The 52048-nt window shown below is 62.4% G+C and carries 55 protein-coding genes and 2 pseudogenes; 33 read left to right on the forward strand and 24 right to left on the reverse strand.

All coding sequences use genetic code 11. The features are described from left to right. The 8 genes from AC0L25_RS24045 to AC0L25_RS24080 form a co-directional block, all read left to right on the forward strand. Positions 1-332 (forward strand): hypothetical protein (locus AC0L25_RS24045; protein ID WP_473597804.1); only part of this gene is annotated, 332 nt, incomplete at its 5' end. Positions 333-352: 20 nt separating this feature from the next. Then, the gene (locus AC0L25_RS24050; RefSeq protein WP_473597805.1) at positions 353-1096 is read left to right on the forward strand and encodes a competence/damage-inducible protein A; all 744 of its coding nucleotides are present in this window, start codon (positions 353-355) and stop codon (positions 1094-1096) included. Between the two features lie 76 nt (positions 1097-1172). Next, positions 1173-2006, forward strand: coding sequence for a universal stress protein (locus AC0L25_RS24055; RefSeq protein ID WP_473597806.1), 834 nt, complete (start codon positions 1173-1175; stop codon positions 2004-2006). 116 nt (positions 2007-2122) lie between these two features. Continuing rightward, positions 2123-2623: a xanthine phosphoribosyltransferase gene (gene gpt / locus AC0L25_RS24060; RefSeq protein ID WP_008875536.1), complete on the forward strand. Its 501-nt coding sequence runs from the start codon at positions 2123-2125 to the stop codon at positions 2621-2623. Between the two features lie 217 nt (positions 2624-2840). Next, a complete protein-coding gene (locus AC0L25_RS24065) occupies positions 2841-3329 on the forward strand; it encodes an NUDIX hydrolase (protein WP_473597807.1) in 489 nt (162 codons plus the stop codon). Between the two features lie 711 nt (positions 3330-4040). Continuing rightward, positions 4041-7808 (forward strand): vitamin B12-dependent ribonucleotide reductase, encoded by a 3768-nt coding sequence (locus AC0L25_RS24070; RefSeq protein ID WP_473597808.1) that lies wholly within the window; start codon positions 4041-4043, stop codon positions 7806-7808. Between the two features lie 5 nt (positions 7809-7813). Continuing rightward, positions 7814-8014 (forward strand): type II toxin-antitoxin system HicA family toxin, encoded by a 201-nt coding sequence (locus AC0L25_RS24075; RefSeq protein ID WP_128246603.1) that lies wholly within the window; start codon positions 7814-7816, stop codon positions 8012-8014. A 4-nt stretch (positions 8015-8018) separates the two neighbouring features. Then, positions 8019-8225: a type II toxin-antitoxin system HicB family antitoxin gene (locus AC0L25_RS24080; RefSeq protein WP_128246604.1), complete on the forward strand. Its 207-nt coding sequence runs from the start codon at positions 8019-8021 to the stop codon at positions 8223-8225. Positions 8226-8279: 54 nt separating this feature from the next. On the opposite strand, the gene AC0L25_RS24085 is transcribed toward AC0L25_RS24080, so the two are convergent. The 7 genes from AC0L25_RS24085 to AC0L25_RS24115 form a co-directional block, all read right to left on the reverse strand. Further along, entirely contained in the window at positions 8280-10478 is a 2199-nt protein-coding gene (locus AC0L25_RS24085) for an esterase-like activity of phytase family protein (protein WP_473597809.1), read from the reverse strand. Between the two features lie 207 nt (positions 10479-10685). Continuing rightward, positions 10686-11702, reverse strand: coding sequence for a glycoside hydrolase family 25 protein (locus tag AC0L25_RS24090; RefSeq protein ID WP_473597810.1), 1017 nt, complete (start codon positions 11700-11702; stop codon positions 10686-10688). A 195-nt stretch (positions 11703-11897) separates the two neighbouring features. Beyond that, positions 11898-12128: a hypothetical protein gene (locus AC0L25_RS24095; RefSeq protein ID WP_473597811.1), complete on the reverse strand. Its 231-nt coding sequence runs from the start codon at positions 12126-12128 to the stop codon at positions 11898-11900. Between the two features lie 135 nt (positions 12129-12263). Then, entirely contained in the window at positions 12264-12662 is a 399-nt protein-coding gene (locus AC0L25_RS24100) for a GFA family protein (protein ID WP_473597812.1), read from the reverse strand. 180 nt (positions 12663-12842) lie between these two features. Then, entirely contained in the window at positions 12843-13799 is a 957-nt protein-coding gene (locus AC0L25_RS24105) for an alpha/beta fold hydrolase (RefSeq protein ID WP_473597813.1), read from the reverse strand. A 26-nt stretch (positions 13800-13825) separates the two neighbouring features. Next, complete coding sequence (locus tag AC0L25_RS24110; protein ID WP_352962584.1) at positions 13826-14311, reverse strand: SRPBCC family protein; 486 nt, start codon at positions 14309-14311, stop codon at positions 13826-13828. Positions 14312-14448: 137 nt separating this feature from the next. After that, positions 14449-14697 carry a ParB N-terminal domain-containing protein gene (locus tag AC0L25_RS24115; protein ID WP_473597814.1) on the reverse strand — a complete coding sequence of 83 codons (249 nt, stop codon included), beginning with the start codon at positions 14695-14697 and terminating at the stop codon, positions 14449-14451. 157 nt (positions 14698-14854) lie between these two features. Between AC0L25_RS24115 and AC0L25_RS24120 the strand changes: the two genes are divergently transcribed. From AC0L25_RS24120 to AC0L25_RS24140, 5 genes are all read left to right on the forward strand, one after another. Next, positions 14855-16495 carry a N,N-dimethylformamidase beta subunit family domain-containing protein gene (locus AC0L25_RS24120; protein WP_473597815.1) on the forward strand — a complete coding sequence of 547 codons (1641 nt, stop codon included), beginning with the start codon at positions 14855-14857 and terminating at the stop codon, positions 16493-16495. A gap of 1 nt (position 16496) precedes the next feature. Beyond that, positions 16497-17876, forward strand: a complete 1380-nt coding sequence (locus AC0L25_RS24125) for an aminotransferase family protein (protein WP_473597816.1) — start codon at positions 16497-16499, stop codon at positions 17874-17876. 1 nt (position 17877) lies between these two features. After that, on the forward strand, positions 17878-18807 hold the full coding sequence (gene kce, locus AC0L25_RS24130) for a 3,5-dioxohexanoate:acetyl-CoA acetone transferase (RefSeq protein ID WP_473597817.1): 930 nt from the start codon (positions 17878-17880) through the stop codon (positions 18805-18807). A gap of 223 nt (positions 18808-19030) precedes the next feature. Next, a complete protein-coding gene (locus AC0L25_RS24135; protein WP_473597818.1) occupies positions 19031-19546 on the forward strand; it encodes a GNAT family N-acetyltransferase in 516 nt (171 codons plus the stop codon). After that, positions 19543-20574 (forward strand): histone deacetylase family protein, encoded by a 1032-nt coding sequence (locus AC0L25_RS24140; protein ID WP_473597819.1) that lies wholly within the window; start codon positions 19543-19545, stop codon positions 20572-20574. The genes AC0L25_RS24135 and AC0L25_RS24140 overlap by 4 nt, the downstream gene beginning before the upstream one ends. Before the next feature lie 18 nt (positions 20575-20592). Here AC0L25_RS24140 and AC0L25_RS24145 read toward each other — a convergent pair whose 3' ends face one another. Both AC0L25_RS24145 and AC0L25_RS24150 read right to left on the reverse strand, forming a co-directional pair. After that, on the reverse strand, positions 20593-21858 hold the full coding sequence (locus AC0L25_RS24145; protein ID WP_473597820.1) for a cysteine desulfurase-like protein: 1266 nt from the start codon (positions 21856-21858) through the stop codon (positions 20593-20595). 60 nt (positions 21859-21918) lie between these two features. Further along, complete coding sequence (locus tag AC0L25_RS24150) at positions 21919-22986, reverse strand: aldo/keto reductase (protein WP_473597821.1); 1068 nt, start codon at positions 22984-22986, stop codon at positions 21919-21921. A 367-nt stretch (positions 22987-23353) separates the two neighbouring features. Here AC0L25_RS24150 and AC0L25_RS24155 point away from each other — a divergent pair, with 367 nt between their 5' ends. Continuing rightward, positions 23354-23518, forward strand: a complete 165-nt coding sequence (locus tag AC0L25_RS24155) for a hypothetical protein (protein ID WP_473597822.1) — start codon at positions 23354-23356, stop codon at positions 23516-23518. Between the two features lie 41 nt (positions 23519-23559). Here AC0L25_RS24155 and AC0L25_RS24160 read toward each other — a convergent pair whose 3' ends face one another. Beyond that, positions 23560-24066, reverse strand: coding sequence for a DUF1993 domain-containing protein (locus tag AC0L25_RS24160; protein WP_473597823.1), 507 nt, complete (start codon positions 24064-24066; stop codon positions 23560-23562). Positions 24067-24188: 122 nt separating this feature from the next. Here AC0L25_RS24160 and AC0L25_RS24165 point away from each other — a divergent pair, with 122 nt between their 5' ends. Further along, a complete protein-coding gene (locus tag AC0L25_RS24165; protein WP_473597824.1) occupies positions 24189-25238 on the forward strand; it encodes a DUF1176 domain-containing protein in 1050 nt (349 codons plus the stop codon). Here the strand turns inward: AC0L25_RS24165 and AC0L25_RS24170 are convergent. The 7 genes from AC0L25_RS24170 to AC0L25_RS24200 all read right to left on the reverse strand — a co-directional run bounded on the left by AC0L25_RS24170 (position 25235) and on the right by AC0L25_RS24200 (position 31681). After that, positions 25235-26086: an alpha/beta hydrolase gene (locus AC0L25_RS24170; RefSeq protein WP_473597847.1), complete on the reverse strand. Its 852-nt coding sequence runs from the start codon at positions 26084-26086 to the stop codon at positions 25235-25237. The two genes, AC0L25_RS24165 and AC0L25_RS24170, sit on opposite strands and share 4 nt — an antisense overlap. A gap of 84 nt (positions 26087-26170) precedes the next feature. After that, positions 26171-27793, reverse strand: coding sequence for an NTP transferase domain-containing protein (locus AC0L25_RS24175; protein WP_473597825.1), 1623 nt, complete (start codon positions 27791-27793; stop codon positions 26171-26173). A 66-nt stretch (positions 27794-27859) separates the two neighbouring features. Then, on the reverse strand, positions 27860-28597 hold the full coding sequence (locus AC0L25_RS24180) for an XdhC family protein (protein WP_473597826.1): 738 nt from the start codon (positions 28595-28597) through the stop codon (positions 27860-27862). Positions 28598-28603: 6 nt separating this feature from the next. Further along, on the reverse strand, positions 28604-28942 hold the full coding sequence (locus tag AC0L25_RS24185; RefSeq protein WP_473597827.1) for an XdhC family protein: 339 nt from the start codon (positions 28940-28942) through the stop codon (positions 28604-28606). A 27-nt stretch (positions 28943-28969) separates the two neighbouring features. Next, positions 28970-30220: a vWA domain-containing protein gene (locus AC0L25_RS24190; RefSeq protein WP_473597828.1), complete on the reverse strand. Its 1251-nt coding sequence runs from the start codon at positions 30218-30220 to the stop codon at positions 28970-28972. A 4-nt stretch (positions 30221-30224) separates the two neighbouring features. After that, positions 30225-31154 (reverse strand): AAA family ATPase, encoded by a 930-nt coding sequence (locus AC0L25_RS24195; RefSeq protein ID WP_473597829.1) that lies wholly within the window; start codon positions 31152-31154, stop codon positions 30225-30227. Positions 31155-31186: 32 nt separating this feature from the next. Beyond that, on the reverse strand, positions 31187-31681 hold the full coding sequence (locus tag AC0L25_RS24200) for a flavin reductase (RefSeq protein WP_473597830.1): 495 nt from the start codon (positions 31679-31681) through the stop codon (positions 31187-31189). 191 nt (positions 31682-31872) lie between these two features. Here AC0L25_RS24200 and AC0L25_RS24205 point away from each other — a divergent pair, with 191 nt between their 5' ends. Continuing rightward, on the forward strand, positions 31873-32946 hold the full coding sequence (locus tag AC0L25_RS24205) for an ABC transporter substrate-binding protein (protein ID WP_473597831.1): 1074 nt from the start codon (positions 31873-31875) through the stop codon (positions 32944-32946). Next, complete coding sequence (locus AC0L25_RS24210) at positions 32946-33965, forward strand: P1 family peptidase (protein ID WP_473597848.1); 1020 nt, start codon at positions 32946-32948, stop codon at positions 33963-33965. Before AC0L25_RS24205 ends, AC0L25_RS24210 begins: the two co-directional genes overlap by 1 nt. Before the next feature lie 23 nt (positions 33966-33988). On the opposite strand, the gene AC0L25_RS24215 is transcribed toward AC0L25_RS24210, so the two are convergent. After that, positions 33989-34243 (reverse strand): DUF2171 domain-containing protein, encoded by a 255-nt coding sequence (locus AC0L25_RS24215; protein ID WP_473597832.1) that lies wholly within the window; start codon positions 34241-34243, stop codon positions 33989-33991. Between the two features lie 246 nt (positions 34244-34489). Between AC0L25_RS24215 and AC0L25_RS24220 the strand changes: the two genes are divergently transcribed. The 4 genes and pseudogenes from AC0L25_RS24220 to AC0L25_RS24235 form a co-directional block, all read left to right on the forward strand. Continuing rightward, positions 34490-35215, forward strand: a complete 726-nt coding sequence (locus tag AC0L25_RS24220) for a DUF2259 domain-containing protein (RefSeq protein ID WP_473597833.1) — start codon at positions 34490-34492, stop codon at positions 35213-35215. Continuing rightward, a complete protein-coding gene (locus AC0L25_RS24225; RefSeq protein WP_473597834.1) occupies positions 35212-35727 on the forward strand; it encodes a hypothetical protein in 516 nt (171 codons plus the stop codon). Before AC0L25_RS24220 ends, AC0L25_RS24225 begins: the two co-directional genes overlap by 4 nt. A 59-nt stretch (positions 35728-35786) precedes the next feature. Next, on the forward strand, positions 35787-37094 hold the full coding sequence (gene purB / locus AC0L25_RS24230) for an adenylosuccinate lyase (protein ID WP_473597835.1): 1308 nt from the start codon (positions 35787-35789) through the stop codon (positions 37092-37094). 71 nt (positions 37095-37165) lie between these two features. Further along, a pseudogene (locus AC0L25_RS24235) lies at positions 37166-37534 on the forward strand (RBBP9/YdeN family alpha/beta hydrolase); the annotation flags it as partial. A gap of 147 nt (positions 37535-37681) precedes the next feature. Here AC0L25_RS24235 and AC0L25_RS24240 read toward each other — a convergent pair. Continuing rightward, positions 37682-38494: a VOC family protein gene (locus tag AC0L25_RS24240; protein WP_473597836.1), complete on the reverse strand. Its 813-nt coding sequence runs from the start codon at positions 38492-38494 to the stop codon at positions 37682-37684. Between the two features lie 302 nt (positions 38495-38796). Here AC0L25_RS24240 and AC0L25_RS24245 point away from each other — a divergent pair, with 302 nt between their 5' ends. After that, positions 38797-39345, forward strand: coding sequence for an RBBP9/YdeN family alpha/beta hydrolase (locus AC0L25_RS24245; protein WP_473597849.1), 549 nt, complete (start codon positions 38797-38799; stop codon positions 39343-39345). On the opposite strand, the gene AC0L25_RS24250 is transcribed toward AC0L25_RS24245, so the two are convergent. Then, complete coding sequence (locus tag AC0L25_RS24250) at positions 39342-40115, reverse strand: HpcH/HpaI aldolase family protein (protein WP_473597837.1); 774 nt, start codon at positions 40113-40115, stop codon at positions 39342-39344. The genes AC0L25_RS24245 and AC0L25_RS24250 overlap by 4 nt on opposite strands. A 209-nt stretch (positions 40116-40324) precedes the next feature. Next, positions 40325-40645, reverse strand: a complete 321-nt coding sequence (locus tag AC0L25_RS24255; protein ID WP_473597838.1) for a DUF1476 domain-containing protein — start codon at positions 40643-40645, stop codon at positions 40325-40327. A 277-nt stretch (positions 40646-40922) separates the two neighbouring features. Here AC0L25_RS24255 and purC point away from each other — a divergent pair, with 277 nt between their 5' ends. The 6 genes and pseudogenes from purC (at position 40923) to AC0L25_RS24285 (ending at position 44079) form a co-directional block, all read left to right on the forward strand. Then, positions 40923-41717: a phosphoribosylaminoimidazolesuccinocarboxamide synthase gene (purC, locus tag AC0L25_RS24260; RefSeq protein ID WP_023674725.1), complete on the forward strand. Its 795-nt coding sequence runs from the start codon at positions 40923-40925 to the stop codon at positions 41715-41717. Between the two features lie 41 nt (positions 41718-41758). After that, positions 41759-41998 carry a phosphoribosylformylglycinamidine synthase subunit PurS gene (gene purS / locus AC0L25_RS24265; RefSeq protein WP_473597839.1) on the forward strand — a complete coding sequence of 80 codons (240 nt, stop codon included), beginning with the start codon at positions 41759-41761 and terminating at the stop codon, positions 41996-41998. Between the two features lie 18 nt (positions 41999-42016). Continuing rightward, positions 42017-42271, forward strand: coding sequence for a hypothetical protein (locus tag AC0L25_RS24270; protein ID WP_473597840.1), 255 nt, complete (start codon positions 42017-42019; stop codon positions 42269-42271). After that, on the forward strand, positions 42268-42936 hold the full coding sequence (purQ, locus tag AC0L25_RS24275; RefSeq protein WP_473597841.1) for a phosphoribosylformylglycinamidine synthase subunit PurQ: 669 nt from the start codon (positions 42268-42270) through the stop codon (positions 42934-42936). The genes AC0L25_RS24270 and purQ overlap by 4 nt, the downstream gene beginning before the upstream one ends. A gap of 51 nt (positions 42937-42987) precedes the next feature. Beyond that, complete coding sequence (locus AC0L25_RS24280) at positions 42988-43398, forward strand: hypothetical protein (RefSeq protein WP_473597842.1); 411 nt, start codon at positions 42988-42990, stop codon at positions 43396-43398. Positions 43399-43402: 4 nt separating this feature from the next. Next, a pseudogene (locus AC0L25_RS24285) lies at positions 43403-44079 on the forward strand (Pr6Pr family membrane protein). A gap of 24 nt (positions 44080-44103) precedes the next feature. On the opposite strand, the gene AC0L25_RS24290 reads toward AC0L25_RS24285, so the two are convergent. Continuing rightward, the gene (locus AC0L25_RS24290; RefSeq protein ID WP_473597843.1) at positions 44104-44349 is read right to left on the reverse strand and encodes a DUF1127 domain-containing protein; all 246 of its coding nucleotides are present in this window, start codon (positions 44347-44349) and stop codon (positions 44104-44106) included. A 92-nt stretch (positions 44350-44441) separates the two neighbouring features. Here AC0L25_RS24290 and AC0L25_RS24295 point away from each other — a divergent pair, with 92 nt between their 5' ends. The 5 genes from AC0L25_RS24295 to AC0L25_RS24315 all read left to right on the forward strand — a co-directional run bounded on the left by AC0L25_RS24295 (position 44442) and on the right by AC0L25_RS24315 (position 50739). Next, positions 44442-45854 carry an aminotransferase-like domain-containing protein gene (locus AC0L25_RS24295; RefSeq protein ID WP_473597844.1) on the forward strand — a complete coding sequence of 471 codons (1413 nt, stop codon included), beginning with the start codon at positions 44442-44444 and terminating at the stop codon, positions 45852-45854. Between the two features lie 149 nt (positions 45855-46003). Continuing rightward, complete coding sequence (gene purL / locus AC0L25_RS24300) at positions 46004-48244, forward strand: phosphoribosylformylglycinamidine synthase subunit PurL (RefSeq protein WP_473597850.1); 2241 nt, start codon at positions 46004-46006, stop codon at positions 48242-48244. Between the two features lie 85 nt (positions 48245-48329). Next, positions 48330-48563, forward strand: a complete 234-nt coding sequence (locus AC0L25_RS24305) for a BolA/IbaG family iron-sulfur metabolism protein (RefSeq protein ID WP_023674714.1) — start codon at positions 48330-48332, stop codon at positions 48561-48563. Between the two features lie 430 nt (positions 48564-48993). Beyond that, positions 48994-49329 carry a Grx4 family monothiol glutaredoxin gene (grxD, locus tag AC0L25_RS24310; protein WP_029353656.1) on the forward strand — a complete coding sequence of 112 codons (336 nt, stop codon included), beginning with the start codon at positions 48994-48996 and terminating at the stop codon, positions 49327-49329. A gap of 168 nt (positions 49330-49497) precedes the next feature. Beyond that, positions 49498-50739, forward strand: a complete 1242-nt coding sequence (locus tag AC0L25_RS24315; protein WP_095490785.1) for a multidrug effflux MFS transporter — start codon at positions 49498-49500, stop codon at positions 50737-50739. A gap of 48 nt (positions 50740-50787) precedes the next feature. On the opposite strand, the gene AC0L25_RS24320 is transcribed toward AC0L25_RS24315, so the two are convergent. Both AC0L25_RS24320 and AC0L25_RS24325 read right to left on the reverse strand, forming a co-directional pair. Next, entirely contained in the window at positions 50788-51237 is a 450-nt protein-coding gene (locus tag AC0L25_RS24320; protein WP_473597845.1) for an OsmC family protein, read from the reverse strand. Further along, complete coding sequence (locus AC0L25_RS24325) at positions 51234-51899, reverse strand: GntR family transcriptional regulator (RefSeq protein ID WP_473597846.1); 666 nt, start codon at positions 51897-51899, stop codon at positions 51234-51236. The genes AC0L25_RS24320 and AC0L25_RS24325 overlap by 4 nt, the downstream gene beginning before the upstream one ends. Positions 51900-52048: the final 149 nt, after the last annotated feature.

Consider the following 52048-nt stretch of genomic DNA (forward strand, 5'->3'; position numbering starts at 1 on the left):
AGGCGCATGAAGCTTGTCCGCCGCAGCGCCGCGCCAACCAAACCGCTTGGCGCTGCGGCGGACAGCACAGGGGGAAAAGTGTAACCCATGTATCCGGTTCAAAGTGTTACCCATCTATCAACTGGACACTGGCCGCAACCTCGGCACCCCCTTCTGCAACGCTGGAGATTGGCGAAATCCTTTGCGAAGGCATCTTTCTCCCCGTCACTATACGGGGAGAAATGTCCGGCAGGGCAATGAGGGGCGGCGCCGACCTGATGCGATTGCTCTGCTGCAGCAGCGTTATCAATACGGGGATTACCGCCAACCATCCGCCGCGTTATCTCAACTGACCTTTTTGCCGGAGCCTCCCATGTCCGAAATCGTCACCGCCGCCATGCTCGTCATCGGCGACGAGATCCTGTCCGGCCGCACCAAGGACAAGAATATCGGCCACCTCGCCGATATCATGACGGCGATCGGTATCGACCTGAAGGAGGTGCGCATCGTTCCCGACGAGGAAGACGAGATCGTCGCGGCAGTAAATGCCCTGCGTGCCCGCTACACCTACGTCTTCACGACCGGCGGTATCGGTCCGACGCATGACGACATCACGGCGGATGCGATTGCCCAGGCCTTCGGGGTGCCTTGCGAATACGACGCCAAGGCCTATACGATGTTGGAAGCGAGCTACGCCGCGCGCGGCATCGAATATACCGAGGCGCGCAAGCGCATGGCGCGGATGCCGCGCGGTGCCGACCATATCGACAACCCGGTGTCCATCGCGCCGGGCTTCCGCATCGGCAATGTCCATGTCATGGCCGGCGTGCCGGCGATTTTCCAGGCGATGCTCGACAATGTGGTGCCGACGCTGAAGGCAGGCACCAGAATGCTGTCGGCCACGGTGCACTGTCCGTTCGGCGAAGGCCTGGTCGGCGGACCGTTGGGCGAGATCCAGAAGGCGTATCCGGCTACGATCATCGGGTCCTACCCGAAATATGGCGACGGCAAGTTCTGGACGGAGCTGGTCGTCCGTGCCCGCAGCCAGGAAGCGCTGGACGCCGCCCGCGCCGATGTCGAGGCGATGGTCGCAGGCCTCGCCAGCGCGGCCACCTGATCCAGGCCGGAACCAAGCGCGGTGCTGTAACGTTTCATGCGGGCGAGTTTCGATCGCCGTAAAATGAGGGGTTACCATGCGATTCAAGACCATCGTCGCCATACTGCAGAACGAACAGGACGCGGAGCGCGTGCTCGAATGCGCCATTCCGCTTGCCGACAGGTTCCAGAGCCATCTCATCGGCATTCATGCCGAAGCGCTTCCCGTCCCCTACACCTCGGCTACCGGCTTTCCCGACACCGAGTTCCTGCAGGTTTCGGCCGACATGAACAAGGAGCGCGCTGAAAAATTGCGGGCGGTTTTCCTCCGGCATATCGAGGATTCCGGCCTGTCCTTCGAGTGGCGCAGCCTCGAGAGCTTTTCCGGAGACAGCGCGCTGACCGGCATCCCAACCGTCCGCACCGCGGACCTGATCATAGCCGCGCAGCGCGAGTCGGGCGGCGATCCGAGCGCCGATGTCGACACGCTGGTCTACGACGCCGGCCGGCCGGTGCTGGTCGTGCCGCACTCAGGCCCGCTCATCACCAGCTTCAAGCATGTGCTGCTCGCCTGGAACGGCAGCAAGGAAGCCGCGCGCGCCGCCTTCGACGCCCTGCCCTTCATCATCGAGGCCGAGAAGACTGATATTCTCGTCATCGACCCGCCGGATACGCTCGACGAGGCCCCGGAGGCGGCCGGCGCCGAAATCGCCGCCGCCCTGTCCAGGCATGGCGCCACCGTTAGCGTCTCGGTGCTGCAATCGGGCGGCCACTCGGTCGACGAGGTGATCCAGACCAGGGTCGCCGAAACCGGCGCCGACCTGCTCGTGCTCGGCGCCTACAGCCATTCCTGGCTGCGCCAGCTGCTGTTCGGCGGGGTCACCCGCACGGTGCTGCGCACCCTGCCCGTGGCAGCTTTCCTGTCACGGTAAGTCCACAGGGATCGCTTGCCGCCGCCCTTGCCAACGCCTAGGCTTTCCAGCTAATTCCGCGCGCATTCCTTCAAGTGTCTGCGCGCGATCTCGCGCGCTGCGGAGTGCGCAGAAAAATGTCCCTTCCCGAAAAGGCCTTTCCCGTCTCCTGGGATCAGTTCCACCGCGACGCACGTGCGCTCGCCTGGCGGCTTGCCGGCGCCAACAAGGGCCAATGGAAAGCGATCGTCTGCATCACGCGCGGCGGCCTGGTTCCGGCCGCCATCATCTCGCGTGAACTCGGCATCCGGGTCATCGAGACGGTTTGCGTCGCCTCCTATCACGACTACACCAGCCAAGGGCAGCTGCAGGTGCTGAAGGAGGTCACGCCGGCACTGCTCGCCGATGACGGCGCCGGCGTGCTGATCATCGACGACCTTACCGACACCGGTAAGACCGCGGGCATCGTGCGCGCCATGATGCCCAAGGCGCATTTCGCCACCGTCTACGCCAAGCCGAAAGGCAGGCCGCTGGTCGACACCTTCGTCACCGAGGTCAGCCAGGACACCTGGATCTATTTTCCGTGGGATATGGGCTTCACCTACCAGAAGCCGATCGCCGACGACCACGCCGGCTGATTCGCGGTAATCGCTTTTTCTCCCGGAACATGCCGGCGAGCATTGCTTGCCGGCGAGCACTTCTTGAAAGAGTGCCGCTGCGCACGATATTTCCTGAATCGACACCTCTTGGCGTGGTTAACCAGTGCGTATGAGGTTTTTTACTTTTATTGGCCATGATTAGCCGTAAGATTCATGAGACGGCAGATGATTCTGGAGGCTGGGGCAAGCTTCTCCGATGTTGACGACGCCAGCAACGCACAACCATTTGGCCGAAAGGGTCCAGCGGCTCTTCGGCACAGCGCCGTGCCGCCTGCAGGTTGCAGCATTGCCCTGGCGCGATACCAAGCATGGCATCGAGATCATGCTGATCACCAGCCGCGACACCGGCCGCTGGGTGCTTCCCAAGGGCTGGCCTGAGGCCAAGGAACTGCTTTGCGAAGCAGCGGCGCGCGAGGCCGGCGAGGAAGCCGGACTGCGCGGTACGATCTCCCACCACGAAGCCGGCCGCTACTTCTATGCCAAGGTATTGGCTTCCGGCGAGGAAGTGCCTTGTGAAGTCCTGGTATTTCCGCTGCAGGTCGACAAGATCGCCGACAGGTGGAAGGAAAGGCGCTCGCGCACCCGCAAATGGGTCAGCCCCGCCGAGGCCGTGCGCATGGTCAACGAGCCTGACCTTGGCCAGATCATCGCCTATTTCTGCGCCGACCCGCACCAGTTCTCCTGAGCAAGCACAGGCGCATCGGCCAAAGCCGCGCACCTGCCGCGCATCGCCCGACGATGTTCTTTGGCGAAGAGAATCGATTTGGCCACTCCAGCTTTGGGATGCGTTGTCGCGGCTGATTGCCTGCGCGTAGACAAATCGAAATCCCCTGGGCCACCTTCTATCCCCGTTATCCACATATGTGACACACAAGATGTTGGGGTCACAAAAGCGGCACAAACGAATCCTTGACGGCGCAAAACGAGTCGCCTTTTATAGGCCATGCGCTCCTGTTGAGAGTGCGACCGGAAAGTTCTGAGCCCGGTCTTTTTCCCGGATTATGTGCGTTTTGGCCGCATTTCCGCCTGTTTACGAGGCCGGCGGAAGCGTTGGGATGGTGGGGTCTTTGGGGGCGAAAGGGAAAAATGTCGGACTGGAATAAATTGTCTGTTAATACTATATTTAGTGTTTGCAGGTAGGTTCGACCCTAGATAGTGTGAAAGTCCCTCGATTGAGGGAGTCGCAAAAAAGTTTCAGTTTTGAGGGACCCGCAGGGTTCGTCGGCGCGTTGGACGGCTACTTCGCAAGGAGTTCGACCAGCAGGGCGGGCGGAGCCTGTGAAAAGGAGCCGGCCGTTTTCGAACGCCGGCAGACGGCGGACATGCGCGTTTCGCAAAGGGGGCAGAAATCCCTTGGGAAAAGCGCTATATGTAGACACACAAAGGGATAGGGCCAATGCGCATCGAGCGTCGTTTCACCAAGCAAGGGCAGTCGGCTTATGCGGAGATCGAATTCCGCAAGGCGCTTTCGGAGATCAAGAATCCGGATGGCTCGGTGGTGTTCCGCTTGGACAATATCGATGTGCCGGCGCAGTTCAGCCAGGTTGCCGCCGACATCCTGGCGCAGAAATATTTCCGCAAGGCCGGCGTGCCGGCTCGGCTGAAGAAGGTCGAGGAGAACGACGTCCCCTCCTTCCTGTGGCGCTCCGTTGCCGACGAGGCCGAACTGGCAAAACTGCCCGAGGCCGAGCGCTACGGCTCCGAGATCGACGCCCGCCAGGTCTTCGACCGCCTCGCCGGCACCTGGACCTATTGGGGCTGGAAGGGCGGCTACTTCAAGTCGGAGGATGACGCGCGCGCCTTCCGCGACGAGCTCGCCTATATGCTGGCCACCCAGCGCGTGGCGCCGAACTCGCCGCAATGGTTCAACACCGGCCTGCACTGGGCCTACGGCATCGACGGCCCGAGCCAGGGCCATTTCTATGTCGACCCGTTCACCGGCAAGCTGACCAAGTCGAAGTCTTCCTACGAGCATCCGCAGCCGCATGCCTGCTTCATCCAGGGTGTGCAGGACGATCTCGTCAACGAAGGCGGCATCATGGACCTGTGGGTGCGTGAAGCACGCCTGTTCAAATACGGCTCCGGCACCGGCTCCAATTTCTCGTTCCTGCGCGGCGAAGGCGAAAAACTGTCCGGCGGCGGCCGCTCGTCGGGCCTGATGAGCTTCCTCAAGATCGGCGACCGCGCGGCGGGCGCCATCAAGTCGGGCGGCACGACACGCCGCGCCGCGAAGATGGTCATCGTCGACGCCGACCATCCCGATATCGAGGAATTCATCGACTGGAAGGTCAATGAAGAGCAGAAGGTCGCCTCGCTGGTCACCGGCTCCAAGATCGTCAAGAAGCACCTCGAAGCGATCATGAAGGCCTGCATCAACTGCGAAGGCCAGGACGACGATTGCTTCGACCCGGCGATCAACACCGCGCTGAAGCGCGAGATCAAGCTGGCCAAGAAGGACGGGGTTCCGGAGAACTACATCTACCGCGTCATCCAGTTCGCCAAGCAGGGTTATACCTCGATGTCGTTCAAGACCTACGACACCGACTGGGATTCGGACGCCTACCTCACCGTTTCGGGCCAGAACTCCAACAATTCGGTCTCGCTGAAGGACGATTTCCTGCGCGCCGTAGAGCAGGACGGCGACTGGCACCTCACCGCACGCAAGGACGGCAAGGTGCTGAAGACGCTGAAGGCCAGGGACCTGTGGGAAAAGATCGGCTATGCCGCCTGGGCGTCGGCCGATCCGGGCCTGCACTTCAACACGACGATGAACGACTGGCACACCTGCGCCTCGGCCGGTGCGATCCGGGCGTCCAACCCGTGCTCGGAATACATGTTCCTCGACGACACCGCCTGCAACCTGGCCTCGATCAATCTGCTCCCCTATCGCAACCCGGACGGCAGCATCGACATATCAGCCTACGAGCACACGGTGCGGCTGTGGACCATGGTGCTGGAAATTTCCGTCATGATGGCGCAGTTCCCGTCGAAGGAGATCGCCAAGCTCTCCTACGAATACCGCACGCTAGGCCTCGGCTACGCCAATATTGGCGGCCTGCTGATGACATCAGGCATTCCCTATGATTCCGACGAGGGCCGCGCCATCTGCGCAGCACTCACTGCAATCATGACCGGTACGGCCTATGCCACCTCGGCTGAAATGGCCGCCGAGCTCGGCGCCTTCCCCGATTACGACCGCAACGCGCAGAACATGCTGCGCGTCATGCGCAACCACCGCCGCGCTGCCTATGGCGACAAAGACGGCTACGAGAAGCTCGCCGTCAACCCGGTGCCGCTGGTCGCCTCCGACCTGAAGCAGCCGGAGCTTGCCGCCCATGCCAAGGCTGCCTGGGACCGGGCCATCGAGCTCGGCGAGGAGCATGGCTACCGCAATGCGCAGGCGACCGTGATCGCGCCGACCGGCACGATCGGCCTGGTCATGGATTGCGACACCACCGGGATCGAGCCCGACTTCGCGCTGGTGAAGTTCAAGAAGCTGGCCGGTGGCGGCTATTTCAAGATCATCAACCGCGCCGTCCCGGAAGCGCTGCGCACTCTTGGCTATTCGGAAAGCCAGATCGCCGAGATCGAAGCCTATGCGGTCGGCCATGGCAATTTGAACCAGGCGCCCGCCGTCAACCCCGGCTCGCTCAGGGCCAAGGGTTTTACGGACGACAAGATCGCGGCACTCAATGCGGCGCTGAAATCGGCCTTCGACATCAAGTTCGTCTTCAACCAGTGGACGCTGGGTGCGGACTGGGTGAAGGAGACGTTTGGCTTCACCGACGAGCAGCTCAACGATTTCTCGTTCGAGATGCTGCCGGCGCTCGGCTTCTCGAAGAAGGACATCGAGGCCGCCAACATCCATGTCTGCGGGGCGATGACGCTGGAAGGCGCGCCGTTCCTGAAGGCCGAACATTTGCCCGTGTTCGACTGCGCCAGCCCGTGCGGCAAGATCGGCAAGCGTTCGCTGTCGATCAACAGCCACATCCAGATGATGGCGGCGGCCCAGCCCTTCATCTCCGGCGCCATTTCCAAGACCATCAACATGCCGAACGACGCGACGGTGGAAGACGCCAAGGGCGCCTACATGCTGTCGTGGAAGCTGGCGCTGAAGGCCAACGCGCTCTATCGCGACGGCTCGAAGCTCTCGCAGCCGCTCAACGCCTCGCTGCTTGCCGACGTCGAAGACGACGAGGACGATGCCGTCGAACAGCTGATCGCGGCGCCGGCGGCACAGCGCGCCGTGCAGGTGACCGAGAAGATCGTCGAGCGCGTCGTCGAACGTCTCTACCGCGACCGCGAAAAGCTGCCGAACCGCCGCAAGGGTTATACTCAGAAGGCAGTCGTCGGCGGCCACAAGGTCTATCTGCGCACCGGCGAATTCGACGACGGTCGTCTTGGCGAAATCTTCATCGACATGCACAAGGAAGGCGCAGCTTTCCGGGCAATGATGAACAACTTCGCCATCGCCATCTCGCTCGGCCTGCAATATGGCGTGCCGCTCGAGGAATTTGTCGAGGCCTTCACCTTTACCAAGTTCGAGCCGGCCGGCATGGTGCAGGGCAACGACGCGATCAAGAACGCGACGTCGATCCTCGACTATGTGTTCCGCGAGCTCGCCGTGTCCTATCTTGCGCGCCACGACCTCGCCCATGTCGACCAGTCGGATTTCGACAAGACAGCGCTCGGACGCGGCATCAACGAAGGCAAGGCGACGCCGTTCTCGAAGGGGCTGACACGCGGCGCCTCGCCGGTCAAGCTGGTGTCGGGTATGGGTGCCGAACCCAAGGGGTTCGGGGGTTCAAGTCCCTCTCCCGCCCCCACTCGTTCGGCGCCGACGGCATTCTCAGGCTCCAACGTGCTGGCGCTGAAGCCGGCCAGCGACGAAGCCATCGCCTACAAGCGTGATTATGAGGAGCGGGCGAAGGAACTGGTCGAGGACATCGTCTACGAAGAAGCAACCGACCCGACCGGCCTGTTCACCGACGATGCCGCGAAAGAAGCGGCCGAGGCGAAGGCGCTTGCCGCTACAAGGCGTCAGCAATCCTTGATGCAGGGCTACACCGGCAACGAATGCTCGGAATGTCACAATTTCACGATGGTGCGGAACGGGACGTGTGAGAAGTGCGATACCTGTGGGGCTACGAGCGGGTGCAGCTGAGATAGATGCCGCCGCGGCTTACGGTCCGCGAAGTCATTCGCCTGCTGGAAACCGACGGCTGGTATCTGGTTGCAACCAAAGGCAGTCATCGCCAATATAAGCATGAAATCAAAGCCGGCCGCGTCACCGTGGCCGGCAAGCCGTCTGAAGAGGTTGCACCGGGAACACTGAACAGCATCCTCAAGCAGTCCGGTTTAAAGGAGTGATGACATGCGTTACGCGGTCGTGATCGAAAAGGCCGGCAACAATTTTTCCGCTTACGTGCCGGATCTACCCGGCTGCATCGCGACCGGCGCGACGGTGTCTGAAGTGGAAACGGAAATTCGCGACGCAATACGTTTTCACATCGAAGGTTTGCGTGCCGATGGGCTGGATGTGCCCAAAGGTGTCAGCCTAGCGGAATATGTAGAGGCATAAAAGCCGCGCTCTCCCTTCTCCCTTGCAAGGGAGAAGGGAAGAACTGCCCCAGCCTCAGTTCACGGCGCTGGTGTTGCCCAAGCGTAAAAACAGCGTTTCGCCGGAAGAATCATCCACGCCGTCATTGTCGGTGGCGACGAAGATGTCGCCGTTCTTGTCGATGGTGAAACCTTCGACCTTGTCGATGACATAGCCGTTGGTGGCTGATTTCAGGTCGCCGATGATGTCGCGCACCAGCGACTTTTCGACCACCGGCAGTTCGCCACCGAGCTTGGCAGGTTTGAAGGCATCGAGCGCCACCGAATAGACACGCTTCACCTTGGCCAGGTCGCCGATCTGGTTGTCGCGTTCGAGGATGTAAAGCTTGCCTTCATGCGCGGTGATCTCCGATAGGCCCATCCAGCCAGCTTCGGTCGCTTCGAGCGGATAGCGCACCGCCGACCATTCCTTGGCCTTCGGCTTGTAGGCCAGAAGCTTGACCTTGCCCTTGGGGTCGTCGGCCCATTCGCGCTGCACCGCCATCACCAGCGTCAGGTCGTCGCCTTCGCCGATCGCGGTAATGCCTTCGAGACCGAAGCGGGTCTGGTGGGCGAGCAGTTCCATCGGGAAGCCGATTTCCTGCCTGATCTCGCCCTTGTCGTCGACGCGCAGGATGGCGTGCGGGACGAGCTTTGCCGGATCGCCTTCATTGGCCAGCCAGAAGCCGCCTTCACCGTCGGCGGCAATACCTTCGATGTCGAGCTTCTGTGCGGGATGGCCGGCGCGCGTGACGATGGTCTTGCCGGTGATCAGCGCCGGCGTCTGGGTGGCATCGATCTCGAAGATCGACGGCGCGTTGGCGTAGAACGAGTCCGAGGCCGCGAAGAGCTTGCCGGCAGCGTCGCCGGCCGCGAGCGCCGAAAGCGCACCCCAGCCGAGCGGCGTGCCGTCTGCGGTGAGCTTTGCCGTGATCATCGGATAAGCGGCGGGACCCTCGGAGCGCTCGTAGATCATGACATGCGAGCGGGCGAGCCCGTCCTCGACCAGGTCGGCCTCGTTGGCGGTGACCAGGAGATTGCGCGACGGGATCGCGACCAGGCCTTCCGGGCCGATGCCGGACGCCAGGATCTGGACAAACTGAGGCTCCGCACCCGTGTCCTTGTAGACGCCGACAACGGAGCCACGCTCCGAAGCGACGAAAACCAGTCTGTCTTCGCCGAACGTGCCGATCTCGAGACCTTCCGGCTCGACGCCCTTCTTGTTGCGATCGTCGGGATAATGGCCGGCATTGGCGACCTGGTACTCGAAGGATAGACCGGATTCGTAGAGGACCTTACCCGTCTTGCTGAAGATCGTGAAGCCGCGCGAGCCGCCCTTGTAGTCGCCTTCGTTGGCAACGACGAGACGATGATTGTCGAGCCATTTCACGGCGTCGGGCTCGCGCGCGACGTTTTCCATTTTGCCATCGAAGGACAAGGCGCCGTTCTTCTTGGTGTCGATCTTGTCCAGCGTGGCCGAGCCTGCGGAGAAGTGGGTGACGATCGCACCGGTTTCGGCGTTGACGATGGCGATGTGGTTGTTTTCCTGCAGCGTGACCGCGATCTCGCCGGCCTGGTTGAAGGCCACGAATTCCGGCTCCGGATCTTCCGCCGCGACCTCGGCAATGCCCGCCAGGTTGACGGTCTTCATCGTCGCGCAATCAGGCTGGCCTTCGGCAAGGGCGAAGATCTTGAGGTCGCCCGCCGGCATCTGCGGAATTTCTCCGTCGTTCAGCTCCTCGTCGCGCTCGTTCTCGATGGCGATGGCCAGGAACTTTCCGTCCTTGCTGAACGCCAGCGAGTCCGGCTGGCCGCCGAGGTCGCAGGTGCTTTCGATCGCCTTGGAGGCGAGGTCGATGACGGTGAGGTCGCCCGAGGGCCTGGCTTTGCTCTGAGACGTGTTGACGCCGGCCAGAACCTTGCCGCCGATGACCACAACCGAGGTCGGCTCGCCGTCGATCTTGACGACGCCGCCGGCCTTTGGCGCCTTGGGGTCGGCGATGTCGATGAAGCCGACTGCACCGAGCGGGCTGTCGGAATAAACCAGCGTCGTGCCGTCTTCGGAGGCCGTGATGATCTCGGACGAAGTCGGCGTGGTCTTCTCGACGTCCGCAGGGAGGTTTCCGGCGACCGCGAAGCTCGCGACCCGGTTGAACATCATATCGGCATGGGCCGGCAGCGAAACGGAGGCAGCGAGCGCTGCCGTCAGGACGAAAAGCGTGGAATGGCGGGGCACGGGTGGCGTCTCCTGTTCAAATGGAAGCCACCTCATTTGGGGGAACGACATTTTAAAGCGATGACGGATCCATGACACTTCCGCGACAGGCGGTCAGGGTCCGTCAATATTCACCTCATGCTTGGCCTGCAAATGGCGGCTTTGCGCGGCCGCGATCAGCGCCGCCGCAGGCGCGACCGGCAAGTGACTCCAATTCGAAAGGAATCCCTACTCCGCCTCGGCCACCATCTGCCGCCCGCCAACCCAGTTCCGCCAGGCTCTCTCGTCGCCATGGAAGGCGTTGAGGTCGATGCGGCCCCTCACGCCGTGCGACAGGCCGGAGCCGGAATACTGCCAGAACACCCATTTGCGGCCGGGATAGACCTTTGACGGGTGCTGTGCCACCGCGCGCAGCCAGAACGGATAGTCCAAGAAAGCGCCACGCAGATTGTCGCGGTAGAAATCCGGCGCGGTGTAGATGATGGGCCGCTGGCCATAGTGGCGTTCGAGCCTGTCCATGAAGACCTGCATCTTCTCCAGCACCTTTTGCCGCGAAGGCCGCCGCTTGCATCTCGATTCGCCGTTCCACTCGACATCGATCACCGGCGGCAAGGCGCCCTCGACCCTCGGCACGTTGCGGATGAACCAGTCGGCCTGCTCGCTGGCGGTGCGGCACCAGTAGAAGAAATGGTAGGCGCCGCGCTTCAGGCCGGCGGCGTCGGCATTGCGCCAGTTCTTCATGAACAGCGGATCAAGATGATCGCCGCCGTCGGTCGCCTTGATGTAGGCGAAGTTCGCGCCCTGCGCGCGCAGCTTCCCCCAGTTCACGTTGCCCTGCCAGCGTGAAACGTCGACGCCGTGAATGGCGAGGTGTCTGGGCGAGGCCTTGCCGAAATTGATCGGCTTGGCGTCACGAAAACGATAGCGCTGGACCGGCTCGGCGAGGATTGGTGCTGCCCGTGCCAGCCGCTTCGGCGCCACCAGGGCAATCGGCTCGACGGGTGGTTCGATGCTTTCGGCCGGCTCTGAAGTGGCCATCGCCATGGTCTGCTCCGTCGCCGCTTCCTGCGCGAAGTCGGGTGCGGCATCGGCCGCGCCGACCGACGCCACCGGCGCGGGCGGCCGCACAACGGAGCTGGTCGTCTCGCTGGACGGCACTTGCAGCGCGTCGACGCCGGACGTGGATGTGCAGCCGGCAAGGCAAAGTGACGCGATCGAGAAGATGACGACGCCTGATAACCGCATCTGGACCTGTACGCAGAACACAACAGACCGAGGGCAAGACAACGCCGCCGGACAAACCAGTCCAGATTACTAACGAGAAATTGCCAACAAAGTTTGAATCAAATTGTTAGGACAGAGAGGCTGGGCAGCATACATGACGCTCGCGGCGGGACAGAGAGGGCGCGAAAGATCGCCCACACCTGTCACGCCTGCTGCCTAGCTGCACAGCCACAGCTTGTGGCAGGTCTCGGCCATCATGTGGGCAGGCGGTACAAAGCGCTCGCTGACGGGGCGATCGCTATCGGAATTGACCGGCGCATCGTCCCGGCGAACCTTTTCTTCAAGCAGCATGCGAAGCTCGGCCGGCTGCACGCGGTCACGCTCCATCACGAGCCTGACCATGGGATCGCTCAAAAGCTCATCCAGGGTGTTGATTCTGTCGTTCATCCGTCGCCTCCTCGACCGCCGACCCGCACGCAATAGATAGGCGGCAATGATGGCTCGCCAATGACGCTTTGCCGGCTATCTCGTGTCCCGGATGAAAAAAATTGGGCACGCTTTTCGCTTCAGTTCGCTTGTGCTTCAGTTCGGGGGCGGCGCGCCTTCATATTGCGGCAGTCCGTCGTCGAGCTGCACCCAGGGCTGCTTCGAGGCGGTCCATATATGCATCTGCGGCTTGAATACCGAAGGATCGTCAAGCGAACCGGAGGTGACGCCGATGATGCCGGCGGAATCGCGCCGGGAAAATATCGTCGTCCCGCAGCCCGGGCAGAAGCCGCGCTTGAGATCCGGCGAGGAATTCACCGTCGCCACCGGCCCGTCGATGGTCACGTCGTCGATGCGGAACAGCACGCGGGCGTTGAAGGCCGCGCCTAATGCCTTCTGGCAAAGCCGGCAATGGCAGACGCGCTCGTTGATCGGCGCGGCCTCGGTGCGGTAGCGCACCGCCCCGCACAGGCAGCCGCCCTGATATTTCGCCATTACCTGAACCCTCTTTCTGACGATTGGCGGCAAGGTAGCTGCCGGGATAGGAGCGTCAATTGAAAAGCTTTGATGACGTGATCTGTTGGCGTGATGCGGCAGCCGAACGTGCGATCAGGCGCGACGCGCAACGAGCGTCGCCGGCCATCTCACCCGAGACGGCCGGCAGGCAATTGTCGGTCAGTCCGTTTCGCTGAGGACCTCGTCCCAGGTCTTGACCTTGGTCTCGCCATTGAGGAAGGGCAGCGCGGCCGCTGTCAGTTCCGGCGCGAAGAACACGTCGTAATGGGTGCGGTTCGGCAGGATGGCCAGGCGGTTCTGCGACAGGTTCTCGCGCATCCAGCCGGCGTCCTTCAACCCGCCGCCGAGCATCTGATAGAATTTGATCTCGTGCTCAGGCCGGTACATGTCGCTGTCGCCGAACACCAGCATGACCGGCATCTTCAGCTTCGGCACGTCGGCGGAGTAGTCGTAGTCCTTGCGCATATAGGCGCCGATCTGGTCGAGCAGTTTTGGAAAATCCTGCGGGCGCGGCGCAACCGCGACGTAGGATTTGTACATCGGCGTGTCCTTCATCATGTCGGCCATCGCCGCGCCGACCTGCGCCTGCTGGGCACGCATCTCGGCATAGAAGCCGTCGGAGGCATAGCCGGTCGAGACCAAGACCAGCCGGCGCACCGCTTCGGGATGCTGGACGGCCATACGGAAGGCGACGCCGCCGCCTAGGGAATAACCCATGACGTCGACCTGGTCGTAGCCGAGCGCCTTGACGATCGCCGCCATGTCGTCGCCCATCGCCTCCAGACTCAACGGCCGGTCGCCGAGCGCGGTGCGGCCATGACCCTGCAGGTCGACCCCGATGACGGTGCGGTTTTCGGCAAACTTCGGCAGGATCGGCGCAAACATATCGGTGGTGCCGAGCCCGCCATGCAGGAGAAGCAGCGGCTCGCCCCGGCCATAGATGGAATAATAGTAGTTCAGGCCGTTGATCGGCAGCAGGCCTGATTTAGCCGGCTTCGGCATCGCTTTCGTTTCGGCGGTCTTGGCGGGCTTTGCCTCCTCGGCTTTGGTGGGGCCCGGCACAGCGAAGAGTGCTGCGGCCGAGGCGAAAATGGCGAAAAACATCGCTCTGGTCATGTCGGTCTCCTTCCGTCCCGCCGATATCAAAGCCGCTTGGCGACTTCTTCGAGCTGGTCGGCGCACTGGCCCCAACCTTCGTGAAAGCCCATCTTCTCGTGCTCTTCGCGGTCAGTGACCGACCAATGCGCAACCCGGGCGATGTAGCGGGTCTTGCCCTCGCCCTCATCCTCGAAAGTCAGCACGACCGTCATGAACGGCTTTTCGGACGGCTCCCACGCCTTCGTATAGGCGTCGGTGAGAACGATCTTCCTGCCCGGCACGACTTCGAGGAAGATGCCAGGGTTCGGGAATTCATTGCCGTCGGGTCCCGCCATGACGACCAGGCTGGAGCCGCCGGTGCGCACGTCCATTTCGGCGCGCGGCGTCGTCCACGGCTTTGGCGCGAACCATTGCGTCACGAGCTTAGGCTCGGTCCAGCAGCGGTAAACGTTCTCGCGCGGCGCATCGATGATGCGGGCGAGAACCAACTCGCGGTCAGAGTTGGGGGCGATGTCGAGCTTGGTGGTCATGATGTTCTCCTCACTTGCTTGCAAAATTTGGCTTGAATGCCGGTTTCCGTCTCAAGGACGAGCGGGCAACGCGCAGCCCGACACGGGTCTCGCGAAAAACTTCGCCAGGCCGACTCCTGCGGATGCCGAATGAGAGCTTAGTGGCGCTTGGCTTGCACCAGATAGGCGTCGATATCGGTCTCTCCGAGCCACTTCGCCGCTTCCAGCCGATGCAGGCCTTCGACCAGGACATGGCGCTTGCCGTCGTGGCGCACCTGGATCGGCGTCTTCATGCCGTTTTCCAGAATGTCCTCGGCAAGATGCCGAACGGTCTCGGGATGCAGCGTCTTCCTGCGTGCGGTCGGCACATAGATCTCGTCCACCTTGACCTTTTGCACTCTCAGCATGTCGGCTCCCGTGGCGGAAAAGGCCGCCCTTTGAGAGATAATCTGTTTGGCAGGCAAGGCCAAGGCCCGCTGTCAGCCATCGCTGGCCCGATCGTTTCCAATTGACGGTTGGCCGGCAGATGGTCGAAATGACGCGTTCGACCCTCCACAGGCGTTCATGACCAAGCTTCCTACCGAATTCCCAGATTTCGGCCTGACGCCCCACCAGCGCCGGCAAGCGGTGCGTGGCCATTACTGGGAATGGCCGGGGATGGATGGCGAACGCGGCGAGATCTGGTGCTACAGCGACCGTTTCTCATATCGCCAGGGCGAGACAGTGGTGCTGCATATCAGCTCGACAGCGTCCAGCTTCAGCATGTCGATCGTCCGCGACGGCGGCACCGACACGAAAATGTTCGAGAAGGCTGGGATTGCGGCGCGCTGGCAGGATACACCCGACCAATGTTCGGTTGTGGGCTGCGGCTGGGACGCGTCGTTTGAATTCCGCGTCGGCGACGACTGGCCGTCCGGAGCCTACCGCGCCACGCTGACGGCGGACGGCCGCAACGGCAAGCCGATCCGCTGCCACCATCTTTTCATCGTCAGCCCGCAGCCCGGCAAGAAACGGGGTCGTGTGCTGCAGGTTGCCGCCACGGGCACCTGGCTTGCCTATAACACTTGGGGCGGCTCCAATCATTACGAAGGCATCACCGGCCCGAACCGCGACCAGTATGCCCCAATGGTTTCGACGGAGCGGCCATGGTGCCGCGGCTTTGTTGTCCTGCCGAAAGAGGCGCCGCGCGTGCCGCTCGAGGTCGCCGTACCGCCAAAGACCGTGCCGCGCTATCCGCATATGGAATGGGCCTTCGCCACCGGCCATTCGAAGAAATACGCTTCGTCCGGCTGGGCAAGCTATGACAGCCACTTCTTTCGTTTTGCCGAGCGCGCCGGCTATGCCGTCGACCTCGCCAGCCAGCACGAACTGCATTTCTCGCCCGAAATCCTCGACGGCTATGACTGCGTCGTCTTCGTCGGCCATGACGAATACTGGACCTGGGAGATGCGCGACGCTGTCGACGCCTATGTCGAACGCGGCGGCCATGCGGCGCGCTTCGCCGGCAATTTCATGTGGCAGACCAGGCTGGAGGACGAAGGCCGCCGGCAGGTCTGCTACAAATACCGCGCCCGCGCCGAGGATCCGGCATACCGGGGCGGCGATGTGACCCGCGCCACCAATTCATGGGAAGCACCTGAAATCGGCCGGCCGGGTGCCGCGACCTTCGGGCTCAATGCGACCAAGGGCCTCTACGCCGGCTGGGGCGGTTGCGCGCCGCGCGGCGTGCGCGGCTTTCCGGTCTATCGGCCGGAGCATTGGGCGTTCGCCGGCACAGGTATTTATTACGGCGACCTGCTCGGCGCCGACAGCCATGTCTATGGCTACGAGGTCGACGGGCTCGACTTTGAGATCCGCGGCGGCCTGCCCTACCCCACGCCCGACAGCGGCGCGCCGCATGGGCTGCAAATCCTTGCGGTCGGCATGGCCAGCCAAGTCGAGGAGAGCACCGACATCGCGTTCGAGGACCGGTTTCTAGGCGATGCCGATGGCCGCTTTTCCGCCGAGACGCTGTTCGGCGAGGCGAGCGACGCCAATCTCGACAAGGTCAAGCGCGGCAACGGCATGGTCGTCAACTTTCAGCGCGGCAAGGGCGAGGTGTTCCACGCCGGAAGCTGCGAATGGGTCGCCGGCCTGCTAAGGCAGGACGCGATGGTCGAGCGCGTCACCAAGAATGTTCTCGACCGCTACCTCGGAAAGTCCTGACATGCTGAAATCCCAGACCCCTGCCCTGGATATCGAGCCGCGCCCGCCCTCGCACCTGTTCTATCTGTCCAGCTTGCGCCGGCCGCTGGTCGATCGCGCCGAAGGCATCTACATCTGGACGCAGGATGGCCGTCGCTTCATCGACGGATCGAGCGGACCGATGGTCGCCAATATCGGTCATTCCAATCGCAACGTGCTCGATGCGATGAAGCGGCAGATGGATCGCGCCACGTTCGCCTACCGGCTGCATTTCGAGAACGAGCCGGCCGAGGAATTGGCGCGGGAGTTGGCCGGAAAGCTGCCCGAAGGCATGGACCGCATCTTTTTCGTCTCGGGCGGCTCGGAAGCGACTGAATCCTGCATGAAGCTTGCCAGGCAGTGGGCAGTGGCGACAGGCCAGCCCAGGCGCTGGAAGGTGATCACGCGCTTTCCTTCCTATCATGGCGGCACGCTTGGTTCGCTGTCCATCACCGGCGACGACGCCCTGGCCGAAACCTTCACACCGATGATGCAGGTCATGCCAACGGTGCCGGCGCCGGCCGCCTGGCGCGACCGTGACAATCTCTCGATGGAGCAGCGCGGCATCCGCTACGCCGACATGCTGGAGGAGAAGATCCTTGCCGAAGGGCCGGAAAGCGTGCTCGCCTTCATCATGGAGCCGATTGGCGGCGCTGCCACCGCGGCGCTGGTGGCGCCGGACAGCTATTATCCGCGCATCCGCGAAATCTGCGACCGCTACGGCATCCTGCTCATCCATGACGAAGTGATGAGCGGTGCGGGCCGCACCGGAAAATTCCTCGGCGGCGACCATTGGAACTGCAAGCCCGACATCGTCGCGCTGTCGAAGGGACTGGGCTCGGGCTATGCGCCGCTCGGCGCGCTGGCGGCACCGATGCGGCTGGTGCAGCCGCTGCTCGCCTCGGGCGGCTTTCAGCATGGCCACACCTATGCCGGCAATCCGCTCGCCTGCGCCGCCGGGCTCGCCGTGCTTGGCGAAATGGACCGCCTCGACCTGATCGCCAATGCGGCTGACATGGGCGATATTTTGATGGCTGAATTGAAGGGGTTGGCCAAGCGGTTTCCGTTCATCGCCGACGTCCGTGGCAAGGGCCTGCTCCTAGGTGCCGAGATGGTCGCCGACCCCGATGCGCTGAGGCCGATCGCGCCTGCGAAGAAGGCCACCCAGCGCCTGCTCGACCTCGCCTATGAGCGCGGCCTGATCATCTATGGCCGAAAGGTAAAGGGCGGCGTCGACGGCGACAATTTCATGGTGGCGCCGCCGATGATCGTCACCCGAGAGCAGATCGGCGAGATCGTCGCCATCATCGCTGACTCGCTGCAGGTGCTGGCCGGCGAGCTCGACCTGCCGGTCGAAGGCTAAAATGGCGCCGCGGAAAGTCATCATCACCTGCGCCGTCACCGGGTCGGTGCATACGCCGTCGATGTCGCCGCATCTGCCGGTGACGCCGGACCAGATCGCCGCAGAGGCGATTGCCGCCGCCGAAGCCGGCGCGTCGATCCTGCATCTTCACGCCCGCGATCCCAGTGATGGGCGGCCAACCGCCGATCCCGATGTGTTCATGCAGTTCCTGCCGCGTATCAAGCAGGCGACCGATGCGGTCATCAACATCACCACCGGCGGCTCCTCGCTGATGACGCTCGACCAACGTCTGGCTGCACCGCTCAGGGCCGAGCCCGAAATGTGCTCACTCAATATGGGCTCGATGAATTTCGCGCTGTTCCCGATGCTCGACCGGCCAAGGCAATGGCAGCACGAGTGGGAGCCAAAGCTGCTGGAGGCAACCCGCGACACGATCTTCAAGAACACCTTTGCCGACATGGAGACTGTGCTCGAAAGACTTGGAAAGGGCTGCGGCACCCGCTTCGAATTCGAATGCTACGATGTCGGCCACCTCTATTCGCTGGCGCATTTTCGCGACCGCGGGCTGGTATCGGGACCTCTGTTCATCCAGTTCGTGTTCGGCATACTGGGTGGTATCGGCGCCGATCCCGATAATCTGGTCCATATGAAGCGCATCGCCGACAAACTGTTCGGCGACAGCTACCAGTTTTCGGTTCTGGCCGCCGGGCGCCACCAGATGCCGATGATCTCGATTGCGGCGGCGATGGGCGGCAACGTCCGCGTCGGGCTGGAGGACAGCCTTTACGACGGCCGCCAGCTGGCAAAGTCCAATGCCGACCAGGTGCGCCGTATCCGCAGCGTGCTCGACGGGCTGTCGCTGGACGTCGCCACGCCCACCGAGGCGCGGGAGATGCTGGCGCTCAAGGGCGGCGATAGGGTGGCGTTCTGAGACGATGATTTGAGATGCTTGCGTTCCGTCACACCCTCCTCTGGCCTGCCCTCTTTGCCACCACTTGGCATCTCCCCCGCAAGGGGGGAGATTGGCAGCTTCGCCGCTGTGCCCATCTTTGCAACGTTGGTGATTGGCGAAAGCATTCGTGTCTTCCGATCTCCCCCCTTGCGGGGGAGATGGCCGGCAGGCCAGAGGGGGGTGCCTGGGCACCGAACCTCCCGTGACTGCCGATTTACCCAAAATCATCATCCGGCCCGGCACCGTCGAAGACGTTGAAACCATCTACGCGGCACTCCTACGGCTCGGCGCTCATATCGGCGCGCCCGAGGAAATCACTTCTACGGCCGAAGACCTCCGCACCTATGGCTTTGGCGAAAAACCTGCGTTCTCGACGCTGATCGCCGAAGTCGGCGGCGAGTTCGCTGGCCTCTGCCTGCATTTCCCGATCTTCTCGACCTGGATGGGGCGCCCAGGCGTCTACGTGCAGGACCTCTATGTCGAGGACCGGTTTCGCGGCCGCAGGATAGGCGAATGCCTTCTGCGCCGTGCCGCGCGAGAGTGCCGGAAGGACGGCGGCGCCTATCTCAGACTGTCCGTCGATACCGACAATGAAACCGCCAAAGCCTTTTACGAAAGGCTGGGCATTGCCTGGTCGAGCTACGAGCAGGTGCAGAAGATCGTCGGCGAAGCGTTCTTTGCCTTCGCCGATGCGCCCGATGATGAGGAGCCAAGATGAAAGCATTCTATGCCGAAGAGCAGAAGCGCCACGATCCCAAGGCGTTCCTCTCCAGCGGTGCGCAGAAACCCAATCCGGAAAAGCCGGAACGCGTCGAACGGCTGCTCGCCGGCGCAAGGGCCGCCGGCTGCACGATCGAGCGGCCGAGAGATCACGGGCTTGGTGCGGTTGCGGCGGTGCATACCCCCGAATACCTTGATTTTCTCGAGCACATCTTTGTGCGCTGGCAGCGCATCGAAGGCGCTTCGGCGGAAGTGATCCCCAACATCCATCCGATCGCGCGGGGCGGCTCCTATCCGGCCTCGGCCGTCGGCCAGGCCGGCTATCACATGGCCGACACCGCTTGCCCAATCTCAAGGGAGACGTGGCAGAGCGCACTGTGGAGCGCCTGGAGCGCGGTTGAAGCCGCCGAGGCGGTGATGGCGGGCGTACCGGCCGCCTATGCGCTGTGCCGTCCTCCCGGCCATCACGCCTTTGCCGACGTCGCCGGCGGCTTCTGCTTCATCAACAATTCGGCGGTCGCGGCACAGACGCTACGCAGGCATGCTGCGCGGGTGGCGATCCTCGACGTCGACCTGCATCACGGCAACGGCACGCAAGGCATTTTCTACGCACGACCGGACGTGCTCACCGTCTCGCTGCATGCCGATCCAATGCGTTTTTATCCGTTTTTCTGGGGTCATGCCGACGAACGCGGCGAAGGGTCTGGTCTCGGCTACAACCTCAATCTGCCGCTGGAGCGCAAATCCAAAGATGCGGCGTTCCTCGAAGCACTCGATGTGGCTTTCCGGCGCATCCGCGCCTTTGCACCGGAAGCGCTGGTGGTGGCGCTCGGCCTCGACGCATTCGAAGGCGATCCGTTCGGCGGACTTTCTGTGACGACACCCGGTTTCTCGCGCATCGGCGAGGCTCTCGCCGGCCTCGGCCTGCCGACGGTCATCGTGCAGGAGGGCGGCTATCTCTGCGATGAGCTTGGCGACAACCTTAGCGCTTTCCTCACCGGCTTCGGCGGTGGCAGGAAGCGGTGATTTCAGCCGGATGTCGCGTCAGGCTCGCTCCTGTCGCAGCATGGCGATAACACGGTGCACGCTCTCCAGCGTCTCGTCGATCTCGGCCGCCGTATTGTAGTGCGCGATGCCGATGCGCACGACACCCTGGTCGGCTGGAATGCCGAGCTGGTGCACGACCTCCCAGGCGTAGTTGTGGCCCGACCACAGGAAGATGTTGTCCGCATTCATCTGCCTTACGATCGTCTCCGGCACGATGCCGTCGACCGTGAACGAGACTGTCGGCACGCGCTCCCCGATACGCGCCGGATCGGTGATGCCGTGGATGGTCAGGCCTGAGACAGCCGACAGCCCGTCGATCAGCCTTTGCGCCAACGGGTTTTCGTAAGCTATTGATGCTTCGAACGCCCTCGCGATCCTGGCGCGGCGCGGGCCACCCTCGCCTGCCGCCGCGCCCAGCTCCGCAAAGTAATCGATCGCGGCCGTCAGTCCGGCCATCAGTTCGATCTGCGGCGTGCCGAGTTCGAACCGCTCCGGCAGCGCATTAGACGAACAGCGGCATTTATACGGTGTCAGCGCGTCGATGACGACAAGCCTGCTCCATAGGATGCCCATGTGCGGGCCAAAGAATTTATAGGCCGAGCAGATCAGGAAATCGCCGCCGAGATCCCTGACGTCGATCAGGCCGTGCGGCGCGAATTGCACCGCGTCGACATAGACCAGCGCGCCGGCCTGCTTGGCGATGCCGGTCAGCGCCTTCACCCGGTTGATCGAGCCGGTCAGATTGCTGGCGTAGTTCAAGGCGACCAGCCGCGTCCTGTCGGTGAGCAGCGCAGCAAGAGCCGCCTCCTCGATCTGCCAGCTCTGCTGGTCGAAAGGCAGCCAGCGCACGACAAGGCCAAGGTCTTCGGCGAGCTGCAGCCACGGCGATACGTTGCCTTCGTGGTCCATGCGGGTGAGGATGATCTCGTCGCCGGGTTTCATCGTGCGGCCGACTGTGCGCGACATGTGGTAGGTCAGCGTCGTCATATTGGCGCCGATGATGATTTCCTGCGGGCTCGCAGCACCCAGGAAATCGGCCATCGCCGCATGGGCGTCATCGACGATTTGTTGCGCCGCGACCGTTGTTTCGAAGAAGCCGCCGAGATTGGCGTTTGTGGTCAGCAGGCAGCGTGACACCGCGTCGGCTACTGCCTGCGGCACCTGCGTACCGGCTGGGTTGTCGAGATAGATGCGGCGACGACCCTTGTCGGTCAGCGACAGTGCCGGAAATTTCTCGCGAACAACCTCAATCGGAAAATTCACTTTTTCTCCCTCCCTATTCTAATTATTGGGTAATCACACTTTGCAGCGCCGGAGATCGGCTCACGGACACGGGTTGCCGACACGCTGGTGGATTGAATCGACCGCCTTCTGCATGTCCTCGGTCCAGACGACGTCGGCAGAAGAGAGCGCCATTTCGAGCTGCGAAATGGTCGTCGCGCCGATGATGCTCGAGGTGACGAAAGGCCGGCTTGTGACATAGGCGTTGGCGAACAATGCCGGCTCCATGCCGAAAGAGCGCGCCAGCTCGTTGTACTCGAGCTGCGCCTCCGCAGCATTGGGCGTCTCGTAGCGCTGGCCGCGATTGAAAAGCTGCGAGCGAGAGCCCAGCGGCCGCGCGCCGTGGTCGTACTTTCCGGTCAGGTAGCCTTGTCCCAGCGGCGAATAGGCGAGCAGGGAAACCTGTTCACGCTCGCAGACCTCGGCGAGATTTACCTCGAACGTGCGATTGACGAAATTATAGGCGTTCTGCAGCGACACCAGGCGCGGACCTAGGCCCTTGTCGGATTCGGCGATGAACCGCATGACGCCCCAGGAACTCTCGTTCGACAGGCCGAAATGGCGGATTTTTCCAGCTTTCACCAGTTCGTCGAAGACGGCGAGGGTCTCGGTGATCGGCGTCTCGCCGGCCGGTGCGCCGACGGAATCGGCCCGCAGCGGCACGGCGCCGACGCGGTTCGGGTTGGCGCCCCAAGGCACGTCCCGCTCCGGCCAATGGATCTGATAGAGATCGAGATAATCGGTGTTGAGCCTGGTCAGCGACTTTTCGACGGCATCGAAGATGTCGGTGCGCACCAGCTTCGACGGGCGCCCGCCGCGGAACCATGCATTGGCGGTGCGGCCAACCACTTTCGAGGCGAGGATCACTTGATCGCGGTTGCCCTTCGCTTTCATCCAGCTGCCGATGATCTTCTCGGTCCAGCCTTGCGTCTCCGCTTTGGGCGGGATCGGGTAGAGCTCGGCAGTGTCGATGAAGTTGACGCCGCGCGAAAAGGCCAAATCCATCTGGGCATGGCCGTCCGCTTCGGTGTTCTGCTGGCCCCAAGTCATCGATCCCAAGCAAATCTGGGAAACAAGAAGATCGGTCCGACCGAGGCGGCGTTTGTGCATAGGGTTTTCTCCGGCGGGAAATTCTTTTGCGCGGCTGCGCGGGGAGGAAGCCGCAGCATACAGGAATACGCGGGCTGTCTCCAAGCCCGCCGCCAATCGCCGGCGACTTTTCCAACGGCTACGCGGCGGCCAACAAAAAGCCGAACTGCATTTTCATGCAGTCCGGAATTTCGCCAGGAATGGCGAGGAAAACCGGCCCTGTGCCAGCGTTCAGCTATACGGTCAACCCGCGCCGGAAGTTTCACCGGTCAGGTCGATTGTGATCAAAAAACCTGCGCAGCATGGCTGCCATGCAAATGCTGCACTGCACAATTGTCACGATTTGCCTATATTGCGACTCGGGGAGGACCAACTAGGGGCTTGAATCATGGGTTTCCTCACTGAAATGTTCGCCCGTCCGCGTCCGCAGGAACGTCTGCGCTATCGCGCGGCTCTGGCGCTGCTTCATTCGATGAGCAATGCCGACCGTGCGGACATCGGCGTCAAACCAGCCGACTTCCCGCGCGTCGCCCGCGAAATGGCATCACGCTAGTCGGATATCCCGACTCGACCGGGATATCTCCTCGCCATTCTTCAACGCGATCCCATGAAAATCGCCTTAGTCAGCGGCACGCCATTGTGGCGCAGGATGTCGTAGGCGGTGGTCACGTGGAAATAGAAATTGGGCATGGCGAGATGCAGCAGATACTGCATGCCAGCCATTGAGAATTCGCGCTGGCCAAGCTTCAGCTCGATCATTCTCTCATCGGAGCCATCGAATTCGGCAGCCGAGAATGTCGCCAGAAGGTCGACGGTCTTGGCGATGCGCACCTGGAGATCGGCAAAGCTCGCCTCGCTGTCCTCGTACTTCGGCACCTCGCGGCCGGCAAGCCGCGATGGCGCGCCCTTGGCGTGGTCGGTGGCGATCTGCACCTGCCTGGTCAACGCGTACATGTCCGGCGCCAGCCTCGACGTCAAAAACACCTGCGGGTCGATCTTGCGGTCGAGCGCATTCTGCTCGGCGATGTTCAGCACGTTGGATAGTGCCTTCAACCGAGCCGAAAACACCGGCACGGACGCTTCGTACATCGATATGGTCACCTGAAATCTCCTATCCGGCGGAAACGCCGAAGGGGGACCTAACGCCTCCACAGACGATTCTTCAAGCGTCACCACGTCGCCGCAATCGCTATGATAGGATTTCCCATCTGGTGGAGATTCCGATGAGAAGCGCTTTGTTTGCAGCGACCGCTTTGTTCTCCCTTATTCTGACTGGCGAGCCAGCGCTCGCAGCCGAAGCGCCCTATGTCGATGACAGATCGGACGCCGAAGCGGTCATCCGTTCGCTCTACAGCGCCATCAACCGGCAAGAATTCGCGCGCGCCTGGGATTATTTTGGCGACACCAAGCCGGCTAAGGATTTCGACACCTTCGTCAAGGGCTATGACGGCACCGAAAAGGTTGAGGTCAAAACCGGTGGCGTGTCCGAAGACGGTGCAGCCGGTAGCATCTATTACAGCGTTCCGGTCGCCATCCGGGCGACAGCCAAGGACGGCAGCGAAAATGTCTTTGCCGGTTGCTACACGTTGCGCCAGGTCAACGCCTCGATCCAGGAACCGCCATTTCGCCCGATCTTCATCGACAAGGGCGCGCTGAAGCCGTCGAAGGCCGATTTCGAGGACGCTGTGCCGGCAAGCTGCGGCGACGGACCGCAGCCGCCGAAGAAGGATGCGGCGCTGGAGCAGGCCAAGAAGGCGTTTGCGGCCACCTATGGCGAACAATGCGACAAGGAAATGCCTGGCGGCGAGTCTTTGGGAGAGCCGGACGCCTACTCGCTCCGCTACAAGGATGCTGGCGCCGCGGCCGACGAGCCCGAACGCGAGATGCGGCTGTTCCGCTTCTTCTGCTCGATGGCTGCCTACAATGAGAGTGCCGTCTACTATGTCTACGACGATGTATCCGGCGTCCGGCAGCTGCAGTTCGCCTCGCCGGAACTCGATATCCACTATGAGAACAACGATAGCGAAGGCAAAGTCGAGGCGATCAACGTCACCGGCTTCCAGACCGACGACCAGTTGGTCAATTCCGAATTTGACGACGCCACCAAGACGATCTCGTTCCTCAACAAGTGGCGCGGCGTCGGCGATGCCTCGTCAGCCGGGACGTATCTGTTTCGCAACGGCAATTTCTCGCTGGTACAGTATGATGTTGACGCCTCCTACGACGGCGAGATCAATCCGCAGACGGTAGTGGACTACAACACCCCGCCTTAAGGGGCCTTCGACAGCATCCAGTTGAGCGTGCCGCGCCAGTCCGTCATGCGGATCGGCGTGCCATGCGTGCCGGTCTCGAAGCGAACAAAGCGGGCCGGATAGGTTTTCGACTTGGCCAGGATCGAACGGAAGAAGGCTTCCTGTTTCTCGACTGGAAACACCGGGTCCTTGCTGCCTTGGCCAAAGAAGACTGGAACACGGCGCTTGAAGGCCGGGCTCGAGAAGAAACTTTCATCCCACAGCGAACCGAGCAGCAGCAACCCGTTGATGCGGCCGCCCGTATCCTTGCGGGCGGCAAGCTTCCAGCACAGTGCGCCGCCCATCGAGCCGCAGGCAACGAAGATCTTCGCGACCGGCGATTGTTCGGCATAGTGGCCGATCAGCGCGGCGATCTGGGCCGCGCCGGTGTCGCCGAAATCGGAGAAATCCGGCGACAGATAGAGGCCGCCATTGCCGGCCATCAGGTTCTTGATGCGGTTGAAATTGCCGCCGAAGGTGAAGTCGTCAACGCCCTGCTTGCGGCTGCCGCCTTGCCCGTGCAGATAGAGCAGGATGATGCCGGCGCCTTGCGTGCGGCCGACGGCGATGTGGCGGATATTGCCGGCGTCGGTCTTCAGCAGCAGATCCTGCTGCACCTTGCGCACACCGGTGTCGACATACTGCGCCTGCGCGCGGCGCTCCGGCACCTTGTCGCGGGCGTTGATGTCGCGCAGCTCACGATAATCGACGACCATGTAGGCGCCATTGTTCTCGGACGAGAGGATGGCCGGATAGGCGAACAGGTCATTTTTGAAGGGCTTTAGCGTGAGGACGTCGGCGTAAGCGGCGCAAGAAAAAAAGAAAAATATTGAAATCAGAAGGGCGCAGGCCAGAGGGGGATAGGACGGTACGAATAGCCATGCCCCAGCCATGCGAAATTCGGCTTCGGTTTGTCAATCCTGCAGTACGCCGCCGGCGCCTTCGAGCGCCTCGCGGGTGTCGACATCGATCGAAGCCGCCTTGCCGATCTCGACATCGACGACGTCGAGCCCCTCAGCCTCGACCAGGTGGCGCGCGCCGGTATCGCCTTCGAGATGAGCGATCGCCGCAAACAGTGAGCGCGGCAACAACACCGGGTTGCCTCGCTTTCCCTCATGCGAGGCGCGCACGACCGATCGGCCCTCGGATTTGCGGAATGCATCGATCAGCCTGTCGAGATCGGCTGACGCGACACCAGGCATGTCGCCAAGCACAATCATGGCACCGGCAGCGTCGCCGGCAACCTGCGCGATGCCGGCCTTCAGCGACGAAGACAGGCCCTCGGTGAAATCCGGATTGTCAGCGAAGGTGACGTCGAGGCCCGACAATACCGTCCGCACCCGCTCGCGCTGATGGCCGGTGACAACGATGGTGCCCGAAGCTTTCGAACCGAGCGCGCGCTCGGCGGTGCGGCGCACCAGCGGCTTGCCGTCGAACAGCGCCAGCAGCTTGTTCGGGCCGCCCATGCGGCTGGAGCGGCCGGCGGCCAGCAGCACGACATCGACCTTCAGCTCGGGACTCTCCGACTTTGGCGCCGGCAGCGGCTCGCGCGGCTGCGGCCGCGTCGGGATTTCCATCAAGAGACCGCCGACACCCATGCCGGCAATATCCTTGGCCGTCACGTCGAGGCCGGCGATCAGCCGGTCGAGAACCCAGTCGAAGCCGTTCTCCTTGGGGCTGCGGGCGCAGCCCGGCGCGCCGATGACACGCTTGCCGGCAAGTGTGCCGAGCACCAGCAGATTGCCGGGATCGACCGGCATCCCGGCGCGGATGACGGTGCCGCCGGCCTTCTCGATCGCCGCCGGGACGACGTCGCCAAAATCGCTCATCGCCGAGGCACCGAAGATTACCACCATATCGTTGTCGCGCGCCAGCGAGGCCGCAGCCTCAGCAACCGGGCCAACCCCGTGCGGCGTGCGGCGCTCCGCCGTCAGCCGGCCGCCCGAGCGTGCCAGGCGGGCTTCGGTGACGCGCATCGTCTTGTCGAGCACGCTCGGCTTGATGCCGGGCAGAACCGTCTGGATGACACCGACACGCACCGGCTGATAGGCATTGACGGCAAATATCTCGCCGCCGGCGCAGATCCTCGTCACCGAATCGACCAGCATGGAGCTGACCGCGAAGGGAATGATCTTCACCGTTGCAACCATCTGGCCTTTTTCGACCGGCGCATGCTGCGCCAGCGTTGCGATGGTGATGGTTGGATCGACAGCGTTGATGGCGTCGATCATCGCTGCATCGACGGTGAAGATACCGGCCGCCTGGGCGTGCAGGTTGACCCGGCCGGTCGCAGCGGCCTTCGTCTCGATGTTGCGATGCATCATGCTTTCGGCGATTCTTTCGGCGGCAGCGTCCTCGCTGAGATCATCCGAAGCCAAGACCGCCGCGACGACCTCCGAAATCCCCGCCGCCTTGAGTAGAGACACATCGTCGGCGCTAAGCCTGTGTGCCTTGCGAAAGCGCCGTTCCTCGGCGGTGGTGGCGTGCGCCAGCACCGCGCCTTCGGCCGTGTCGATCGGAATCGAGCCGAATTTCACGCCGCCGCATCCGTAGAGCGCCGCGCGTCCTCTTGGACGCGCAAAGGACGCTCTACTACTTTGAATCTACGCATCGTGCTTCTCCAAAATCGATTCCGATCTTTGGGCCGATGCGGAGGCTTCCAGGCCGCGCGAACGAAAGGCCTGGATCGCCTGCGCCAGCACCGCGACGGCGATCTCGGCCGGGCTCGCTGCGCCGATGTCCAAGCCGATCGGCGCGTGGATGCGGGCGATCTGGTCAGCAGTCGCGCCCAATGCCAGCAAGCGCTCGACGCGCTTCGCATGGGTCTTGCGGCTGCCGAGCGCCCCGACATAGAAGCAGTTGGCGTCGAGCGCCGCCTTCAGGGCGAAATCATCGATCTTCGGATCATGGGTGACAGCTGCCAGCGCGGTATAACTGTCGAGCGGCTGGCGCGAAAGCACGTCCTCAGGCCATTCGGCATGCAGCGCGACATTGGGAAAGCGGTCCGGGGTGGCAAAGGCCGTGCGCGGATCGACGATCTCGACGGGATAACCGGCGATCTTCGCCATCGGCGCCAGCGCCTGGCTGATATGAACGGCGCCGATCACCAACAGGCGTGGCTGCGGCAGATACGCATTGAGGAAGAAGGTTCGCCCCTCCGCCTCGACCGACCCGGAATTGCCTGATCGAAACGCCTTGGCGATTGCGGCGCCCAATTCGCCGGCGACCTGGTCGCCCTCGCGCACGATACGATCGCGGCAATCGCCGAGATCGGTGACCAAGATCACCGCGCGGCGGGCGCGGCGTTCGGCATTCAGCGTCTTTAAGGCATACGGATCCATCACGCTCTAACCCAACCGCTCGACATAGACTTTGATGCGGCCGCCGCAGGACAGGCCGACCTGCCATGCGGTTTCATCGGCAACGCCGAATTCCAGCATCTTTGCCTTGCCGCTGTCGATGACATCGATCGCCTCGGTGACCACCGCGCCTTCGACGCAGCCACCAGAGACGGAGCCGTGAAAATTGCCTTCCGCGTCGATGACAAGGTGGCTGCCGACCGGGCGCGGCGCCGAGCCCCAGGTCTCAACCACGGTAGCAATGGCGACATCCTTGCCGTCTTTCATCCAGCCTTCGGCGATGATCAACGGATCGCGCGCCTCATCGAGATACATGCTGTTGTCCATCACCGTTCTCCCGGAGAAAACATATGGCTACGCGGCGCTTCTCGCGCCACCCTCAATCCATCTGCGTGGGTCGACGGAGCGCGCCGAATTCTTGTCCAGCGATGCGCACAGATCAGCGAGCGCATCGAGATTGTGCACCGAGCGGAACTCGTCGACATGCGGCAGCATTGCCTTGACGCCGCGGGCGCGCGCCTCGAAGCCGTCGAAGCGCAGCAGCGGGTTCAGCCAGATCAGGCGCCGGCAGGATTTGTGCAGGCGCTCCATTTCCTCCGACAGGCCGGCGACGTCGTCGCGCTCCAGTCCGTCGGTGATCAGGAGAACGACAGCGCCCTGCGCCAGCACGCGCCGCGACCACAGCCGGTTGAATTCGGCCAGCGTGTCGCCGATGCGGGTGCCACCCGACCAGTCCATCACCGCCGCCGAACAATCGGCGAGTGCCGCGTCGGGATCGCGATGGCGCATCTGCCGCGTCAGATTTGTCAGCCGGGTGCCGAAGACAAAGGCATGTACGCGCCGGCGCTTCTCCGTCAGCGCATGCAGGAAATGCAAAAAGATGCGCGTGTACTGGCTCATCGAACCGGAAATATCGGCAAGCACGACCAGCGGCGGGTGAACCTCGCGCGGTGACCGGAATTTCGGCAGGATCAGTTCGCCGCCTGTCCGCGCGGCCGAGCGCATCATGGCGCGCGGATCGATACGTCGGCCATGCGCGTCGGATTTGAAACGCCGTGTCCTGACCATGTCGAAGGGCAGCCGCAACGCGGTAATCGCCTTTTTGGCGTCGGCCATCTCGGCGGCGTTCATCTGGGCAAAATCCTTGCCCCTCAGCACCTCGTTGCCGGAAAATGTGAAGCGGGCGTCGACCTCGATGTCGGGGATTTCCTGCACCGGCTGGTTCTTCTGGTGGCCCTCGAACATTGCCTGGCTGACGCGGTTTTCCGCAGCCCGCGGCTTTTGCTTCTCACGATTGTTGGGCGCAACCGGCGAAAACATCGCCAGTAACTTTTCGATCAGCTCGTGCGATTTCCAGAATAGCCGGAAAGTCTCGTCGAAGGTCGGGTGATCCTCATGCCGCGAGACCAGCACGGCGTGCAGCGTCCAGTAGAAATCGTCGCGGGAACCGATGCCGGCGGCGAGCACCGCCTCGATTGCGTCCTTGACCGACGCCGGGCCGACCCGCATGCCGGCCTTGCGCAAGGTGCGGGCGAAATAGACGATGTTGTCGGCGATCCGCCCGTCGGGCGTGGCCTCTTTCGGTTCGGGACGCGGCGTGGCCATTGCCCTACTCCGCCGCCGAAAGCTCGGCCTTCACCTCGTTGAGGATGCGCCGGCCTTCGCCCTGTTCTATACGGGCAATGTCGTCCTGGTATTTCAACAGCACGCCGATCGTGTCGGAAACGGTTTCCGGATCGAGCGCCACCTTGTCGAGTTCGGTCAGCGCGCCGGCCCAGTCGATGGTCTCGGCAACCCCCGGCACCTTGAACAGCTCGATCTGGCGCAGCTTCTGGATGAACGAAACCACCTCTGCCGACAGCCGGCTGTTGGCCTGCGGCACTTTTCTGCGCACGATTTCCAGCTCGCGCTCGGCATTCGGGTAATCGACCCAGTGATAGAGACAGCGCCGCTTCAGCGCGTCATGGATCTCGCGGGTGCGGTTGGTGGTGATGATGACGATCGGCGGCTCCTCCGCCTTGATCGTGCCGAGTTCGGGCACCGTCACCTGGAAGTCGGAGAGAATTTCGAGCAAGAATGCCTCGAAGGCCTCGTCAGTGCGATCTAGCTCGTCGATCAGGAAGACCGGGGCGCCGCCCGCCTTGCCGGTCAGCGCGTCGAGCACCGGGCGGCGGATCAGGTACTTTTCGGAAAAAACATTGCGTTCCATGTCGGAGCGGTCGACCTTGCCGGCCGCCTCCTCCATGCGGATCTCGATCATCTGCGCTGCGTAATTCCACTCGTAGACGGCGGACGAGACGTCGAGGCCTTCATAGCATTGCAGGCGGATCAGCCGGCGGCCGAGCGCTTGCGCCAGCACCTTGGCGATCTCGGTCTTGCCGACGCCAGCCTCGCCCTCGAGGAACAGCGGCCGTTTCATGCGCAGCGACAAAAACAGCACGGTCGCCAGCGACCGGTCCGCCACATAGTCCGCACCGGTCAGCAGATCGAGCGTCTCGTCGATCGTGAGCGGCGCCGGGCGTGGTTTCAACTCGGTCATTCTTTGTCCGTTGGTGCAGCCATCCAGAGCCTCTACAGAGCGTGATAGCCGCGGTCGTGGTAGATCAGTGGCCGCAAATTATCGCCGGTGCGTAGGCCTGTCACCTTGCCAAAAAGCACACGGTGGGTGGCCAAATCCTTGGTGTCGATCAGTTCGCAGTCGAACACGGCGAGCGCGTCCTTCAGCGTCGGCGCACCGGTCGAGATCACGTCCCAATCGCCAAGCGCGAAACGCTCTTCGACCGGCAGGCCGGTGAGGCCGGAAAAGCCGACCGACAGCGCCTCCTGGTCCGAAGCCAGCGTGTTCAAGGCGAACCTGCCATTCTTCACGAACGGCTCGTTCTTGGGATTTTCGCGATTGAGACAGACCAGGATGATCGGCGGCGTGTCCGAGACCGAACAGGCTGCAATGACAGTCGCCCCGCGCCTGCCGGCAGGACCGTCGGTGGTAACCACATGGACATGGCCGGCAAAATGGCTCATCGCGTCGCGATAGGCCTGTGGCCCTATGTCGTTCTTCTTCAGCACCGGCGATTTCCATTGGTTTGAAGCGAGATGAACCCAACCGTTATATATGACGGCATATTGCATGCCACAAGCGAAGTGGTTGACATGCATCTTGAATTTCGCGTGTTGCGTGAAAGCTGACCAGCCTTTAGGTCTTGGCAGGAAGTGGCCCCAGCAAACACGCGACCGGCGCAGAGGAATTCTTCGCTCGCATGCGACCCAGGACAACGACAATAGCGGTGCTGGCCTGGCTGTCTCTCGCGGGCGATGCGAACGCTGAGACGCTGCTGGTCGGCGTCGCGGCACCGCTGTCCGGGCCGTCGGCGATCCTCGGCAAACAGATCGAGGCGGGCGCCGGCCTGGCGGCAGAGGCGAACGGCGCCCAGATCAAGGTTGTCGACGACGCCTGCACAGCCGATGGTGGGGCTGCCGCAGCGAGGGATTTCGTTGCGGCGAAAGTCGGCGTGGTGGTCGGCTTCCTCTGCACCGAGGCGATCGAGGCGGCACTGCCGATCCTGAAGGACGCCGACATACCGGTCATCACCCTCGGCGTGCGCACCGAAAGTCTGACTGACCGGCGCGCCAAGACCGGCTGGCCGATCTTTCGGCTTGGGCCGCGCGGCGATGACGAGCGCAACGCCGTCGCCTCCAATCTGACCCGCCGATGGCAGAACGAACTGTTCGCAATCGTCGACGACGGCACCATTTACGGCCGCGAAATCGCCGAGACGCTTCGGGCGGCAGCCGAGCAGGCGGCGCTGAAACCGGTGTTCGTCGACACATTCCGGCCGCAGCTCGACAACCAGATCGGGCTGGTCGGGCGACTGAGGAAGGCCGGTGCAACGCATGTCTTCGCCGGCGGCGACGGCGAAGACATCGCCATCATGGGCCGCGACGCCGGCCAACTCGATGCCGACATCACCTTTGCCGGCGGCGAAGCGCTGCGCACACCGCCCGGCGATGTGCCCTATGCCAAGGGCACGCTGATGATCGCGCCGCCCGAATGGGATGATGTCGCCGACTCCAAGGTGCTCGAAAGCTTTGCCGCACAAAAGATCGTGCCAGAGGGTTACACGCTGCCGGCCTATGCGGCGGTCGAGATCGCCGAGGCGGCGACGGCCCTGGCGGAAACCGCCGGCTATCCACTGGCCGACACGCTCACCGGGCGTGACTTCAGCACCGCAATCGGGCCGATCCGCTTTGACGGCAAGGGCGACTTGACCGAAAACCTCTATCGGGTCTTCCGTTTCAACGGCGCAAATTTCGTGCCGGCGGAGACCAGATGATGTTTCGGACAGGGCCGCGCAATCTCATCACCGATGTCGCCGGCCTGAGCGTCGGCAACGCTTCCGATGTGAGGCTGAGGTCCGGGGTAACCACCATCGTCTGCGACGTACCGGCGGTGGCAGGTGTCCAGATCCTGGGCGGGGCGCCGGGCACCCGCGAGACCGACCTGCTCGAGCCGCACAATTCGATCGAGGCGATCCATGCTGTAGTGCTTTCGGGTGGTTCGGCCTTCGGTCTCGACGCCGCCTCCGGCGTACAGGCGGCGCTGCGTGAAAAGGGCATCGGTGTCGAGGTCGGCGGCTTTCGCGTGCCGATCGTGCCGGCGGCGATCCTGTTCGACCTGCGCAATGGCGGCGACAAGGATTGGGGTCGCTATCCGCCTTACCGCGATCTCGGCTATGAGGCGGCGCAGGCAGTCGGCATCGATTTTCCGCTCGGCACTGTCGGCGCGGGCACCGGCGCGTTGAGTTCCGGCCTCAAGGGCGGCCTCGGCTCGGCCTCGACGGTGCTCGACAGCGGCGTCACCATCGGTGCGCTCGCCGCCGTCAATCCGACCGGCTCGGTGACGATCGCCCAAACCCGCCACTTCTGGGCGGCGCCCTTCGAGATCGGCGACGAGTTCGGCGGGCTTGGCTATCCCTCGCCTATGCCGGAGGACGCGAAAACGATCCTGCTGAAGTTTCGCGACAAGCATATCGGGAAGCGGGCGAAGGTCGGCGGCAACACGACCATCGCCGTCATCGCCACGGACGCTGTCCTCACCAAGGCGGCCGCCAAACGCTTGGCGATATCAGCGCATGACGGCTTCGTCCGCGCCATCTGGCCGACACACACGCCGGCCGACGGGGATCTGGTTTTCGCGCTGGCGACCGGCAAGAGCGGCATCGAGCTTGCGCCCAACGACGCGATCGAGCTTTACGCGGCGGCCGGCGCCACCATGGCGCGCGCCATCAGCCGCGGCGTCTTTGCCGCAACGCCAGCCGACGGCGACCTGTTTCCGGTCTGGTCGTCGCGCTGAATGCACACCGCCGTGGCCTGTCATCAGGTGGGATCGGATTTTTCTTCCTCGAACGTGACTGCAACATCCGAGTTCGCCGACAGCCGCACTTTCTGTCCCTCGATTTCGGCTACCAGGCTGAGCGGAATATAGTGGTGGTGCCCCCTGTGAGCGCCCTCGCCGCTGTCGCGCTTGGTCAGCTTGATTCGTTGTCCCTCAACTTTGTCAACTGTGCCGACATGGACGCCGTCGGCGCCGATCACTTCCATATGTTCACGAATGCTGGCTGCATCGGTCATTGTGGGTTCTCCATTAGAGCGCCGCGCGTCCTTTTAGACGCGCAAAGGGCGCTCTAAACACTTTAAATCAACGCATCGAACTTTCCGAAAATCGATTCCGATTTTCGGGCCGATGCGGTGAAGCTGCCGACATAAAACAAATGACAGCGCGATTGGATGCATCGGCTTTGCGCCTCATTGGGCACGACGTTTTGACGATGTCGTGATAGTGATCGAAGCAACGCTGGCTGCTCAAACGGAAATCCGATGCGAATCCTTGCCCTGTTTGCCGTTTCCCTCCTTGCCCAGTTTGCAACTTCGCTCGACACGCATGCCGGCGATGTCGCCGAGCTTGAAATCCTTGGCTTCACCAGGGACGGCGGCATCTTCGCCTTCGAGGAGTATGGCGTCCAGGACGGATCGGGATTTCCTTATGCCAATCGCTACTACACCAACACCGCCGACGACAGTTTTCTCACGGGCACACCGGTCAGGGTGCGGCTTGACGACGAGAACGCAACGCTCGACGCGGCGCGCCTTGCGGCTCGGCAGAAAGGCGAAGCCATCATCAAGCAGGCGGAATTGACCGCGAATCGCGGCATCACCGCCGGCTTCAACCCGGTGACCGAACTTTCGGCCGATCCGTTCCGCATGGTCGTCAACCCGCGCCCGATCTTTTCGCCGGTCGACGATCCGCTCGAATTCCGGCTCGACGAGATCGGTATGAACGATACCGAAAACTGCCAAAGCCTTGGCGAGATCAACGGCTTTCGCCTGTTGCGCATGGAGGCGAAAGACGGTGGCAAGACTGAGCTCCTGCACGAGGACAAGTCGATCCCCAAAAGTAGAGGCTGCCCGAACGGCTATCGGATCGGCGCGGTGCAGACATTTTCCATGCAGGGCCTCAGCGCCTATGCCGTGCTGATCGCGGTGCGCCAGTACGGCTTCGAAGGGCCGGACTATCGCTGGATCGCGGTGACCGGCCGGCTGTGACGCCGCTCCCCGCCATACGCAACCGCCTGGATCGTATCCGCAAGGCCTTGCCATCGCCGCGCGCCGCGGTTTGCGGCGCCCTGCTGTGGGCCGCAGCGATGGGCGCCAGCGCGCTTGTCAATCTGCTGGTGGACGACTGGGAGACCCCGGCAAAGATCCGCTTCGTCTCGTTGCTCTATGCGGTCGGCGGTGCGCTCGCCTTTCCAGTCGGTCTGTTCCTGGCGCGGCTCGTCTCGCTCGGGCGGCATTGGCAAGTTGCCTTGGCGGCCGCGTTTGTCTGCCTTCTTGCCACTACGATCGGCCTCACCGGCGGGCTCTTTGCGCTGCAATACCGTTCCTACTATGCTCAGTGGCATGAACCCGCACTGACCATCGCGTGGGCCATCCAGTTCGTGCACACCGTGGCGACGGCGTTCTACCAATTCATCGTTCTGGGCATCCGGCTTTATTTTCCGCTCGGTTTCATCGCGCTGGCTCTCACCAGCATCTGGTTTGCGCGGCAGCAGCGTTGAGGATTTTGTCTGCCTCTGTTAGGACGCGGGCGAACGCACTCGCAAGTCAGGACTGACGGATGATCCCTCGCTACTCCCGGCCGGAAATGGTGGCCATCTGGTCGCCCGAAACCCGGTTCCGCATCTGGTTCGAGATCGAGGCCTACGCTTGCGACGCACTGGCCGAGCTCGGCGTGATCCCGAAGGAGGCCGCCAAGACCATCTGGGAAAAAGGCGGGGCCGCGAAGTTCGACGTCGAGGCCATCGACGAGATCGAGCGCGTGACCAAGCACGACGTCATCGCCTTCCTCACCCATCTCAGCGAATTCGTCGGCCCGGATGCCCGCTTCATCCATCAGGGCATGACATCCTCGGACGTTCTCGACACCTGCTTTGCCGTGCAGCTCACCCGAGCCAGCGACATCCTTCTGGCCGACATCGACGGCCTGCTGGCGGCGCTCAAGCGCCGCGCCTTTGAACACAAGGACACCGTCACCATCGGCCGCAGCCACGGCATCCATGCCGAGCCGACCACCTTCGGCATCAAGCTGGCGCAGGCCTATGCCGAATTCTCGCGCTGCCGCGAGCGGCTGGTGCACGCGCGTGAGGATATTGCGACTTGCGCCATCTCCGGTGCTGTCGGCACCTTCGCCAACATCGACCCCTATGTCGAAGAGCATGTGGCGAAGAGACTCGGATTGAAGCCGGAGCCGGTGTCGACGCAGGTGATCCCGCGCGACCGCCACGCCATGTTCTTCGCAACGCTCGGTGTCATCGCCTCGTCGATCGAACGGCTGGCGACAGAAATCCGCCATCTGCAGCGTACCGAGGTGCTGGAGGCGGAAGAGTATTTTTCACCCGGACAGAAAGGCTCTTCGGCGATGCCGCACAAGCGCAACCCGGTGCTGACCGAAAACCTCACCGGGCTTGCGCGCATGGTGCGTTCCTTCGCGCTGCCGGCGATGGAGAACGTGGCGCTCTGGCACGAGCGCGACATTTCGCATTCGTCGGTCGAGCGCATGATCGGCCCGGACGCCACGGTGACGCTGGACTTCGCACTGTCGCGGCTGACGACCGTCGTCGACAAACTGCTCGTCTATCCCGACAACATGCTGAAGAACATGAACAAGTTCCGCGGCCTCGTGCATTCGCAGCGTGTGCTGCTGGCGCTAACCCAGGCGGGCGTCAGCCGTGAGGACGCCTACCGGATGGTGCAGCGAAACGCCATGAAAGTGTGGGAGCAAGGCGCTGATTTCCTTGAGGAACTTTTGACCGACAAGGAAGTCACTGCAGTCTTGCCCGAAGCCGAGATTCGTGAAAAATTCGACCTTGGCTATCATACCAAGCATGTCGACACGATCTTCAAGCGCGTGTTCGGAGAAGCGTGATGATTTCGGCGGCCGGAGATTTTGATTTTCTCGCCCTGCCAGGGCGCGGCAATTCCGGGCCAGATCACTGGATGTCGCATTGGTGCCAGTCGTTCCCCAATTCAAGCCGCGTGCTGCAGGCCGAGTGGGACAGGCCGAATCCCGGGGACTGGATTGGCCGGGTGGACAACGCGATTGCCGCGGCACCTCGGCGCGTGGTGCTGCTTGCGCACTCGCTGGCGGTGGCGACGGCGGTGAAGTGGGCGGCCGGCGCCAGCGAAAGCCAGCTTAACAAGGTTGCAGGCGCGTTACTGGTTGCCGCAACCAATGTCGAGGATCCGGATCCTTCCTTCGACCTGGTTCGTCCCTTTGCGCCGATGCCGCTGAAACGCTTACCCTTTCCAACCCTAGTGGTGGCTAGCCGCACCGACCCGCGCGTCACCTTCGACCAGGCGACAGCGTTCGCCGCTGCCTGGGGCGCGGACCTCGCCGATGCCGGCGATCTCGGCCATATGGCAACGAGACTCGCCTCGGCCTTTGGCCGGCGGGCCTGCTCATGCTCGGCCGCCTGCTGGAAAAGGCTCGGCTCTAACAGGCTTTCGAAACGCTCAAGCCTTGCCGGGAACGGTCCTGATCACCGTGCCCCAAGGGTCTTCACGGGTCGTTGCAACAGTCACATTGTCCGAACGCATTTCGACCCAGGCCAGGCCGGACCGGGAAGGATCGCGACGGCCGGCGCCGGCGCTTTGCCACGAGTTGGCGCCGATGTGGTGATGGTAGCCGCCTGACGACAGGAACACCGCTGCGCTGCCATATTTCGCCACCGTGTCGAAGCCGAACTCCTGGTGCCACCAGGCCTCGGCGTCTTCCGGCCGACCGACGCGCAGATGGACATGGCCGATGATGCTGTTGTCCGGCATACCCTGCCAGCCGGCATCGCCGGCCGGCACTTCGGCAACAACCGACGAAATGTTCAGCCGTTCGGTCGCCATCGCCACCTTGTCACCATTCCACTTCCAGTCCTCATGGCGGCGGTCGGCATAGATCTCGATGCCGTTGCCATCAGGATCGGTCAGGTAAAGCGCCTCGCTGACCAGATGGTCGGAAGCGCCGTCGATGCCGATATTGTTAGCTATGGCGTGGTTGATCCAGCGCCCGAGATCGGCCCGGCTGGGTAGCAGGAAGGCGGTGTGGAAGAGGCCGGCGCTGCGCGGATCGTCGGGCTTCGCCGATGCATCCGCTTCGATGTCGAGCAAGGGGCGATTGGCGGCGCCTAGCGAGATTGTGCCGCCGGCGCGGCTCAGTTCCCGCAGGCCGACGATGTTGCGATAGTAAGCGGCCAGGCTTTCGGCATTCCGCGCGCGCAACCCGACGCGGGCAACGCTGACCGGGGTGGTGGCGGCAAAAGGCAGTTCGCTCATCAAAGTCTCCGTTTGGGCGGCCCTCGACGAGATCCCCAAAGCCAGGAGCCCGGCGCCACCATGTACGTCGTGTCAGTTCCAAAATCCTGGTTCTCATTACACGGCTGTTTCTTTTCCCGATAACAGATCGTCGATCGCGATCGTTCACACAAGACGCCAGGATGCGAACATGGTGTTCACTATTGTGAGCAATCGCACTGATGATCAGACCCAGTTGCGCATGATCTTATCCAAAAACCGCTTCACACTTTTTGGGATCATGCGCAGTTGCACGAAACCGTGTCCCTCGCTACATGCGCGCCATGAAAGTCAGGGATGCAGACATTCTCATCGTGCCGGGCTACACCAATTCCGGCCCCGACCATTGGCAGAGCCGCTGGCAATCGAAATTGTCGACGGCACGCCGCGTCGAGCAGGCGGAATGGTCGAAGCCTGTGCGCGAGGATTGGACAGCGAGCGTGGCGAAAGCGGTCAACGAGGCCGAGCGGCCGGTCGTTATCGTCGCCCACTCACTCGGCGTCGCCGCCGTGATCCAGGCAATGCCGCAGTTCCAACGTCCGGTCGCCGGAGCCTTCTTCGTGGCGCCGCCCGACGTCGCCAATCTTAAGATAAAACCCAGGCACCTGATGACCTTCGGCCCCTATCCGCGCGAGCCGCTGGCATTCCCTTCGGTGGTGATCGCCAGCCGCAACGACCCGTTCTGCGCGTTCGGCGTGGCCGAGGACATTGCCGGCGCCTGGGGCTCGCTGTTCATCGATGCCGGCGATGCCGGCCATCTCAACGCCGATTCCGGCTTCGGGCCGTGGCCCGAAGGATCGATGACTTTTGCTAAGTTCCTGACCGACCTTTAGGAGCCGATCGAGTCCTTGACGCTCTTCAGCAGGGTCTTTGCCCCCAGGCCGATCAGCGCGTGCTCGGAGCCCATCGCCAGCAGCCGATAACCCATCGACACCACGCGGCCGGCGATGGCCGGTTCGACGACGTAGATCGCCGCATGCTTGCCGGCCTTGCGTGTCCGCTCGGCGATCGAGGCGACGGTTTCCATCATGCTTTCCAGCGTCGAACTGACGGTGGTGCCGTTCGACCAGGCGATCGAGAAGTCCGACGGGCCGAGAAAGATGCCATCGATACCCGGCGTGTCGAGGATGCCGTCGAGCGCATCGAGGGCAGCGCGCGTCTCGACCATGGCGAAAGCCATGGTGCGCTCGTTGCTGTCGCGCAGCCAGTCGGCATAGTCGCCCTTGCCTTGACGCGGAAAGGCATAAGTCGGCCCCCACGAGCGCTCGCCGAGTGGCGGGTACTTCATGGCGGCGGCAAACAGCCGCGCGTCCGCCACCGAATTCACCATCGGCGCAATCACCGCCTCGGCGCCGAAATCGAGCGCGCGGCTGGCCATGTCGAAGCGGCCGACCGGAATGCGCACCAGCGCCGGTTTGTTGGCGGCCAGCACCGGCCCAAGGCCGCGCAGCACGCTATCCTCGTGATGTCCGCCATGCTGCATGTCTAGCGTGACGGCATCGAAACCCTGTCTGGCCAGAATCTCGACCGTCAGGGCATCAGGCACGCCGGACCATGCGGTGCACAACGTTTCATCGGCCGCAAGGCGTGACTTGAGGGACATGGGCGCCTTCCTTAATCGCTCTCGCATCGGCCCACAATCGGCAAGCCCGATGCGAGGAGTCAAAGTTTGAGAGCGTACTTTGTGCGTCCGAATGGATGCATGTCGCTCTAATGCAGTTCAGCCGGAAACAGCTGCAAAGGCAAAGAAAAACCGCCCGGAGGGACCGGGCGGTCGATTGGTCCAGCGTGTCGATTGGCTCAAAGCAAGGATCAGGTGTTCTTGATCTGCTCGATGGCCTGCGCCATCAGATCGTCCATGGTGCGGCGAATCTGATGGTCCGACTGGACGACCCCGGCTTCGTCGAAATCCTTGCGTATCTTGCGGAAAACGTCGTGGTCGCCGGCTTCCTCGATGTCGGCGAGGACGACCTGCTTGGCATAGGCTTCGGCGTCGGCCCCGGCCTTGCCGAGCTTTTCGGCGGCCCACAGGCCGAGCGCCTTGTTGCGGCGGGCCGCTGCCTTGAACCGGAGTTCCTCGTCGATTACGAACTTGCGCTCGAAGCCCTCCTCGCGATCTTTCATGCTGCTCATGGCATCCCTCCGGTCAAATCCGATTCGTCGGCAGTTGGAATATGTGTATTGCCGCAGCACAAACCAAAAGGCCACGGGCCGGTCAATATGGTACGTCACTTGCTGCGCTGCGGCATTTCATTCCGGAAAGCGGTGATTGAAAGGATTTGCCGATTGAGCAAACAGTGCGATTGGGATAGACACCGGCATTGAACCCCTACCGTTGCCGCACTAATTTAGGCGGACGGACAGGAACTGGTCGCTTGCCGCCTGCCCGGAAATCCAGAGAAAAGATCAGATGAAAAATCGCCGCCGCATTTATGAAGGCAAGGCCAAGATCCTCTATGAGGGACCTGAGCCGGGAACACTGATCCAGTTCTTCAAGGACGACGCGACCGCTTTCAACAAGAAGAAGCACGAAATCGTCGATGGCAAGGGAGTGCTCAACAACCGCATTTCCGAGCACATCTTCAACCATCTCAACCGGATGGGCATTCCGACCCACTTCATCCGCCGGCTCAACATGCGCGAGCAGCTGATCAAGGAAGTCGAGATCATTCCGCTCGAGGTGGTGGTGCGCAATGTCGCCGCCGGTTCGCTGGCCAAGCGTCTCGGCATCGAGGAAGGCACCGTGCTGCCGCGCTCGATCATCGAATTCTATTACAAGGCCGACGCGCTCGACGACCCGATGGTGTCTGAAGAGCACATCACCGCTTTCGGCTGGGCGAGCCCGCAGGAAATCGACGACGTCATGGCCCTGGCCATCCGCGTCAACGATTTCCTTTCCGGCCTGTTCATGGGCGTCGGCATCCAGCTCGTCGACTTCAAGATCGAGTGCGGCCGCTTGTTCGAGGGCGACATGATGCGCATCGTCGTTGCCGACGAGATCTCGCCGGACTCCTGCCGTCTGTGGGACGTGGCGACCCAGGACAAGCTTGACAAGGACCGTTTCCGCCGCGACATGGGCGGGCTGGTCGAAGCCTATCAGGAAGTCGCCCGCCGCCTCGGCATCATGAATGAGAACGAGCCGCCGCGTCCCGCCGGACCAGTGCTCGTCGCCTCGACCGATGGCGTCAAAGGCAAGCCGCACTGAGATTTTTGCCGTCCAACACTTCGAACAGGAGCATGTCCAGCGTGATCAAGGCCCGCATTACCGTAACCCTCAAGAATGGCGTGCTCGACCCGCAAGGCAAGGCGATCGAACATGCGCTGTCCGGGATGGGATTCGGCGTCGGCCAAGTGCGGCAGGGCAAGGTTTTTGACGTCGAGCTTGCGGAGAGCGACAAGACCAAGGCCGAAGCCGACCTCAAAGCGATGTGCGACAAGCTTCTGGCGAATACGGTGATTGAGAACTATAGTGTGGCGATTATCTGAGGTTGTGCCGGAGGGCAGATGGCCGAGATTGATGGAAGCTTGATATTTGAAGTTCTCAAGTCAATTCAGTCGCGGCTGGACCGGATAGATCTGACGCTCGGGGAGGTAAAGTCCGAGCTCGGCTCTATCCGCGGCCATCTCATCGCCACCGAGGGTGACGTGAAGAACATCTATGGCGTGCTGGCTCGCCAGGACGAGCGCCTGGAACATATTGAACGCCGTCTAGATCTGCGCGAACTCGCCGAAGCCCAGAGGCCTTACGAACCGAAATGAAATCAGCCGTCGTCCTCCTCCCTGGCCTCAACCGTGACCGCGACATGATCGCGGCGCTGACCAAGATTTCGGGAACACCACCGGTCACCGTCTGGCAGACCGACACCGAAATCCCCGATGTCGACCTGATCACCATCCCCGGCGGCTTCTCCTTCGGCGACTATCTGCGTTGCGGCGCCATTGCCGCGCGCATGCCGGTGATGCGGGCGGTCGCCGAAAAGGCGGCCAAGGGCGTCATGGTCATCGGCGTTTGCAACGGCTTCCAGATCTTGGTCGAGGCCGGTCTTTTGCCGGGCGCCTTGATGCGCAACACGTCGCTGAAATTCGTCTGCCGGCAGGTCAAGCTGCAGATCGCCAACGCCAACACGATGTTCACCCGCCGCTATCAGCCGGGCCAGATCATCCGCTCGCCGGTGGCGCATCACGACGGCAATTACTTTGCCGACGCCGAGACGCTTCGCAGGCTCGAAGGCGAAGGCCAGGTCGTGTTCCGCTATGCGGAAGGCACCAATCCCAACGGCTCGATAAACGACATTGCCGGTATCATCAACAGCCAGGGCAATGTGCTCGGCCTGATGCCGCATCCCGAGAACCTGATCGAAGCGGCGCATGGCGGCAGCGACGGCCGGGCACTGTTCGAAAGTGCCCTCGGCATCGCCGCTTGATAGCTTCAGCGCTCATCCCTTTTCCGAACTCGAAATAGGCGCCGCCTGACCATGAGACAGACGATTGCCCGGCTCGCTCTCGTCGCCGCCGCCGGCCTTGTGCTCGCCTCCTGCCAGTCGAAGCCGAAAAGCGCGCCGGCGCCTTCGGGCAAGAGTGCGGCGCTGCTTGCCATGGAACAGGTGGCGATCGCCGCCCACAAATGCTGGATCGCCAGCAAGGATCCCGCCTTCAAGCCCTATCAGATGGCCAATGAACTGAATTCTTTCACCGGCACGCCGCGCTTCCTGCTGGTCCCGGTCAAGCATTATGGCGGAAAGCCGTTGCTGGTCGTGCAGGCGCAAGGCAATTCGCGCCGCATCGACGTCTACGGTCCGCTGATGGCCGAGCCGCTCGGTGCACGCATCGGCTCGGACATCGCCCGCTGGCAGGCTGGGAATCCAGCCTGCGGTGCGGCTGCGTAGGGCTGTGAGCCGCTTCCTGCAGATTGCCGGTCTGGTCATAGGCTTGGCCGCGCTTGTCCTGCAAATCTGCATCACCATTCCGGCGTCGATGGCAGCCGGCCGCAGTTTTGTTGGCTCTCTGGTCTTCTACTTCAGCTTCTTCACCATTCTGACTAATATCGGCGCAGTACTCGTGCATGTTTCGCTACTGTCGCCCGGTGGCTACGCCTGGTTCCGGCCTTTGCCGCGCCGCGGATGCGAGCGGGCGTAGCGGTTGCCATCACCCTGGTCTTCATTATCTATGCCACGGTCCTGGCGCAGCTTTGGCAGCCGCAGGGTCTGTTCCTGCTCTGCGACATCCTGCTGCACTATGTAGCGCCGGTACTGTTCGTGCTGTGGTGGCTTGTGGCAGGCGCCGATGGCTCGACGCGGTGGCGCGACATCTCCTGGTGGATGATCTATCCGTCGCCTATTTGGCCTATGCACTGGCGCGGGCGCCGATATCAGGCGAAGTGCCCTACCCGTTCCTCGATCTCGCCAAGAACGGCGCCGCCAGCGGCCGTGTCGGCGCTGGCCACTACCGGGCTTTTTCTCGCGCTGTGCATAGTCGCGGTGCTTGCAGACCACCACGGCATCTCGCGGATGAGGAGCCCCGGTAACTATCAAGCACGAAAAAGGCGTCCTAGGACCGTGTCTTCTTAGATGCACTCAAGCTTAATGTATCTTTCAGTCCCAGAACGGTCTCAGACCCTCACGGTGGGCATCGACGCGCGAGATGCCGATATCCTTGAGCTGATCATCGGTCATCTCCAGCAGGACCAGCCGGCTGCGCCGGCGATCCAGCAGGCTGCCAATCCGGTTTGCGAATGACCTGACCATACGCACCAGGCGACGGACATAGCCTTGCCGGCCTGACGGACGCGCTTCGAGCAATTCAGCTCTCGTGTAACGGATTGTATCGATTGCAGCCATTTTCTTGCTACCGGAATTCGAGATTGTACCCTTTTGTCACGCAATCCATATGTATTGACTCTCAATTCGGTGCAATATAAAAAATTGTCACCATGACAAATTGGCTTCCAGATCTTACGTCCGGCTCGGGGCCCCTCTACCAGCGGCTTGCAGATTCCATTGAAACCGACATCGACCGTGGCGTGATCGATGCGGGGGCAAAACTGCCGCCGCAGCGAGATCTGGCATACGACATCGGCACGACCGTCGGCACGGTCGGCCGGGCCTACCAATTGTTGCGCGAACGGGGGCTGGTGAGCGGCGAAGTCGGGCGCGGAACCTATGTCCTGGGCCGGCATGAGACTAAGACCGATCTGCTGGCATCCGACCCGCATGTGGAAGGCACGCGCTATATCGATGCGCCTCGCGGCAAGTTGCGCTTCGACAGCACAGCTGCGCCGGATATTGGTCAGGGCGCCATTGTCGCCGATGCGCTCTCGCGCACGGCGCAGGACCATCCGTATGAGATTTCAAGCTATACCCGGGATTTTCCCGACCGCTGGTTCGAGGCCGGCTGCAGCTGGCTATCGCGAAATTCGTTTCGCCCGAGCCCTGATGGCATCGTTCCGACGCTCGGCACCCATGCCGCGGTTATGGCGGCGATTGCCGCGCTCACCACGCCTGGCGATTATATCGTCTTCGAGCACCTCACCTATTCGCAGATTTCACGCAGCGCCGGCCTGATCGGACGCCGGACCGCGCTGGTAACGTCGGACGAGGAAGGACTCGATCCAGAGGATTTCGAGCGCGTCTGCGCGCAAAAACACCCGAAAATGATGTTCCTGATGCCGACGGCCAAGAACCCAACACTGGTGACGCTGTCGGCAACACGCCGCGAGGCCATCGCGCGCGTCGCGCGCGAATACAATGTCGTTCTGATCGAGGACGATCTCTATGGCGATCTGACCGACGACCCGACCCCGCTATTGGCCGAATATGCTCCCGAACGGACCATCGTTGCCGGCGGCCTGTCGAAATCCGTCGCGGCGGGCGTTCGCGGCGGCTGGCTCGCCTGCCCGCCGGCCTATCGTCATCGGATCCGAGTCGCCCACAAGATGCTGACGGGGGGCCTCCCCTTCCTGCTGGCGGAAGTGTGTAGCCGGCTTGTTCTGTCCGGCCAGGCCAGCGAGATGCGCAAGCGCAGCATCGTCGAGATCAACGCGCGCATGGCGATCGTGCACGAGACACTGGCCGGGTTTGACTTCAAGGCAGTGGACAATGTGCCCTTTGTCTGGCTCACCCTTCCTGATCCATGGCTTTCCGGTACCTTCAAGAATGCCTGCCTCGAACATGGCGTGCTCATCGATGATGAGGACGAGTTCAAGGCCGGCCGCTCCGAGCAGGTTTTTCACGGGGTGCGTTTTGGCGTTTCACAGCCGAGTCGTCGAGAGGACATCGCGGGTGGCGTCGGCGTGATCCGGCGGCTTCTGGACGAAGGCCGCGCCGGCTACGACAGTTTCTCCTGAGCCGGCTTGAAACCGGCGGGTCGAGTGGCGATCTTTCGCTACTTGCTGCGCCCTATCGCTTTCCATAGTTTTTCGTCGCGTGATGGGTGTATCGGCTGCAAAGCTTGCGATAAGACGGGGCTCGATCCCAAGGATGTAAATTGCCGCCCATGACCATTTCCAATTCCGTGCCAATCACTCAGGAACTCATTGCCGCGCATGGGCTGAAGCCCGACGAATATCAGCGCATCCTCGACCTGGTCGGGCGCGAGCCGAGCTTTACCGAGCTCGGCATCTTCTCGGCGATGTGGAACGAGCACTGCTCGTATAAATCCTCGAAAAAGTGGCTGCGCACGCTGCCGACCACCGGGCCGCAGGTCATCCAGGGGCCGGGCGAGAATGCCGGCGTGGTCGACATCGGCGACGGCGACTGCGTCGTCTTCAAGATGGAGAGCCATAACCATCCTTCCTACATCGAGCCCTATCAAGGGGCGGCGACCGGCGTCGGCGGCATCCTGCGCGATGTATTCACCATGGGCGCGCGGCCGATCGCGGCAATGAACGCGCTGCGCTTCGGGGCGCCGGACCACCCCAAGACCAAGCATCTGGTTGCCGGCGTCGTTGCCGGCGTTGGCGGCTATGGCAACTCCTTCGGTGTGCCGACGGTCGGCGGTGAGGTCAATTTTGACGCGCGCTACAACGGCAACATCCTGGTCAACGCCTTTGCGGCGGGGCTTGCCAAGACCGATGCGATCTTTCTGTCGGAAGCTAAGGGCGTCGGCCTGCCGGTCGTCTATCTCGGCGCCAAGACCGGCCGCGACGGCGTCGGCGGTGCAACCATGGCCTCGGCCGAATTCGACGACAAAATCGACGAGAAGCGGCCGACCGTTCAGGTCGGCGACCCGTTCACCGAAAAATGCCTGCTCGAAGCCTGCCTCGAACTGATGGCGTCCGGCGCCGTCATCGCCATCCAGGACATGGGGGCCGCAGGCCTCACCTGCTCGGCGGTCGAGATGGGGGCAAAGGGCGATCTCGGCATCGAGCTCGACCTCGACAAGGTGCCGGTGCGCGAGGAGCGCATGAGCGCCTATGAGATGATGCTGTCGGAGAGCCAGGAGCGCATGCTGATGGTGCTGCGCCCCGAAAAGGAAAAGGAAGCCGAGGCGATCTTCCACAAATGGGGCCTCGACTTCGCCATCGTCGGCAAGACAACCGACGATCTGCGCTTTCGCGTGCTGCACCAGGGCGACGAGGTCGCCAACCTGCCGATCAAGGATCTCGGCGACCAGGCGCCGGAATATGACCGCCCCTGGACCGAGCCGAAGAAGCCGGCGCCCCTGGCGGCCAGCGATGCACCGCAAGCGGATGTCGCCGAGGCGCTGCTGAAACTGCTTGGCGGACCCGACCTGTCGTCGCGCCGCTGGGTATGGGAACAGTACGACACGTTGATCCAAGGCAATTCGCTGCAGCTTCCGGGCGGCGATGCCGGCGTGGTGCGAGTCGAAGGTCATCAGACCAAGGCGCTCGCCTTCTCCTCCGACGTGACGCCGCGCTATTGCGAGGCCGACCCCTACGAGGGCGGCAAGCAGGCGGTGGCCGAATGCTGGCGCAATCTTACCGCCACCGGCGCCCTGCCGCTCGCGGCCACTGACAATCTCAATTTCGGCAACCCGGAACGGCCCGAGATCATGGGCCAGTTGGTCGGCGCCGTGAAAGGCATTGGCGACGCTTGCCGCGCGCTCGGCTTTCCGATCGTTTCCGGCAATGTCTCGCTCTACAACGAAACCAACGGACAAGGCATCTTGCCGACGCCGACCATCGGCGGCGTCGGACTGATCGCCGACTGGTCCAAGATGGCGCGGATCGGCTTTGCCGCCGAGGGCCAGATGATCCTGCTGGTCGGCGCGCCGTCCATGTGGGGAACGCATCTCGCCCAGTCGGCCTACATGCGCGACATTCATGGCCGCACCGACGGCCCGCCGCCGCCGGTCGACCTCGACCATGAAAAGCGCGTCGGCGACCATGTGCGCGCCCTGATCGCCTCCGGCGTCGTTACCGCTGCGCATGACGTATCCGATGGCGGCATTGCCGTCGCGCTGGCCGAGATGGCGATGGCGTCCGGCATCGGCGCGACCGTCCCCGGCCTGGTCGGGACCGATCCGATCCCGGTCTGGTTCGGCGAGGATCAGGGCCGCTATCTCCTGACGCTGTCGATCGATCCGCAAAGCAAGGAATGGGACGCCATTCGCGAACAGCAGAGCAAGCTCGGTATCTTCGCACCGTGGATCGGCTCGACCGGCGGTAGTGACCTGAAACTCGGCGAGGCACGGGCAATCCCGGTCGGAGAATTGACCGCTGCCCACGAATCCTGGTTTCCTCGCTTCATGGCAAATGAGGTCGTGGACCCGTGATATGATCGAATGGGGTCTTTTGGGTGTGGTTCATCCGCCATTCGATCATATCTATGAGATCACGACCTGAACAAGGAATCCTCGCATGGCAATGGACGCGCACGACATCGAACGGCTGATCAAGGAAGGCATTCCGGACGCCAAGGTGACGATTCGCGACTTGGCCGGCGACGGCGACCATTATGCAGCCGAGGTGGTAGCCGAAAGCTTTCGCGGCAAAAGCCGTGTCCAGCAGCATCAGATGGTCTATGACGCGCTGAAGGGCAATATGGGCGGCGTGCTGCACGCGCTCGCCCTGCAGACCAGCGTGCCGGACTGAGGGCTTCGGCGTCCTTTTTCGTCGAGACGGCAATGATCGGCCCTGCCGGATATTTTTCGCGACGATCGATCTCTCGCCATTCGACAGCGCCGAGACCGCCCGTCGAAGAAAAGCGCGTTGGGGCAGTGCAGCGCATCGCGGAACAGGCGTGCAAAGCTGCCGAGACTGACTTGCGAGCACCAGATCGCGATTGCCTGAGCCACCGGATCAAGCCAGCGTAACGAGCACAATACCGATCAGGATTGTCGCGCTATCTCGCCTTTTTATCGCTCCCTTGGGAAATAGCTGGCCGATGCTCTTGGCCCAATATCATGCCATCCTTTGCGCCATTTGCGTGACGATGCGGCAAACGTCTTGTTTCAGGCAACCTATGGGTTTATTTGAAGGGCATGTTTCGAGCCCGACTCTCGCGGGCATGAAAGGATTCTCTATGAGCGGTATCAACGACTACATCGACAGCGAAGTGAAAGGCAACGACGTCGTTCTCTTCATGAAGGGCACGCCCGGTTTCCCGCAATGCGGATTTTCCGGTCAGGTCGTGCAGATCCTCGACTACATCGGGGCCGACTACAAGGGCGTCGACGTGCTGACCTCGGCCGAGCTGCGGCAAGGTATCAAGGAATATTCCAACTGGCCGACGATCCCTCAGCTCTACGTCAAGGGTGAATTCGTAGGCGGCTGCGACATCATCCGCGAGATGTTCCAGGCAGGCGAACTTCAGACGTTCCTCGTCGAAAAGGGCGTGAGCGTCAAAGGCGCCGCCTGAATTTTATTTGCGCATGATCCCCAGCGAAATCGATCCCGATTTCGGGGTCATGCGCTAAACGCCGGGCCAGCCCCCACCTTGGCAGACTGAGTACCTCCCCGTATTGGGGCCTAAGACGAATGAATGCGCTGGTGCGCCGGCGCTTTTCGTTTGAAGATCGGACTTGCCGTGGATCAGCATGCACAAGCGCCGGAGGCAAGCACCTTGCCTATTCCGCGCTGGGAATTCATCGCGCTTTGCGCTGCGTTGATGGCGCTCAACTCGCTGGCCATCGACATTATGCTGCCGGCGCTGCAGCAAATCGGCGCCTCGCTCGGCGTGGAAAATGAAAACCACCGCCAATATGTGATTGCCGCCTACATACTCGGCTTTGGCGGCGGGCAGCTCTTCTTCGGACCGATTTCGGACCGCTTCGGACGCCGTGCTCCGCTCGTGGTAGGACTGGTGATCTATGTCGCGGCAGCGGCTGCGGCGGCAATTGCCCCGACATTCGCCATTCTTATCCTGTGCCGGGTAGTGCAAGGCATCGGCGCCGCGGCCACACGCGTCATCGCCGTCTCGATCGTGCGCGACACGTTTGACGGCCGGCGCATGGCCGAGGTCATGTCATTGATCTTCATGGTGTTCATGGCCATTCCGGTCGTCGCCCCCGGCATCGGCCAGTTCATCATGCTGTTCGCGACCTGGCACGTGATCTTCATCACCATGGCGGCCGGGGCGCTGATCGTGTCGGCGTGGGCGCTGCTGCGCTTGCCCGAAACGCTGCGTCCCGAATATCGCAGACCACTGACGGCCGAATCCATCATCGGCGGCTTCCGCATCGTGCTGACCAATCGCATGGCACTTTGCTATGCCTTCGCCAGCACTTTTGCCTTCGGCGCAATGTTCGGCTTCATCAATTCGGCGCAGCAAATCTATGTCGGCGTGTTCGGCGTTGGTGAGATGTTCCCGGTGATTTTCGCAGGGATTGCCGGCGTGCTCGCCTTTTCGAACTATCTGAATTCGCGCCTTGTCGGCCGCATCGGCATGCGCCGCCTGTCACAGAGCGCGCTGCTCCTGTTTCTGGCCATCAGCCTCGCCTGGCTGATCGTTTCCATCCAAATGAAGATGCCGCTCTGGCTTTTCATCACCTTCTTTGCCTGTGCGATGGTCCCGTTCGGCGCACTCGGCGCGAATTTCAACGCGCTCGCCATGGAGCCGCTCGGCCAGCTGGCCGGCACGGCATCGTCCATTCTGGGCTTCATGCAGACCTTCCTCGGCGGTCTGCTCGGCACGCTGATCGGCCAAGCCTTTAACGGCACGGTGACGCCCTTGGCCGCCGGATTCTGCAGCGTGTCGCTTGGCGCATTGGTGATGGTGCTGATCGCCGAGCGCGGCAAATTCTTCCAGCCGCAGAACCCGCCGGTTTAAGCTCGAAACCCAATTGTGGTTGTCAATCGCGACGGTAAAATGGGTATCTCAAGTGGCTACCTGGATTTCCGTCTTCACGGAATTGGCAATGAAGCACTGTTGATGCGCCGAGTGGTGCAGTTCCGCTTCTGTTGCGGCGGTTGGCGTTTCCCCGGCGTAGACAATGGTCGGATTGAGGTCAACGCGGCTGACTACCAATCGTCCGTCCACCTTCTCCATCATGCCGACCGCCTTGTCGGTATAGCTCTCCACGACGATCCCCTGGGGCGCCGCGAGCGAGAGAAAGGTCAACATGTGGCAGCTGGAAATCGCCGCGATGTAAGCCTCCTCTGGATCGACGTTGGCCTCCACTGAATAAGGAAGCGGAACGATATGCGGCGAAGCGGATGCCGGCACCACTTGGCCTCCGTCGAAGCGCCAGATGTGCGCGCGGCTGTAGCGCTTGTCGGTGAATACCGCTCCTTCTCGCTCCCAGTGCACTTCGACGGTCATTTTCATGAGTGGTCCTTTGTCGGAACGGAAAGAAGTCTTGCAGTCGTCTGGGTCAGATGGCAGCGAAGATGCTGCGCCGCAGCGTTGAAATCGCGCCTCGCACAAGCGGCAACGATCGCCGCGTGTTCCTCGAAGAAATCAATTCGCTCCTTGGCGCCACGCTCTTGGTGAAGGGTTGCCCGCCGCGATTCTCGTCGAAGGTCTCCGATCGTCTTAAGCAATCGAGTATTCGTGCAACCGCTGTACAGGGCGAGGTGAAACTGTTGGTCGAGCTCCAGAATCCGCGATGGATCGTACTCCGCGAACAGCTCGTCATTGAGCCTCTCAGCCTTACGCAAGGCGGAAAGCTGAAGCCCCGGCTGCGACTGCTCCAAGGCAGCGACCTCCAGAATAGCCCGAACTTCGCAAAGTTCAGTCGCCTCCCGTACTGAGAGGATCGCTACCGCCAGGCTTCGGTCGGGACGCCGCACGGCCAAGCCACTCCCGAGTAACCGATCTAAGGCCTGCCGGACGGGCTGGCGGCTGACCCCGAAACGCTCCGCGATCGATTCCTGCTTGAGAACAGAGCCCGGTGCCAATTCACCTGACTCAATCTCGTCTTTGAGTTCGCTAAAGATCGACTTTGGATCCATGGATCCAAAGTACGATGCCCCGGCGGAGTTGGTCAAGGCCCTATTCGCAATACGCCTCCTGGGATTGCGGCGTTCCCGCCCTTCTGCCTCGGCTCAAGAAACGAAGTGACTAGAGCGTTCTGTCATTTGATTGAATCGTAGGGATTCCCGAATCACGACAATTTTGATTCAACCTGCTGGCTGGG

This window comes from Mesorhizobium sp. WSM4813 (genome assembly GCF_055811555.1).

Bases quoted from the DNA above. Each gene is read 5' to 3' on its own strand.
- purQ (WP_473597841.1), top strand. From the start codon at position 42,268: ATGAAATCAGCCGTCGTCCTCCTCCCTGGCCTCAACCGTGACCGCGAC.
- AC0L25_RS24150 (WP_473597821.1), bottom strand. From the start codon at position 22,986: ATGCACAAACGCCGCCTCGGTCGGACCGATCTTCTTGTTTCCCAGATT.
- AC0L25_RS24245 (WP_473597849.1), top strand. From the start codon at position 38,797: ATGAAAGTCAGGGATGCAGACATTCTCATCGTGCCGGGCTACACCAAT.
- AC0L25_RS24070 (WP_473597808.1), top strand. From the start codon at position 4,041: ATGCGCATCGAGCGTCGTTTCACCAAGCAAGGGCAGTCGGCTTATGCG.
- AC0L25_RS24105 (WP_473597813.1), bottom strand. From the start codon at position 13,799: ATGACCAGAGCGATGTTTTTCGCCATTTTCGCCTCGGCCGCAGCACTC.
- AC0L25_RS24255 (WP_473597838.1), bottom strand. From the start codon at position 40,645: ATGAGCAGCATGAAAGATCGCGAGGAGGGCTTCGAGCGCAAGTTCGTA.
- purL (WP_473597850.1), top strand. From the start codon at position 46,004: ATGACCATTTCCAATTCCGTGCCAATCACTCAGGAACTCATTGCCGCG.
- kce (WP_473597817.1), top strand. From the start codon at position 17,878: ATGGCGCCGCGGAAAGTCATCATCACCTGCGCCGTCACCGGGTCGGTG.
- AC0L25_RS24125 (WP_473597816.1), top strand. From the start codon at position 16,497: ATGCTGAAATCCCAGACCCCTGCCCTGGATATCGAGCCGCGCCCGCCC.
- AC0L25_RS24280 (WP_473597842.1), top strand. From the start codon at position 42,988: ATGAGACAGACGATTGCCCGGCTCGCTCTCGTCGCCGCCGCCGGCCTT.
- AC0L25_RS24185 (WP_473597827.1), bottom strand. From the start codon at position 28,942: ATGGACAACAGCATGTATCTCGATGAGGCGCGCGATCCGTTGATCATC.
- AC0L25_RS24050 (WP_473597805.1), top strand. From the start codon at position 353: ATGTCCGAAATCGTCACCGCCGCCATGCTCGTCATCGGCGACGAGATC.
- AC0L25_RS24205 (WP_473597831.1), top strand. From the start codon at position 31,873: ATGCGACCCAGGACAACGACAATAGCGGTGCTGGCCTGGCTGTCTCTC.
- AC0L25_RS24095 (WP_473597811.1), bottom strand. From the start codon at position 12,128: ATGAACGACAGAATCAACACCCTGGATGAGCTTTTGAGCGATCCCATG.
- AC0L25_RS24110 (WP_352962584.1), bottom strand. From the start codon at position 14,311: ATGACCACCAAGCTCGACATCGCCCCCAACTCTGACCGCGAGTTGGTT.
- AC0L25_RS24290 (WP_473597843.1), bottom strand. From the start codon at position 44,349: ATGGCTGCAATCGATACAATCCGTTACACGAGAGCTGAATTGCTCGAA.
- AC0L25_RS24270 (WP_473597840.1), top strand. From the start codon at position 42,017: ATGGCCGAGATTGATGGAAGCTTGATATTTGAAGTTCTCAAGTCAATT.
- purC (WP_023674725.1), top strand. From the start codon at position 40,923: ATGAAAAATCGCCGCCGCATTTATGAAGGCAAGGCCAAGATCCTCTAT.
- AC0L25_RS24075 (WP_128246603.1), top strand. From the start codon at position 7,814: ATGCCGCCGCGGCTTACGGTCCGCGAAGTCATTCGCCTGCTGGAAACC.
- AC0L25_RS24295 (WP_473597844.1), top strand. From the start codon at position 44,442: ATGACAAATTGGCTTCCAGATCTTACGTCCGGCTCGGGGCCCCTCTAC.
- AC0L25_RS24240 (WP_473597836.1), bottom strand. From the start codon at position 38,494: ATGAGCGAACTGCCTTTTGCCGCCACCACCCCGGTCAGCGTTGCCCGC.
- AC0L25_RS24080 (WP_128246604.1), top strand. From the start codon at position 8,019: ATGCGTTACGCGGTCGTGATCGAAAAGGCCGGCAACAATTTTTCCGCT.
- AC0L25_RS24210 (WP_473597848.1), top strand. From the start codon at position 32,946: ATGTTTCGGACAGGGCCGCGCAATCTCATCACCGATGTCGCCGGCCTG.
- AC0L25_RS24120 (WP_473597815.1), top strand. From the start codon at position 14,855: ATGACCAAGCTTCCTACCGAATTCCCAGATTTCGGCCTGACGCCCCAC.
- AC0L25_RS24165 (WP_473597824.1), top strand. From the start codon at position 24,189: ATGAGAAGCGCTTTGTTTGCAGCGACCGCTTTGTTCTCCCTTATTCTG.
- AC0L25_RS24250 (WP_473597837.1), bottom strand. From the start codon at position 40,115: ATGTCCCTCAAGTCACGCCTTGCGGCCGATGAAACGTTGTGCACCGCA.
- AC0L25_RS24190 (WP_473597828.1), bottom strand. From the start codon at position 30,220: ATGGCCACGCCGCGTCCCGAACCGAAAGAGGCCACGCCCGACGGGCGG.
- AC0L25_RS24065 (WP_473597807.1), top strand. From the start codon at position 2,841: ATGTTGACGACGCCAGCAACGCACAACCATTTGGCCGAAAGGGTCCAG.
- AC0L25_RS24115 (WP_473597814.1), bottom strand. From the start codon at position 14,697: ATGCTGAGAGTGCAAAAGGTCAAGGTGGACGAGATCTATGTGCCGACC.
- AC0L25_RS24140 (WP_473597819.1), top strand. From the start codon at position 19,543: ATGAAAGCATTCTATGCCGAAGAGCAGAAGCGCCACGATCCCAAGGCG.
- AC0L25_RS24055 (WP_473597806.1), top strand. From the start codon at position 1,173: ATGCGATTCAAGACCATCGTCGCCATACTGCAGAACGAACAGGACGCG.
- AC0L25_RS24305 (WP_023674714.1), top strand. From the start codon at position 48,330: ATGGCAATGGACGCGCACGACATCGAACGGCTGATCAAGGAAGGCATT.
- AC0L25_RS24155 (WP_473597822.1), top strand. From the start codon at position 23,354: ATGGGTTTCCTCACTGAAATGTTCGCCCGTCCGCGTCCGCAGGAACGT.
- AC0L25_RS24100 (WP_473597812.1), bottom strand. From the start codon at position 12,662: ATGGCGAAATATCAGGGCGGCTGCCTGTGCGGGGCGGTGCGCTACCGC.
- AC0L25_RS24180 (WP_473597826.1), bottom strand. From the start codon at position 28,597: ATGGATCCGTATGCCTTAAAGACGCTGAATGCCGAACGCCGCGCCCGC.
- gpt (WP_008875536.1), top strand. From the start codon at position 2,123: ATGTCCCTTCCCGAAAAGGCCTTTCCCGTCTCCTGGGATCAGTTCCAC.
- AC0L25_RS24195 (WP_473597829.1), bottom strand. From the start codon at position 31,154: ATGACCGAGTTGAAACCACGCCCGGCGCCGCTCACGATCGACGAGACG.
- AC0L25_RS24220 (WP_473597833.1), top strand. From the start codon at position 34,490: ATGCGAATCCTTGCCCTGTTTGCCGTTTCCCTCCTTGCCCAGTTTGCA.
- AC0L25_RS24320 (WP_473597845.1), bottom strand. From the start codon at position 51,237: ATGAAAATGACCGTCGAAGTGCACTGGGAGCGAGAAGGAGCGGTATTC.
- AC0L25_RS24090 (WP_473597810.1), bottom strand. From the start codon at position 11,702: ATGCGGTTATCAGGCGTCGTCATCTTCTCGATCGCGTCACTTTGCCTT.
- purB (WP_473597835.1), top strand. From the start codon at position 35,787: ATGATCCCTCGCTACTCCCGGCCGGAAATGGTGGCCATCTGGTCGCCC.
- AC0L25_RS24215 (WP_473597832.1), bottom strand. From the start codon at position 34,243: ATGACCGATGCAGCCAGCATTCGTGAACATATGGAAGTGATCGGCGCC.
- grxD (WP_029353656.1), top strand. From the start codon at position 48,994: ATGAGCGGTATCAACGACTACATCGACAGCGAAGTGAAAGGCAACGAC.